The organism is Serratia sp. YC16 (assembly GCF_009707615.1).
Taxonomy (GTDB): domain Bacteria; phylum Pseudomonadota; class Gammaproteobacteria; order Enterobacterales; family Enterobacteriaceae; genus Serratia; species Serratia surfactantfaciens.
This window is the reverse complement of record NZ_WLYN01000002.1, coordinates 682,053-736,573: the sequence shown is the minus strand read 5'-3', so window position 1 is coordinate 736,573 and position 54,521 is coordinate 682,053. Positions and strand designations below refer to the sequence as shown.

The window sequence follows — 54,521 nt, the reverse complement described above, 5'->3', positions numbered from 1 at the left end:
TGCGCCAAATAGGGGTAGCCAGGGAAGCCGCCGAAAACGTAATCGGGGTAGCTGCCGTTCAGTGAATCGTATGGCGTAGCATCCATCGCAAGAATTCCACTGCGGATATCGTCAGGGATAACACCGGCCGGCGGTTCGTACTTCTCGAACTCACGCCGCTTTTTGTGTCCGACCTCGGCGAGCATCTCGTCGCTGATCGCAATCCCTGGCGATTTTGGCGCCTCCTGCACTAGCGGCGCCTCGCCACTCGTTTTTTTTCGCTTAAAGGGCCACATCAAATACTCTCCAAAAAGTCGTCGGAAATGAGCATTGGCATTTCCATTGGGGCGTAGGCGATCATTGCCGAGTCGGCGAGGTTCGGTGATTTGGTGCCGTCAGGTTTTTTATCAACCACGATTTTCCCCACACCATTCACCGTGTAAGTGGGCTGGGATAATTCAATAACCAGCTTGTCCTTTTTTTTCATCGTCCCAGAGATGGAAATAATTTCGTCAGGATCAAACTCCATCCCTTCAGTCACTGCGCGGTAGGTTTTTTGGAACCGGGTACGCAGTGACCACCACCCCTGTGCTTTGGCATTGGCGAAAAAGTCCTTGTTAAGGCGGGCTGGCCTTCCGTTATCGCCACGAACGGCCTCGCCTTCGGGATCGAATACCGCGCCGCTACCGCGGAATGGGACAGCGACAATTGTCGGTATGTCCTCAGCTTCACGGTTTTCGTTTATTACCCGTGCGTCGCCGCGCGCCCCGGCCCCCAGACCGTCTGAGTCAAACCTGAAGTGATCAAGCAGTTGCTGATCGCAAATGTTAAAAGCTTTCTGAACGGTTCCAAAAATGTCGTCGCCCTTCCCCGACCACTCGTCGATATCCTCCAGGAGGAAACCGTGGCGGGACGTAAAGGCGTTGGTGTCCTTGCCCTCATCGGCAACATCCAGCGACCCCATGCGCACGCCCGTTGGCTCGATGCCAAGCGCGATGTGAGCGTCGATCGCCGCCTGCACCCATGCAGACGGGATCAGCACGCCCTCGACGGATGCGCTGTAGTTGATGTCGATTTCTTGTGCCACGGTGACCGCGTCGAGTTCCTCTACCTGCTTGTCGTACCAAGCCTGGTCTTTGCGAGGGTCATCACGCCAGTGGAACGTAAACACGTCGATCTTGCCGCTATGACGGCGCTCAGCGAAGGAGTTGGCCATGCCGTTCGGCGTTGAAATGTCCTGCCGGCAGTTGGTGGTGGCAGATAGCGAAGCATCAACCAGATAAGGCCGCTCCAGGAACGCGGATTCGTCCACGATGTAGAAACTGGTGCGGTCACCACGCCCAATGCCGTCGCCGGCCTCACCGGTCATTGCTGATTCGGTTTCCGGGAACAGAATTCGCATGTGCGGCGCGTGCTGTTTGGCACTCCAGCCTCCACGAAACTCTACCGGCAACAGGCTAATGAAGTTACGGGCTTTGTCGAACAGCGACTTCGGTGAGCCGATTTTATCGACGTATTCTTCTTTGCGAGAGCCGAAGCCGGCAAAGACACCATGATTGAACAGGCAGAGCGACGACGCCATCCCTACCGTCAGCCACGACATGCCCATGTCGCGGGTTTTCTCCGTGATGCCGGGTTTTGATGCCCGCCAGTGCTCTACAAACCACTGGATCCACTCCTCCTGCTTTGGGAACAGCAGAAATGGGATACGCGCCGGTAAGCCACGCTCGACGTTGCGCGGGTCAACCGTCATTCCCCAATCAATGATGAACTGGGCCGGGTTGTCCTTATAAAAGGCCTTCATGATTGGGAGCGATTCAGGATTAGCCCTGATACGCTGCAGGCGCTCCATCCGCCATTCGAACACCTGGGTGTAATCTGGTTTTTTGAAGTTGAACGGGAATGGAATGGGCATAACGTGATCCATGTACCTTGTACTTCATTGACTAAAACAACATATTAATTGTTCTTAATAATCAGTGGAGGATGTATGTTACCGAATGTTAGTGTCAGACTTCTGGAATTAACCCGTGACCTTAATAATCAGGTTAAAATTGCAGCTATTTACGCTCTTGGAGAGGGTGGTGTTGCACTGCCAGCCATTACCGAAAGATTGTTAGAACTGAGTAATGATTTAAACACTGATGTAAAAATAGCGGCTACGAAAGCCTTGGGTCGCATGTCTCGCCCTGGGGCATAAAGTTAATATTATGGATAATGCCGCCAATGTGATGGCGGCTTTACCTCATCAGCTTACGATAGGCCTCTGCAGCTTCTTCCGGCGTCAGGTTGACGCTTTCCGTTTTTACAGGGCCTCCATCCGGGCCACTGAGCTCAGTCTTGTTTCTCACCATGCCCAGGTGCTGCGCCACCATCTTCAGCGCGTCATCCTGATTACGGGTGATCACCTCAATCCCGAACTTGCCTTCTTTGATGCCAGCGAAGAGCCGCCGGGCGGCACCGGTCAAATCTCGGGAGTCGTGGAAGTGTGCGCGGCCAACGCCAGCGCCATTGCACCGGGGGCATTCAGGATTGGGATCCAGCATCGCATCAAAGCCGTAACCACCTCTGTCGGATGGCTCAGGCTTATTTGCGGCTTTAGCCTTCACCGATGCCTCCTCGTGCTCCACCGCATCCATCCACTGATACTGGTGGCCGAAGCCCCAGCAATAACGGCAGCATAACCGGCGGTACTCAGTGATCTGGTTGACGTCGGCCGTGGCGATGTCCCACCACATTCTCAGGACAGCATCCTGCGTTATCTGGGTGCGACGTTCGCGAGCAGCCAGCGCGTCGCTGATTGCCCTGTTCACCTTAGCGTTTCTATACATGCGGCTAGCGCTGACATATGCCGTGTTGCCTTCGCCCTTCCCACCCGCGCGTTTGTATGCCGCCGTCCTGTTCAGATCGATGAGGTACTCATTCACGAAACGCCACTGCATATCGTTTAACCCGTATTTGCGCGGGTCTAGGCCTGGCGTATCGTCATCCCCATAATCGGCATAAGGATTGATGTCATTATCCGGGGCGACTGCTTCTATGTTGGCTTTGGGACTAGTACGCACCTTTCCATTATGCGTACCGCTTTTGCGTACCTGCGTACCTTTTTGCGTACCGCTCTTTCCCTTGCGTACCCAGCCATGCTTTTTGGCGCGCTTCCTAATTGCCCCCTCACTGAGGCTGTATATCTGTGCCAGGTCGCGGAGAGAAAGTTGACCGGCACAGTAATCGCGCTCAAGGCCGCTTTCTTCCGGTTTTGCCATAACGTTCTCCGTGAATAAAAAAGCCACGGGCAACCATGATCTGAGTGATCGGTGGGTGTCGCCTGTGGCTTTGCTTGCGCATTACGCAGCACCTGGATAGATGCTCTGTGATGGGCAATAAAAAACCGCCCGGAGGCGGTTTAGTTTAAACTCTCTTTTCTAAGACATCTTGTATAGCATCAGCCAAACGTTCAATGCTCTCAGCTACGTTTGCGAGATCAAGCTTTACTTGATGAGCATTGTCACCAGAACCAACAGATGCCTTTGCAATTTCTAATGCAGCATCTACAGCTTTAATTCTCTTCCGCTGCTCTCGAGTTGCAGTGGGGCCATAATAACCATCTAGCATTTCTGACTCCTTCCGATTGATGGGATTATTTATGTTAGCACCCCTTAAACCCTCAATCGATGCCAGCACATCACATTATTAACATCAAGCACTCTACAAAGAAGTATTTAGCAGCTTATCTTCCTTTCTAATTTCAACTATTCTATCAATTATAATTTCATTGTTAATCTTACCCTGCAGGTAATCATAAACTAGCAGGGATATTTCATTATAAATTTCAGATGCTTGATTCCTTAAAACTTTGTTATGGAAAGTTAACGTCCCCTCATAAACCTCGTCAAGACTCTTTAAAATTGAGAATGCTTCATCGACTTGATGCTGAGGTTTATTAGATGAAGCGAACATATTCCTTGAAAAGGTAATTTTCATCTGAAACCGAAAAACAGATAATTTGAGTTTCTTTATTTCTACTGCCTTGTCTTGCAACTTCCAAACACTGATGGCCCGATAGGCAACAATTGCAGCAAAAAGTGTGACCCCTGTAGAGCAAAAGGCAGCAACCATGCCCCAAAAAGCCCAGTTTGCTGAGTCTCGAGCCGCCAGCATCGACTCATAAGAAATTAAATCAGCGTCCATTTTCACCTCACGATTTTGACGAGGTGATTTTAGTTACCGTCTCTCCGGCTGTCACACCGTTTCTTCTACCACGGCTGATGTTTCCGCTATGACCGCCCCCTAGCTCGCGGGTTATTAAACGTATTTGATTTCTCCCACCCGCTCACCGTGAGGAGCCCGGGTCGTGGCTAAGGCAGGAGAACGGCGACGGCTCGGCGCTTTGGTGATTTCACCTTTTCGGCAAGGCGGCCCGCCAGGCATTCAGTGTGGCAATTCTGCCGGCACAAATCTTCAGTGAGGTTTGTAGCGCCAGCGTATAGCCGACGGCGTCGCCCCATGTATCGCCGGCCATTTCTGGCTGCTCACATAGAGTAAATACGGATTCAGGGGGAAGGAGGATTAACGGCACCGGGGTTTGTATCGGCGGCCGGGCGCAAGAGCTCAAGCACAGCGGCAGGCAGAGGCTGAGCAGCGCAGGCATCATTCTGGATTGCTTCACGATATTTCCTCTGGTAGTTTTCGCCCTGCTGGCGCAGCTGCTGCTCTCTCCGTTGTTGTTCGGCCATCATTGCGCGATTACGGGCGTCATCCGCGCGCAGTGTGGTGATCAGTCCTGCCTGCTGCGCCAGCGTCTTCTGCTGTTCTGCAGCCTGCTGGCGTGCCAGGTCCAACCGGTGCGACAACAGCGAGCTGTAACCACCTAGGCATATGGCTGTCACCAGCAGGAGCAACATTCCCCCGCCGGCCAGTTTTGAGATCCAGCCGCTCATTTGTCCAATCCCCAGCAAGCCAGTTCGGCTTCCTGATCGCGCCGTACGATCTGCCCGTAGCAGTTATTCGAGCGGATGCGGCAATCTCGGCCAGCGTCGTATATCCAGCGGCGGATTTCGCGGCAGGCGCCAATGCGGTCGCCGGCGTTCAACTTTTTGTAAAAAGTGGAAGTGAAGCACTTTCCGGGGCCAATGTTCCACGGACAGAACGAGGCGATCCCGACTTTTTGCGGTTCGGTCAGAGTTACCTTGACGTTGCGGTCTACCCAGTCGAGCGCCTTTTTCTGCTCTGCTGCGTCAATCTGCTTGCACTGCTCGGCGGTCAGGCGCTGCCCCCTCACAACCTTCTGGCCGTTGACCATCGTCACGCCGCCGCAAATTGTCCAGATGCCGACTCCGTCCTGGTATGCAGTCAGGCGCTGTCCTTCTTTTTCTTCCTGAAACTGCGACATCATGACCGGGGCCGATGCGCCAGCAGCAATCAACGCCAGCATAGCGGCACTAAGTTTGGTCTTTACCGAAGCCACTACTCGCCCCCTATCAGGTCAACGTCTTGCGCGTTAATGATCTTGTTTGAGCGGTCAATGAGGTACATTTTCAGTAATCTTTCTCGCCGGCACCTGAACCAAATACCCACGATGCACCCAATAAAGGAACTGAGGATGCCGACAAAAATGCCGATCACCATCCACTCACTGGGCGAGAAATAATTTATTGCCCCAAGCAGCAGGCCTACCAGCCAGCCACCATGCGTGGCGCTATCTGCGATTTTTTCCGGCATGGATCTCACCTTTCCCCCTTCCGGGGATCTGTCCCGGTACCGGGTGATAAAAACAAAAAAACCACCTTCCGGTGGCTTTCGATTGCACATTGAAAAATGTGCGGAAATTTAAATACGATACTCTTAGCTAGTAGGCTCGCGCTTAGTCACCAAAATCCAACGAGCGTAGTCGTAACACCAGTTGAAGATGATCGTATAAGGCAGGAAAAAGAGGACTAATCCAATCTCAACAACGAAAGCCTGAACTAAAGGCAGCCCAAGCAGAATCATTGCCATCGGCGTTAACAAAACAATCAGCCCAACCTCAAATGTCACTGCATGCGCTACACGCACCATGAAGCTCCGCTCAAACCCATACCTATTCTGAAACTCATCAAAAAATTTGTTGAAAATGTAGTTCCAGATGGTTGCTGTCAAAGCAGAGGTTACAGAAAGCAATGCGGACTGGATCAGCGGAACTTGTAAGGCAAATGCGACAAAACAAGCAGTTAGAACATTTGCTAACAGTTCGAATAGAACTGCATGAAAAACTCTTTCTCTACGACTTTTATTCAGCTCAATCTTCATTTTACCTAACTTTATGTTTCTCAAGAAGAATGGGCGCGCATTGTAGACGACTATGATTAAACTTCTTAATAACGAATTACTATGAAACGTGTTTTTTTATTGGGAGTGTCACGGTTGAAAGAGTTCATCCAGCAGCCGTAAACACAGCCGGTAAGAGGGGGTGCCGTGTGTGTCGTCCGTTGGCTGGGGCTGAAATGCAAAAAGCCCCGCACTATGGCGAGGTTTGAATGTGGTGTGGTAGCGGGACTCGAACCCGCATTCAGGATCAGCATTAGCATCATGCCTTCCCTGCCAGATAGCCCGGTTGATGCTTTACTCTATCCATCTAACCCGCAAGCGGGAATTGAGTTGCACCACACAGATAAGAACACTGCATTATTCAACAGCTATCAAGCAAATTAGGTTTCTCAGGCCCGCCCGATAGCTGCTCATGCTCCCGCTCTGTATAAAACCCAGCGCTTGCAATGCTCTTAACTGTTGTGATCAAAAAAGCCTGGCGATTTCCAGAAATTTCATTTTCAGCTCAAGGCAATGAGACGCGCTCCCCGCTTGATTTCCATGTAGCTTCTTTCAAAGTGAAATACCTCCAACACACCGAACCAGTCTTTTTTAATAGCCGCCTTACGCAGCGACCGATCATCGCTCCATTGACGCTTAAGCGTTCGAATTTGCCACCAGCGCTTTATGGTGATAACCAATATTAGTCTCGATATAAAGGTGGAAAGTGAGTGAAGTGACAGCATAGTCTTTACTGCGCTGTCCGCTGTCCGCTGTCCGCTGTCCGCTGTCCAGGTGGTGGCGTCTGAACAAAAAATGCAACCTGCATTATGGCGTCATGTTTGGAGCGGTCAGCGGGAATCGAACCCGCATCATCAGCTTGGAAGGCTGAGGTAATAGCCATTATACGATGACCGCATTGGTCCGCCATCGAGGTCTCGAACCCCGGCTCTTACTTCCTGTCACGAAGCAATGCTCTTGCCACGTTGAGCTAATGGCGGTTTGGTGGCCCTTGCAGGGCTTGAACCAGCGACCAATCAGTTATGAGCCGACTGCTCTAACCAACTGAGCTAAAGGGCTGATGCGAGGATAAAATGTTGAGTGGCGGCCGGCGCTTATCTTCGGCTTGTCTCGGAGGACTGCAATTCACCACAACCGGAGAGTATCCTACATCGCCGACAACTACTAGTGAAGTTCACCGATACCCTCTCCGCCGCCCACTTCACAAACCAGAAATAAAAAACCCCGCCGGAGCGAGGCTTCTGAATGAGTAAGCTACCTGTCTGCGTAACCACTCTTATCACGTTACAACAGTTTTTGCGTACGCGTGAGTTATTTCGTATATTTAGCAAGTGACTACAAACAGTTGAAGCATTATAAGAAAAAAAAGGATACCTATGGATAACCTTATCTATCAAAAATTTAGTGATTTCGATCACAAAGATCCGTTTTTTGACTCTTTGAAAGCTGATTATAAAGAATTCCCATCTTGGCTTACTAAAAAAGCAAAGGAAGGAGAGTCTGCTTATGTCTTATACGGAGACGAGGGACTAATAGAAGGGTTCATGTATTTAAAAGAAAATGATGACGGGGGTGGTCTTGATCCTCAACTTCCAGCTGGAAATCATCTAAAGATTGGCACTTTTAAATTCGAATCTAAGAGAACACTACGTGGACAGCGGTTCCTTAAAAAAGCATTTGATAGAGCTATAAGCTCTGGTTCGAATGATATTTATGTAACCGTTTTTGAAAAGCACGGCCATCTGATTAGGCTTTTTCAAACGTATGGATTTTATCGCCATGGTCAGAAAGACACTCCAAACGGAAAGGAGTTTGTCTATGTCCGCTCATTAAATGAGGTTAATGGTGATATTCTACTTGATTACCCATTAATATTAAACCGCAACACTAGAAAGTATTTGCTTGCCATATACCCTGAGTTTCACACACGTTTATTTCCTGACTCAAAGCTAGTCACTGACTCACCAGATATTGTACAGGATGTATCACATACAAATAGCATTCACAAAATTTACATATGCGGAATGCCGACTGTATCAAAAATGCAACGAGGGGATATAATAGTTATATACCGCACAGGAGATGGTAAAGGGCCTGCATTCTTTAGAGCTGTAGCCACTTCTATATGTGTCATCGAAAGCGTAAGAAAAATTGATGACTTTAATGACGAGGAAAGCTTTGTAAATTACTGCGGAAAGTTTAGCGTATTCAGTGAAGAGGAATTAAGAAAATTTTACAAAAACAAGCGGTATCCATATGTTCTGCGCTTCACATATAATCTAGCTTTACCTAAACGTCCAACGCGTGGTAAAATGATTGAAGATGTTGGTTTAAATGGCACTAAAGGTTTTAGATGGAGCCATTTTGAACTAACAGATCGTCAGTTTAACGAAATAATTGATTTAGGCAAAGTCGATGAAAGTTTTATTATCAATTAAACCTGAATATGCCGAGAAAATTCTAGACGGAAGCAAAAAATTCGAGTTTAGAAAAGGGATATTCAAGAATGAAAAAATCACAACCGTAGTGATTTATGCGACCATGCCGATTGGTAAAATTGTTGGTGAATTCCAGGTTGATTCTGTATTAACTGGCAGTCCTGATGCTGTATGGGCTGAAACAAAGAAATTTGCTGGAATTACAAAAGAATTTTTCGATATGTACTATGAAGGAAGGGAAAAGGCATTTGCGATTAAGATCGGCTCTGTCGATAAGTTTGATGCCCCTCTTCCGTTATCCGCTCTTGGTAACAATATTACCCCTCCACAGTCATACCGTTACCTTTTAGCGTAATACATGCCCGGATCTCTCCGGGCATCCGTTTAGATCATATTCAGTTCAATATCCAGTATAGCTAGGCACCCTCTGATAAAACCTTCAGCAGTTTGCATCTCCTTCCTGACAGTTCCATCTGAGCATTTACGTATTCTTGCTATCTTTCGCAATGACATGCCGTAAACATGGTGCGCAATCACTAGGTCGTACTCGTCCGGCTTGTACTGCTTCAGCCTTGCCACACATCCGTCTATCACCAACCCATCATCATCGCAGCAGGACAGTTTACCATTGGACGGATGAGGCAGTAGTCCCTTGAAGCCTGCAGCGATTGATGAATAATCAATGCCACTACTTTCTCTTGCCCACACTCCCCAACGGGACAGCACTTCGTACATGTCCAATTTCATAGCTTTCCTTCCTTTCTCAAAATTTCTTGCGTGCGCATGACGCCTTCGGCGTGCATCAGTCTGGCGTCGTTGGCGTCGATAAGGCGCGTGCGTCGGTCTACTTCATCGTGGCAAGCGCTGCAGGCCCACGCTGCCTGTGTGTCGTCTGGCTTTATTGCCGTGCCGCACGTGCCGGCCAGCCGATAATGTGCGGCGACGGTTGTTTCTGGGTTTCGGTTACAGATGCCGGGGATCCTGATTTGGCAATCACGGCCGCGGGCCTCGTCTGTCAGTTTGCTCATGCTGCATAATCCAGAAGCTGAGCCGCGGCGTTCTCTGCCTCGGCGATGGTTGGGAAGGATTTGTTTAAGATGAAGGTCCACAGCACGTTAAGCGCTGCCTGGTATAGGTCGTTAAATTCTAGGTCGTCCATTTTTGCGAATGAGATCGATCGCGGCTCGCGCAGGGTCGAACCGTCGGGGAGTTCAAAAAGGTCATAATGCCCCGCTTCGACGGTTACCCATCGGCGGAAAGCGTGGAAGGATTTTGCAATCGTCAGCCGTTCGGCGCGCTTCTCGGCCACCAGCTGCAGATATTCGTCCGCCGGCGCATAGAACACGCCAGCATCGTCAATATGGCGCGCCAGGCGATTGATATACCCGCGGAGAAATTGGCGCTCAAACGTTGATACTGCACCGCCAGTCGGGATCCAGTATTCAAAACCGAGATTCAGGAGTGAGAAAAATTTGCGGTGTAGTCCGGAATTCCGGGCGCGCTTAAACTCGCCAGTGACGACCGCCCCCAGCTTGAGTTTGTTCGTGACGAAATCGGCCGTGTCGGGCGTTGCCGGCACGAGGATCCCGCCTTGGGATTTGTAAAACGAATACTGCGCCATTTTCGTCTCCGTGGTGGCGCAGCAGGTGATCAGCTGTTCAGGCTGATGAGAGGATTATATCACTTTCTCCGGACGTCGTAGCCCATACGTCGGAGCAGCACAATCATGAGCTCAGTATCGGCGACGATCTGGCTCTCCTTCAGCGGTAAAACCGCAGTTATCGCCCCGTGGGTCATGTAAACCAGCGCCCGACCATTCTCAGGCAAAACATGAGCAACATCTTGTTTTACATCCATTATATTTTTCTCCGACATTCTCGGATTCACTTCGTGCTTTAATTATTACATCAAAATACTGTACATATAAACAGTATTTTGTGTGATTTACTGCAAAACAAAACCCGCCTTAGCGGGTTTGAAAATTTGTCGATATACCTCTTTTTACACTTTATTCAGCATCCCCGGAGATACAATCGTCAACAATACGTCAGAGAAAACCCATTATTGCCATAAATTTCACTGTCATCGGACACTGTCTGTGGACTTCTCAGACGGATAATTTTAAAATCTCAGGCCCAGTATAATGAGATATGCGATTTTGGTCGTTAAGGAGGTAAGCCTTGGCCAAATTTTTGAGCTTACCCGCGATATCTGGAGCTTTATCTAACGGTTAAGTTCGCAAAGATAGTCACTCCGGGCATATTTTATTGAGGTGACTGAGGGGCAACCCAGATCGTACAGCAAACTGGGCGCCGGGTTTTACCCGGCGTTTTTTATATAGTAGTTACCCCCGCCAGCGCCTGATCAAACATTTTGTGTATGAGGCAAAACCGTAGCTCTATTGGGTTGAAATGCCACAGCGTTTTGTCCGGCTTGGTTTTCTTCCCGGCTGGCCGGAAATTAACTTCCCCCAGCTCGTAGAAACGCTCATTCACGCCTATCAGGTGATAGCGCGCCTTGTTCCCCTGCCCGGTCCGGATCATGTTCACGTTTGGCGACCGGAGCATCGATTTCAGCCGAATGCAGATCTGCGATCGTGTCATGCTGTTCCCTGGGTGTTTTTCATGCGTTAGTGCGCGGATCTCCGCAGTGGAGAGATTTTTGCCCTGGATAAGTTCGACAAACTGCCGTGTTGTGATTCTGGTCATTGGTCATGCCTCGGTTATTTCACGTTGTTGTTACCCATGCTGGCGCGGATCCGTGCCAGCATTTCCATGCCCTTTCGCTGATAGCGTCCGTCGGTGTCAGCGACTTGTGCATCGCCCGGTGGCCTGTTCTCCAACGCTTTCGTTTTTCGCACTGGCGGGATGGAGAATCCCATTTCCACCTGCTTTGCCCACTTCGCCAGCAGCCGGCCGGCCAGTGCGGCGAGTTCGTTGTGTCCCAGCTTGCGCTCTACGCCGGCGCGGCGGAGCTCCGGGCAAATCTGGAACAGCACCGGGTGGCGCCAGTCGAAACTATCTGCGCCGTCGAAACGCCAAGATTCGTTGCGCCAACGCCGGTATTCGGTCATGACGTCGTCCGCCGACAGGCCGAACGCGTTGGCCGTGCACTCGCCGACGATCGCAGTAAATTCCGCAAGGTCAGGCGGCCAGTGGTTACCGGCGCTGCAACGCTCCATGCACCGGCGCGCGGCGTAGGCCAATTGGTCATCTGAGAATTTCGAAATCGTCTGGCCCCAGATCGTGGAGGGTGCCACCCCGTTCTTGGTCACCCAGCGGTTGGCGTAGATCCCCGCCATCGTCTCCCAGAGGAGCCAAGCCCTGTCGCTCCCGTTCTGCATTTCGTGCGGCCCTGACCTGCTGCTGAGCGGTAGCGGCTGCTGCGGTGTATCTGGTCGCATTTGAACCTCCTGCATGCTGCTTTCGTTTGGCCGCCGCCTGGCGCTCGTAGAGCACGCTGTCGGCGAATTTCTGCTCCCACTGCGTCTGGTTAAATACCCTGCCCTCGGCTTTCCAGTACGCCTGGAAGCTCGCCAGCTCCTGCGGGGTATATCCCGGCGCCGGGCCGTCGATAATTCGGCCCCACAACGCCGCCAATCGCTGGAAATCAACCGTCGGCGCCCAGTTGGCGCTCATCGGAAACTTTCCGCATGGGTTCTCGTCGTCTTGGTCTTCCCAGGGTGTCGGCGGTGATCCCTGTCCATCTGGTGAAATTTCGCCCGCTCCCAATAGAGAGAGGGGTTTATCTTTTAGATCTTCTTCTTCCTCTACTTCTGGTAACGCTTTTTGATACGCATCTGTAACGCTCGCAGCGTTACTAATTGCGTTACCTTTTGCGTTACTCCCGCGTTTCACTTTCCTGGAATTTGCAACGCGATTATTCGTAAGTGCTCGTTTTTTCGATGAATTCCCGTTATGCCTTTCAAAGTTCGGAAAAACCAACGTCTCCCCATCGAGCGCCAGCCAGCCAACGCTGATCAGCGCATCTGCAAAACCGGAAACGAAAGTGATCCGATCAACTGCATTTTTTGTAACGCTCGCAGCGTTACACTTTGCGTTACCGTCAATGGTCTGTTGATCGGCCCACGCCCATAATCTGACCAACTTGCCTAACACGGCGTCCGGGTCCAGATTCAGGATTTCCGACAGCTGGAACACCTCCGGTTTATCCGGGGTTATCACTTCAACCTTGATCCAACTTGCCGCCATATGTGCCTCAACTTTCTGTAATCTGTAACGCCGACAGCGTTACGGTTTGCGTTTCTAAAAGGTCAGTTTCGCGCCGTCGCGCGTGTTCCCTGCGGCGCTGGCTTCCCTTTCAAACGCTGGCAGTGCTTTGCAAAACTTCGCGCCCAGACCAACAGGTCGGGCAGTTTCATGTTCGGGTTGTGGCGCTGGTGCTGTACGGCAGCCGCCGCCGACGTCGTGGCGACCGCCTCGTCGAACCGTGCCTCACGCAGCTGCGCGGTGATCTGCTTCTGCAGGAAATCGTCGTGATTAATGGTCATTGGTCATGCCTCGGTTAATGCAGTGCGCTGTAGGCTCGCCGCAGCTCGTAGAAGCTGCGCTCTGCCTCGTCGCACTCTCTTTCAAAATCTGCCGGTGATGCGTGCAGCAGCGCGGCGGCGATCGCCTCCTGGTGTTCCTTCAGCGCGCGGATTGCCAGGTATTCGATGCTGTTCCCCGCCACCAGCCGGGCGCGCAGCACCGCCGGCAGCGCAGCAAGGATCGCCGGCTGCAGTTCCTGGATTTTCTGGCGGGCGCCAGCACTATCGCTGTCGAGCCAGCGAAAGATCTGCTGCTTGTTGTTGTGCCATGCAGCATCATCAACGCTGCCGTCGGCGCGTTCGATCTGCGCCAACTGCGGTGCCTGCATTTTCAACTTGAAGTAAGCGCGGGTGATTTCCGCCGCGACCGTGCGCTGAGTGGCCCATCCGCGCAGCGCGTCGCGGATCTGCTCGTGTTTGATTTCCATATATCAATCCTTAAGCCCCAGGTTTGTTATCCTGAGGTTCTGGTGGTAAGCCAGAGGTTGGGTTTGGGTGAATGTCAGGCCGAATTTCATGCGGCGTGACGCCTGTTAGTTCATAAATTTTCAGCAAATGAGCCTCTGGGACACGGCCGTTATATTTCTTTACCCAGCGGTTCAGAGAAGAGGGTTTGATCCCTAACATAAGAGCCAAACGACGCTGGTTAACTGCAACCTTGATGGCTTTGTCTAGTCCGGTCATTGCAGACCTCCTTGAAGTTAAAACACAACAAGTGTGAGCATAAAGCTAACATATGTCAACAACAAGAGAAATTGAGGGGTGTTAGCCGGTGGCTTATACTCACATAATGAAAAATACAGACGACGCCCAGACCTCGCTGGTTACCCAGCGCCTAAATGAATTGATGGAAGCCAAGCATCTTTCAAAAGCTGACTTGGCACGAATTGCTGATGTCAGCAGATCATCAGTTAACGGATGGTTTAAAAGGGGGAGCATCAGTAAAGAGGCTGCTTCCAAGCTTTCGAGCGCTACTGGTGTCTCTATAGCCTGGCTGCTCGGTGACGACACAGAAGGAAGTGGTGATCTCAGCCAAGAAGAAAGAAAGCTTCTCGACTTATATCGCCAATTACCGGGAATTGAGCAGGCTAACATGTTGGCTGCTTTTGAAATGCGCCTGAATGAATTAAAAGAATTCTACACTCGGTACGTTTTAAGAAATAAAGAATAATCAATCATATACATAGAACCCTCTATCGAAGGCCGCTTAAAAAGCGGCTTTTTTTATGCCCTCATAAAATTTTCTAGTTAGCCAAATGTTGACACATGTTAGCTTTTAGCTCACAATTCATTTCATCAAGCAGCAGCGAACAGGCAGGAAGCCCACGAAGTAGCCGCCCGGGGCGCACGAAGACCGGGATGATTCGCTAACGCAGCAGGTGAAAAACGTTCTGACAGCTGGAAAGACAGCACTGAGGCATGACCAACAGACCACACAGCAGAGGGCAACACGATGTTCACATCATACGAAGAGTATTTCGACAGTCTGGCGGAAGGCGAAGAGGCCATGTCAGAAGCAGAATTTAACGCAGCTCTCCAGTAACACTCACCGCGCCCTACGGGGCGCCACCGAGGCAATCATGAGCGACAGAGGTTTCTGGATTGTAATTGTCGTCGGCACCTGCGGCCTGTTCTGGACGGGAGTCATCGTAGCTGCACTGATTTTTAAAGGGGCATGGCAATGAGCAAGATTGTCCCAAACAGCGGTAAGGCCGTCAGCCTCCGCAACACGCGCACCGGCGCACCGTGGGTAGCATCGTTCGATTACATCCGCGGCCGCTATCGGTTCGAACCTGTCGGCAATCTACGGGCCATCAAGCGCCCTTTTGAATCCCTGCGGATCCCGCCGGAATTCGAGCCAGCCGGCACGCACTAAAGCACCACCTGAAACAGCAGTAAAAAATGCCCGAATTAATGGGCAGGACCAAACACGCACTTTAATCAAATGAGGCATGACCATGAAAGTAACTAGCGCAACTTTAGTTTGTGAAAAAATCCACGCAGGTATTCATTCCGTATCTGAAAACGACAATGTCATTGGATATATCGCCAAGACCAAAAACGAAGAATTACCTGTTGGTGCAGTTTTAGCAGACGGAACCGATCTCGGTGAATTTGATTGCCCTGACTGCGCAGTAAAAGAAATTTACCGCAAAGCAAACAATATTACTGACGGGCATTTAATTACCAGCGACGACAAGAAAGAAATGCTTTTGGCCTTCATGATGGCAATGCTTGGCGGCTCAGCAGAACGCACAACCCACTAATTGCTGTGTGTAGTCTTCCCCGCCAGCGATGGCGGGGCTTTTTCAAATATTGAAATGCGTCATGCGTTTCCCTCCCGGGGCGTCAACTCGTAGGGCGCATTTCAATTAATCAAAGAGAGGGTTTATATAATGCAAACTTTCAACACTGAATTAGCAATTGAGGCCCAAAGCCAATATTGCAATGACAACCGCCTTCCGAATTTCTCGCCAATTGACGGGATTTGTTACCGCTGCAACAAAGATGTTTATGTTCCAGTTGAGAATAAATACGGCGACTTTGTCTCCGGAATTTCCGTAGAAAAGGCAGCGAGCACCCACATTATTGATTGTCCGCACTGCCGAATGAGTTATTGCGATTAAAAGTAAAAAGGCCCGCACAAGGCGGGCCAGTCTACCGGCTTAACGTCCCGGTGACGGGCTGCCAGGGGACCAACCCTAACAGCCGAGGCATGACCAATGACCACATCGAGGATGCAGCACCGATCGGGCTGCATTCTACCTAAAACTCAGGAGAATTGCACAATGCAAAACGTCTACGCCTATCACTTAAAGGCAAAGCAAAAGTCAGGGAAACCCTCGCTTTTCATCTGGTTTGAAGCAAAGAACGATGCGCGGGCAAAGCGTGACCTCGAAAACCACATCGAGGACGCCGAGCTGGATCAATCCGCTTACTTCAAGCCGGTGCGCACCAATTACCCCGTTGTTGACGATCTGCCGCCAGAAGCGGCGTTCTGTGATACCTGGTGCCTGCGCTACAAACTGGACGATAACCTGTCGTGGCAGGTCATCCCTGCGGCTGAGCGCGAGCCGCATAAACCTGCAGGTGATGCTGGTGCATCAGAAACCAGCAGCAGCCAAAAGCCACAGATAGACCAGAAGACCAATGACGGCGGGGATCCAGCTCACGGGCAAGAGCCGCGAGCGTACTTCGCAAAAATGAGCGCTGACACGCGGGCTGTCGCCGTCATCCTGCACGGCTTCGAGGTGATCGATACCGTGCTGAGTAAATCGCAGATGACCAATGTCATAAACACCGCATTGAGCGGCGAATCCGCTTATATCGCCGATATGCTGCAGGCTCTACGCCTGCCTGCCGTTTCCTGCATGGATCCCGAGCGCTTCGCGGCTTTCGTTGCCGGGGTCGCGCGTCGCTATGAAGAAACCGATCCTGAATCGACCTTCATCAATATCCGCAAATACGTTGAGCAGCTGCTGAAACCGGCCACGGAGCCGGAAGCAGAAACGACGAAAACTGTACATAAGCGCGGCTATACCCAAACGCATGACGCCCTTGACCGTGAGATCGCCTGCGCGCTGTGGGTCGGTGATGTCGACTGCCAAAATATCGCCGGTGAGATCGATCGCTGGGCGCAGAAAAAAATAAAAAACGATGACGAAGACTTTAAGCGTTGGTCAATGGCGCTGCGCGCTGCCCCGAACATCCTAAAATACAGCCGTGAGACAATTTTCGGTGTGATCCGCAATGTTCCATCGTCTGATATGTACCACTTCCCCGCCACACTCCGCGGCTGGATTGAGAAATATTTGTCTGAGCATGGCGTTTATGAATTTGGCGCGGCGCCGGACGCCGTGCAGTTGGCTGCAGAGCCAGAGCCAGAGCCAGAGCCAGAGCCAGAGCCAGAGCTTGTCAGCTTAGGCGGTGCCCACTTCGATGCGTCCAGTCTTTTCAAAGCCTCCCCGCTGGCTGCAGTGCAGGTTGATAGCGAACTGAGCGAAGATACCGAGCAGCAGCCGGCGCCAGAGCAGACATGCAAAGACGCCTCAAACGACGATGAAAAAGCGGAAGTAGCGCAGCGGCAAGAAAGTGAGCCAGCAGCAGATTGCGCACAGGCGTATTTCGAGCCAGGCCGTTACGCTGATATTTCAAACACAGCCTATCACGCTGCGAACGGCATCAGCAGCACTCAGGTGAAGGACGCGCGCATCAGCCTGATGTATTACCACGGGCGCCACGTCATCAAAACGATCGGCCGGGAACGCAGCGACGCGCTGACGTTCGGTTCGCTGGTGCACACGCTGGCGCTTGAGCCAGAGAATCTGGAGCGAGATTTCAACGTAGAGCCGATTATCCCGGACGGCGCTTTCACGAATACCGCCTCAATGCGCGCATTTATCGAACAGCACAACGCCAGCCTGCCGAAACAGACCGACGCCGATACGCTGCGTGCCGTGATCGAGAAGCATAACGCCACCCTCCCGGTGTCGTATGCGTTGGGCGGCAATTACGAAGAAACCGCGCAATTTTATGTTTCACTGCCGGTTGAGTTTCAAAGCCTGGCAACGGCCGAACCTACGGCTTCAGCGATGAAGGAATGCATCAAGAAGTACAACGCCACCCTATCGGCGCCGTTGAAAACCGCCGGCGGCCGCGACGCACTACTGGAACAACTGACAGCCATCGATCCGGAGTTTGTCGAGAAAGAGCGCGCGATCCCGGCTCCGCTGTCGGTCAGCGGGAACAAAGAAGACATGGCGGCGCGCATCAAAACGATTCTGCCAACAGCCATCTTTGCCGACGAACTGTTCGATGCCTGGAAAAACTCTGATGACGGCCGTCAGCTGGTAACCCAGCAGCAAATGCAACACGCCAAAGCCATTCAGCGTGCGCTGTTTACCCATCCTTCAGCGGGTCCGCTACTGCAGCATGAGCAGCGTGCGGTTGAAGCAAGTTATTTCGGCTTTGATGAGGAAACCGGCCTCGAGGTCCGCGTTCGCCCTGACCTTGAGATCGATCTTAACAGCGTGCGCGTAGGTGTGGATTTGAAATCAGTCAGCATGGGCCGCGTAAAGCAAGACGCGCTGCGCGCCAAGCTGCACCGGGAAATTATCGATCGGGACTACCACCTCAGCGCCGCCATGTATAGCGACATCGCCGCCTTTGATCAGTTCTTCTGGATTTTCGTCAACAAAGACGAGGGCTATCACTGGGTAGCTATCGTCGAGGCTTCTCCTGACCTGCTTGAGCTTGGCCGGCTTGAGTACAAAAAGGCGCTGCGCGACATCAAAAACGCATTCGACACCGACACCTGGCCGGCACCGATCACCGAAGAGATCGTCGACGACTTAAACGACTATGACCAGCGCCGCATGGAAGCGCTGCGCGTTGCGTAAGGGGCAAAAACATTATGAGCAATATCAGCATTCCTGAAGAAAAAACGGCATCGGTCACTGACTCGAACATCGCGCTGTTCAACCCGCAATACCTGACCGCTATCAACCAATTTGCGCAGGTCATGGCGAGCGGTACAGCGACGATCCCCGCCCATCTGCGAGGGAACCCGGCCGACTGCATGGCGATCGCCATGCAGGCCGCCCAGTGGCAAATGAACCCCTTCGCGGTGGCTCAGAAAACGTTCATCGTGAGCGGCGTTCTCGGGTACGAGGCGCAACTGGTTAATGCGGTGATTTCCACCCGCGGGCCGCTGGTCGACCGCATCAACTATGACTGGTTCGGTCCGTGGGAAAAGGTGATCGGCAAATTTGATATTCGCAAAGGGGATAAAGGGGAGTATCGCATTCCTGGCTGGCGCCTGGCTGATGAAGAAGGGATCGGGATCCGCGTCTGGGCAACGCTGAGGGGGGAGGATAAACCGCGGGAGTTAGTGCTCATGCTGGCGCAGGCCCGCACCCGCAACTCTACGCTCTGGGCTGATGATCCGCGCCAACAACTGGCCTATCTGGCAGTGAAACGCTGGGCGCGCCTGTACTGCCCGGAAGTGATTCTCGGCGTCTACACGATCGACGAGTTGGAAAAGACGGAAGAACGCGAAATTAACCCGCAGCGGGGCGCCTCGCGTGTCAGTGTGAGCCAGCTTGCGGACGGACCTACCGCCGCCCCCGTGCAGCAGAGCGCCCCGCCTGTCGATACGGATGATATTGCCGGCGGCATTCGGACAGCTATCGATCAGGCAGAAACAACAGACCAAGCATCAAATATCCGCGCACAGGTTGAAGAGTTACGTCAAAAGCTGGGGATCGCCGCTTACACCGAGTTGAAAAACAAAGTGATTAAACGCCACCGGCAGATCACCGCATGCGGCAGTATCAGTAGCCAACTGAAAGACTGTCGGAGCGCCGAGGAGTTCGCTGCGGTAGAGGCGCTGGTGCGACGGTCAGAGCGAGATCTAAGCGCTGATGACATGGAGCGTTTCCAGCTAGCGCTCGACGATATGCGCCCAGAGTTTCAGGGCTGATTTTGGAAAATCAACACACAACGCCGGCCACGGCTAATATTGTGGCCGGTTGTGCTGAGTAGTGAGGCATGACCAATGGCTAAATGGATGACTCTCGAAGAATGGCGAGATGATAACTACACCGATAAAAAACCAAGCATTCAGACGCTCTGGCGCTGGGCGCGCAATGGAAACTTCTACCCGCCGGCGGAGAAGCACGGCAAGCAGTACCGACTGACACCAGGGACTATTTACATCAACCCCAAGGACTTCAACCTGGGGAGAAAAATAAAGGAAGCGCAGAGCCCTAATCCCGCGAGGCTCGCGTTCATGGAGAAAGTGATCAATGGCACGGCGAAGGGAGGGTTATGACATGCGCTTACCGAAAAACCTAACATTCCGTCGAAACCGGAACGCGTTCTACTGGCGCAATCCAGTCACCAAAAAGGAGATCTCTCTCGGTCAGATTTCGCGACGCGAGGCTATCGCCCAGGCTATTGAAGCCAACCACTATATCGAACAAAATTACTCTCCCGTTCTGCTCCTGGAGAAAATTAAGGGCAGCCACGAATACACGCTGAACGCCTGGCTCGATCGGTATGATGTCCTATTCAAGCGGCGAGAACTGGCCGAGAACACATACAAAGTGCGCGCTGGCCAAATTGCCATTATCCGGGAGCGCCTGGGCGACATGGTGCTGACAAAAATCACGACACGCCACATCGCCGAATTTCTCGAGTTTTGGATCGCCCAGAACAAAAAGACAATGGCCGCAACCATGCGATCGGTGCTGTCTGATATTTTCCGCGAGGCGATCGTGGAAGGTCACATCGAAAACAACCCTGTGACCCCTACCCGCGCGGCGAAAGCTGTCGTGATGCGCGAACGTCTGGAACTGAAGCAATACGGGCCGATTCGAGAGGCTGCGGAGACAATGCCGCCTTGGTTCTGCCTGGCGATGGATCTCGCTCTGGTCTCCGGCCAGCGCCGCGAGGATCTGACACAAATGCGCTTTAGCCATATCGTTGACGGCCGCCTGCAAGTTGAACAAGGCAAAACGGGGGCTTTGCTCTCCCTCCCCCTTGATCTTGAACTGAAATGCATGGGCCTGCGGCTTGGCGCCGTTATCGACCGATGCCGATTGGTCAGCACGACGGACTTCATGATCAGCGCTGGCATCAGGAAAAATAGCCCAGATGGTTCGATCCATCCCGACGGGTTAACGAAAAAATTTGTCGCCGCGCGGAAAGCATCGGGTTTGGAGTTTCAGGAAAGCCCGCCGACGTTCCACGAGATCCGAAGCCTGTCCGGCCGCTTGTACGAAAAGCAGAACGACAAGGCATTTGCTCAAAAGCTGCTGGGGCATACAACGGAAATGATGACGCTGAAATATCTTAAAACGAGGGGGAAAGAGTACGTGATGCTGTAAAAGACCGAATATCAAAATTCGGACATATTTCGGACATTTTCGGACAAACGAAAATAAATCCTTTAAAATCAACAACTCAAAAAAAGACCGAATACGATTCCTATATTCGGTCTAGGGAAATGGCTCTTGGGAGAGAGCCGTGCGCTAAAAGTTGGCATTTAATGCAGGGCTTGTTCAGCCGTGCACTTTAAGAGTAGCCTACCGCGCCAGTTTTGCCAGCCGCCCGGCGGCCGCGTGATAGTTTCGTGACGAAATAACTATGCGGCAAATGCGCATCAATCCGCGCACATTGGACAAGACGTTGGCAAACAAGCGGTTAGTCAGCGCACAGCTTCTCGGCGCGCTCGATGAACGGCGCCATGCTCATTTTTTTCCCCGGTTCGGCAGGGTCGTCCAGCAGGATCACCTCCAGCGGCTGCGCGCGCTGATGGCCCTTCTTCACCTGCTGCTCCGCCGCGTCGTTGAGCGGGTATTGCATCAGGGTGCTGTTATTCAGCACGAACAGCGCGCCGCCGCTGCGGCACTGCAGCGTCACCTCTTCCTTGGTGAACGCCCACTGTTTGCCGTACTCCAGTTTGGTGATGTTAACCAGTTTGTCTGCCGCCAGCGCGCCGGTCGCGGTTGCCAGCAGCGTAATGCCGAGTAATACCGATTTCATGTGATGGCCTTAAGGTTGCTATTCGCGTCGATTTTCCCGCAGCTTGCCGGCCTGCGGCAAGCTGAAATGTCATACCGGCGCATAGGTTGCAAATAAACTGACCAGCAGCAGCACCGCCATTCCCAGCCCCACTTCGATCCAGCAAGCCAGCACCACGCCGCGCTGCGCCAGCGCCGGTACACGGCTCATCGCCGGCACGATGGCGTAGCGATTGGCCAATGCCACCATCACCATCAGCGCCACCAGCGCGGTTTTGATCAGCAGCAGGCGCTGATAAGGGGAGCTGAGATTTAGCGGCCAGCCGCCGAGTATGATCAGGCTGTTGACGATGCCGGTAACGATCACCGCCGCCACCGCCAGGTGCCCCCAGCGCGAGAAACGGATCAGCGTGGTGATGGCGTCGCTGCGCCACTGCGGCGGCTGCAGGTAGCGCAGGCAAACCAACAGCGGCGCCAGGCTGCCGAACCAGTAACCGGCGGCCAGCAGGTGTACTGCATGGTTGGCGCGGTGCAGCGCGCCCAAGGCGCCTTCATGCATCGCCGCATGGCCGATGAACGCCAGGCTCACCAGCAGCAGCGCCGAACACAGCGCCAACGCCTGCGCACGCGGCCGTTCCGGCAGCAGCAGGCTCAGGATCGCCAGCAGCGACAGGCCCAGATGCCAACGCCACACTTCGCCGAAGGTGGTGCCGAGTACCGCCCACCAGACCTCCAGCCGCCAGGCGTCTTCCCAACCGTCGCCCATCTGCCCGGCCTGGATGGCCAGCAGCGCCACGGCGGAAAGCCCGGCTACCCAGGTGCCGGCAAGCAGCAGCGGACGCACATCGCGGGAGAGGATCGGGGAGAGGCGCTGCGGTGACAATAAGGCGGTGAACAGACTGATGCCGAACATCAGCATCACCGCCGCAAAGTGCACCAAGCGACACAGAACGAACAGGGTCGCCAGACTCACGGTCAGTTTACGGTGAAGCTGTACTGGCCTTTGGTTTTATGCCCGTCGACCGACACTACATGCCAGCTGACGTTGTATTTGCCCGCGCTCAGCTCGCCTTCGATCGGCACGTTGACCTGGGTGTTGTTGTTCGGATCGAGCTGCAGCTTGCCGGTTTTCACCACGGCGTTGTCCGGGCCGGTGATTTTCACGCCGCTGAAGTTCGGCTCGATGCCTTCGGAGAAGCTGAGGGTCAGCGCCTTCGGTGCCGGGCTGACGCTGGCGTCGGCCTTCGGCGTTTCCACTTTCAGGTGGGCGTGCGCCAGCGCTTGCTGTGAAGACAGGCCAACGAACAGGACGAAAATGGTGGAAAGCAGGCGACAGGAGGAACGAATTTTACCGATCACAGTGGTATCCCTTAACAGTAAAAGAGGGTCATAAGGGTTAAGGCCACAGCCAAGGCGATGTATCAGCGGCCCCAACCCACCGCAAATGATTGCGCCACGGGTAAACAGAAAACGGGTTGTATCGGCTAACCCGCTGTTTTGACTCTACCATCCCTGTAGCGTATCGCGGTAAATCATAACGACCACACTGCGGCAAGTCGAGCGCATCACTGGCATTTTGCGATCCGGCAGCACGTATCGCCGCATAACCGCGATAAACGCAGGGTAAAAAAAACCGCGCGTCAGGCTCGCCCGCGCGCGGTTTTTCGACGTTCTTCCGGGGATCAAGCCTGGCCGTTACCGCCCTGGCCCATCGCGCCCATCTTCTTCAGATCTTTGTCGATGAAGAACAGGCCTTTGCCGCTGGTGCCCACCAGCGCCAGCTTATCCAGCACGGATTTGAACAGCTTCTCTTCTTCGTGCTGCTCCGCCACGTACCACTGCAGGAAGTTGAAGGTGGAGTAATCATGAGAGGACATTGCCGCGTGCGCCAGCTCGTTGATCTGACGAGTGATCAGCTTCTCGTGTTCGTAGGTCTGCTCGAACACATCCGCCAGCGATTCGAATTCCACCGGCGGCGCGGCGATGGTGCCCAGCAGCGGCAGAGAGCCGGTATCGCTCAGGTAGTCGAACAGACGTTGCATATGCTGCATCTCTTCCTGAGAGTGCTCTTTAAGAAATGCGGCGGCGCCTTCAAAGCCTTTATCGCTGCACCATGCGCTCATCTGCAGGTACAGGTTGGCGGAGTAGAACTCCAGATTCAGTTGCTCATTCAGCTTTTGAGTCATTTCTTGCGTCAGCATAATGATTCCTTTTATTTTGCAGGTCATGAATTTAATTTCCGCGCATTATGCCCTGCTGCCGTAAAAATAAAAACACCTTATTTACACTCAAATCACATCAATTATAAAAATATTATATATCAACAAATTACAATATCACCACCACATTGAGAATTAACATGATAATTATTTTCATCTTTTAGTTTAATCAAAAAGCGAATCATTCTTATTTAAAAGAATAAATAGATTGCATTACTGCTGGATAAATATCGCTCCCGGCAACGGCGTAATGGGCTTGCCAAGCGCCGCCGGGTGGATTACCTTCTGCGCAGATTCAATGCGGCAAAGTAAGTAAGGAGCATAGCGTGGGTTACAATCTGGCCGAGCTGCCCAAAGAGGAAATGGACAGGGTGAATGTGGATCTCGCCGCCTCAGGCGTGGCGTACAAAGAGCGCTACAACATGCCGGTGATCCCGGAAGTGGTAGAGCGCGAGCAGCCGGAAGCGCTGCGCGATTATTTTCGCGAGCGCGTGGCGCATTACCGCGCGGAATCCCACAGGTTTTCGCGCCTGCCGTACGAGCCAAAGGCCAAATAAAAAAACCCGCCGTAACGGCGGGTTTTTTGCATCACTTGCCGGCGAACCGGTCGGTGGCGATCATCAGTTGGTGCAAGATGCCCGGTTCGTCATACGAATGCCCCGCCCCTTCCACGATATGCAACTCCGCTTCCGGCCAGGCCTTGGCCAGATCCCAGGCGTTCTGCACCTGACAGGCCATGTCATAACGGCCGTGGACGATCACCGCCGGAATATGGCGGATCAGCGGCACGTTGCGCAGCAGTTGGTCGTCGCTTTCCAGGAACCCCAGATGGGTGAAGTAGTGGTTTTCAATACGGGCGAACGCCAGCGCGAAATCATCCTCGCCGAACGACGCAGACTCGCGGCTCGGCAGCAGCGTGACGGTCTCCCCTTCCCACACGCTCCACAGCTTGGCCGCTTCGAGCTGCACCTGCGGATCGGTCGAGGTCAGCCGCTGCCGGTAGGCGGCGATCACGTCTTTGCGCTCGTCATCCGACAGAATGGACAGCACGCGCTCCCATTTATCCGGGAAGAAGCGCGAAGCGCCGTCCTGGTAATACCAATGCAGCTCCTGCTTGCGCAGGGTGAAGATGCCGCGCAGCACCATTTCACTGACGCGTTCCGGGTGGGTCTGCGCATAGGCAAGCGCCAGCGTGGAGCCCCAGGAACCGCCGAACACCAGCCACTGCTCAACGCCGGCCATTTCCCGCAGCCGCTCAATATCGGCCACCAAATGCCAGGTGGTGTTGTTGTCCAGGCTGGCGTGCGGACGGGAACGGCCGCAGCCGCGCTGATCGAACAGCAACACCTTATAGCGTTCGGGATCGAACAGCTGGCGATGGTGCGGAGAGATGCCGCCGCCCGGCCCGCCGTGAATGAAAACCGCCGGCTTACCGTTCGGGTTACCGCTCAGCTCCCAGTAGATCCGGTGGCCATCCCCAGTGTCCAGCCAACCGCTGTCGTATGCCGCTAACGGCGGGTACAAACCTCGTAATTGTTCCATGGCGCTTTCCGTCTCTCTGTGAGTCATGCTTTCATCAAAGCGGAAGCCGCCCGGCAGGTCAACGGTAAAACCTGAAAACTCAAACGCGCGCCGGGAACTCGGCGCGCGTTTGCTCAAAATCACAACGACCTGCTTGCAAAACGCCCACAGGCCCGATCAGTTCAGGCCTTGTGATACTTACCCGCTTTTACGCATATGCGGCTCGCGCATCTCCTGCGCGGTTTTCGCCTCGATACTCAGTTCCGCCGTCGGGCGCAGCAGCAGGCGCGCCAGCCCGATGGGTTCGCCGGTTTCGCGGCAGTAGCCGTATTCGCCGTTCTGCAAACGCGCCAGCGCCGCATCGATTTTCGGCAGCAGGCGGCTTTCGCGATCCAACTGGCGGAACAGCAAGCGCAGATCCTCTTCGCGCGCCGCCTTGTCGGCCTCATCGCCCGTCGCTTCGCCGCCGTCGATCTCGCTCTTCAGCTCATCGATATGCAACAGCAGCTTTTGCCGCTCATCCTGCAGCAGCTGACGGAAAAACGCCCGTTGAACCGAGTTCATATAATCAGAATCCGGCATGGCCAGCAGTTGCTGCGCATCCGGTAATGCCATCACAGTCATTGCGTTCTCCGAACATTAAAAGTGTAATATTATAACATAATAATTATTTTTATCACCCGGTCATCCAAAAACAAAATTTCACGTGCAAACAGCCGGTTAAGAGCAATTCGCACTTTGTCGCTTGCATCCTGCCGGCTTTAGGCGGTTAATGGCTGAGCAAGCCACCCAATCATAGGTAACGAGAGGCCATCATGAGTAAGGGAATGGATAGCAAAAAAAATGCGAAGAAGAAGCCGTTGAAAACCCCAGCTGAGAAACGTGCGGAGAAACGCGCCAAAAAAGCGCATCCGTCTGGTGAGTAAGCGTCCTTCCATCCGTCATTAAACCCGCCAAGGCGGGTTTTTTATTGCCTTACAGGAGAGATGGCCGATGCCCCGCTTCACCCTCGCTGCCGCCCAATACCCCGCCGCCGCCGATATCGCCTGCAATCTTGAGCGTCATCTTGAATTTATCGCGCAGGCAGCCGATCGGCAGGTGCAGCTGCTGGTTTTTCCCGAACTGTCGCTGAGCGGCTATGAGTTGGCCGAGGCGCCTGCATTGGCGCTGACTCTGGATGATCCCCGCCTGCAGCCGCTCAGTGCAGCGGCGCGAGCGCGACAGATGACGATCATCGTCGGCGCGCCCTTACGCAGCGGCCCGGCATTGTATATCGCCGCCTTGATTTTTCACCCCAGCGGCGCGCTAGCCACCTACACCAAACAGCATCTGCACGGCGCGGAACAGCAATACTTCTCGCCCGGTGTGGGCGGCTCGTTGCTGGCAATGCATCAGCAACGCATCGCGCTGGCTATCTGCGCCGACACCTCGCAACCCGCTCATGCGAGTGCCGCCGCACAGGCGGGTGCGCATATTTATGCCGCCGGCGTACTGATCTCTGAAGCGGGTTACGCGAAAGACAGCGCTGTGCTGGCGGGCTATGCCCGCCGTTACGGCATGCTCACGCTGATGGCCAACCATGCGGCACCGACCGGCGGCTGGATCCCGGCGGGCCGCAGCGCCATCTGGGATGAAACGGGAGAGCGCCTGATTGCCGCGCCGGGCGACGCCCCCGGGCTGGTCATCGCGAGCAGGAGCGCCGACGGTTGGCACGGCCGCCTGTGCCGGTTAAGCTAGAGCCTGACGGCAACGCGGAGGAAAGCATGACGTTACGCGTAATAGATACCGAGACCTGCGGGCTGGACGGCGGCGTGGTGGAAGTGGCCTCCCTCGATCTGCTCGACGGCCAGTTAACCAACCCGATGAGCGATCTGATCAGCCCGGATCGCCCCATCAGCCTGGACGCGATGGCGATTCATCACATCACCGAACAGATGGTGGAAGGCAAACCGCGCATTGCAGTGGCGATCGGCCGCTATCAGGGCAGCCCCTACTATGTGGCACACAACGCCGCTTTCGATCGCGGCATGCTGCCGGAGATGAACGGCGCCTGGATCTGCACCCTCAAGCTGGCGCGCACGCTGTATCCGGACATCAAGTACGGCAACCAGTATCTGCGCTACGCGCTGAACCTGGACGTGCAGCTGCCGGCTGACGCCACGCTGTACCCGCACCGCGCGCTGTACGACTGCTACGTCACCGCCGCGCTGCTGCAGCGCATCATCAAGGATTCGGGCTGGACGCCGGAGCAAATGGTGCAGATCACCGAACAACCGGTGCTGTTGAAGAAGTTCAAATTCGGCAAGTATCGCGGGCAGGAGATCGATCGCATCGCCCAGGAAGATCCCGGCTATCTGCGCTGGATGCTGAAATCCATCGACGACCTGAGCCCGGACATGAAGCACACGCTGAAATACTATCTGATTGGCTAACACGGCGGGCGACGCAGGCCGCCCGCCGAACGTTATTATTCCGCCAGCGCCAGAATGAAGGCGTACTCCAGCGCAATATCCTCATAGGCCTTGAAGCGGCCGGACTTGCCGCCGTGGCCGGCATCCATGTCGGTATACAGCAGCAGCTGCCGATCGTCGGTTTTCAGCTCGCGCAGCTTGGCCACCCACTTGGCCGGCTCCCAATACTGCACCTGCGAATCGTGCAGGCCGGTGGTCACCAGCAGATGCGGGTATTCCTGCGCCTTCACCTGATCGTACGGGCTGTACTGCTTGATGTAGTCGTAATAGTCCTGCTCGTTCGGGTTGCCCCACTCGTCGTATTCGCCGGTGGTCAGCGGAATGGTCTCATCCAGCATGGTGGTCACCACGTCGACGAACGGCACCTGCGCCACCACGCCGTGGAACAGCTGCGGCGCCTGGTTGATCACCGCGCCCATCAGCAGGCCGCCGGCGCTGCCGCCCATGGCGAACACCCGTTTGCCGTCGCCGTACCCCTGGGCGACCAGCGTTTCGGTCACGTCGATAAAGTCGTTGAAGGTGTTCTGCTTGTTGAACAACTTGCCGTCTTCATACCACAGCTGCCCCAGCTCGCCGCCGCCGCGAATGTGCGCCAGTGCGAACACGAAGCCGCGATCCAGCAGGCTCAGGCGGCTGGCGCTGAACGCCGGATCCATGCTGCTGCCGTAAGAGCCGTAACCGTACACCATCAGCGGGTTGGCGCCACGCTGGAAGCAGTCCTGGCGATACACCAGCGAGACCGGCACCTCGACGCCGTCGCGCGCTTTCACCCACACCCGCTCGCTGCGGTAGTTTTCCGGCGTGAAGTTCTTCACTTCCTGCTGCTTGAGCATCGTCCGCTCGCCGCTGTCCATGTTCAGCTCATACAGCGTGGTCGGGGTAGTCATCGACGAATAGCCATAGCGCAGCAGCGCGGTTTCCGGATCCGGGTTGTACGCCAGCCAGGTGGTGTAAGTCGGATCGTCGAAGGCGATGCGCTTCTCTTCGCCGCTTTGCCAGTGGATCTGGCGCAGCAGCGTCAGGCCGGCGCTGCGTTCTTCCACCACCAGCCAGTCGCGGAACAGGCTGAAGCCCTCCAGCATCACGTCGGCGCGCGGGGCGATCAGCGTCTGCCACTGCGCTTCGTCGGCCTGCTCGCTTTGGTACAGGCCGAAGTTCTTGCCGTCCTTGTTGGAGCGGATGTAAAAATGCTGATGATAGTGATCGATGGCGTACTCGTGATCCTTGCGGCGCGGCACGAACAGCTGCGGCTTGGCGTCCGCGCGATCGGCGTCCAGCAGCAGGATCTCCGAGGTGGTGGTGCTGCTCAGGTGGATCAGAATAAAGCGCTCGGAGGTGGTCTTCTCCAGCCCGACGTAAAAGGTATCGTCCAGCTCTTCGTAAATCAGCTCATCCTGCTGCGGATCGCTGCCCACCACGTGGCGATAGACCTGATACGGCAGCAGCGTCTTGGCGTGCTTGCGCACGTAGTACACCGTCGAGGAGTCGTTGGCCCACTCGAAGCTGCCGGAGGTATTTTCCAACACTTCGTCCGCCCAACTGCTGTCGGCCAGGTTCTTGAAGCGAATGTCGTACTGGCGGCGCGACAGAAAATCTTCCGCTACCCCCAGCCGCTGATTGTCTGGACTGACGTCCAGCCCGCCCAGGGTGTAAAATTCGTGGTTCTCGGCGCGCTGGTTACCGTCGATAAGCACATCCCACTGCTCACTCTCGGCCTGCGGCTGGCGCACGGAAATCGCGTATTCGTTGCCCGGCTCGTAGCGCGTCTGATAGCGGTAGCCGTGGCGCACGTAAGGCACCGAATGTTCCTGCTGCGGAATGCGCGCCACCATCTCTTCATACAGGGTTTCGCGCAGCGCCTGCTGCGGCTTCAGCATCGCATCGGTGTAGGCGTTCTCAGCCTGCAGGTAGTCCAGCACCTGGCGGTCTGCGCGCTCGTCGTCGCGCAGCCAGTAGTAGTCATCCACGCGCGTGTCGCCGTGGATGGTGATGGGATAAGGACGTTTTTCCGCTTTTGGTGGGGTCATCATTGCTAAATCATCCGCTTACATAGATTGCGGCAAGAGTGACACGATTCCCCCCGGCTTGCCAAGCGGCGCTACGCCAGCTCGCGCTTTTTCTCGTTGACGTCGCTCTCGATGCCCTGCTTGACGTCCGCCGGGATCTTCAGCGCCTGCGCCAGCGCATCGAGGTAGCCGCGCTCCATAAAGTGGTCGACGTCGATCACCAGACAGCTCAGGTAGTAAACCTCCAGCGCCTCGTCTTCATTTTGCACGCTGCGGGCGATCAATTCCGGGTTGAGCGGCTGATCGAGCGCTTCCTGCACCCAGCCCTGCGCCTCTTCCCCCACCTCCAGCTGCGCCAGGCTGTGATCGATGGCGCGCTGTTCGTCGGCATCGATATGGCCGTCGCTCTTGGCGGCGAACACCAGCGCCTGCACCAAACGTTTGGCGCGCAGATCCACCGGCGTGGTTTGCAAACCGAACTGCGGTTCGTCCTGATGGGTCTCTTTCACCCGCTGCTTATACTTGTTCCACAGCACCGCGCCCACCGCCGCGCTGCCGCCGATGATCAGCGCATTTTTGCCGAACTTGCCCACCAGCTTACGCGAGGATTTGTTGGCCAACAGCACGCCGACCAGACCGCCCAGCGCCGTGGGCGCCAGCAGCTTGCCGATGCCTTCCGCCCCGCCCATCGCGCCGGCCTTCTGCCCGATCAACGTTTGAATCTGCTGCATCCAGTTACTTTTCATCATCTACCCCTTGCGTGAAAAAGCGCGGCGCGCAGGCGCGGCCGAACCGACGGTAAACCGCCAGATTAGGGGATCTTTTGTCAATTTACGTCTGGGGGATGCAAACCTGTGTTTAGCGGATCGGCGGGCCGGATGGCCCGCCTTGATGGGCTGCGGCGTTACGCTTCTTCGTCGCCCGCTTCGTCGTCCTGCTCGTACTCCGCCAGCTCGTCGCGCATTGCCTGGATGGCATCGCGGGTCATCAGCGCCAGCGTGCGGTAGAAACCGGTGGTGGCGTGCGCTTCCACTTTGCCGAGGAAGCGGCCGCACCACGGCAGCAGAAACTCGTCGAACAGGGCGATCTGCGCCTGCGCTTCATCTTCCTGCGATTGATCTTCCAGCCAGGAAGCGGCCAGCAGCAGCTGGCCGAAATGGTCGGCCGGCGCCTCCGCCAGCGGCATGCCGCGCTGCTGCAGGAAGGTGCGCACTTCCGCTTCGCTGGCCCCTTCGACGTAGTCGGAGCGGAACGGCGACACGCTGCATTCGCTGCCGACGAACATCGCGTTGAAGTCGGTCGCCAGTTGGTTGACGTCGCAACCCTGCTGCAGGCGCTTCAGCAGGTCATCCTGCTCCAGCGGCCAGTGTTGCTGCAGCTTGCCCTCTTTGATCAAGGCGAACAGCGGCACCAACAGCGGATCCTGCGGCTGGCGATAAAACAGCGTACCCAGCACGCGGCAGACAATGGAAAACTCATTCATGATAATGCCTTATACAATACGGAAAATTTTGCCGGGACGATGTCACAAATCGGCCAATTCCGCAATCGCCGGCTTGCCGCGCCGCTCGAGAAAATCCAGCAACCGGCGCGGGCTGACGTTGAGAATGCGCTCCTGCGGGAAGCCCACCTCTTCGATGATGCGCTCGCAGTGCTCGAAATTACCCAGTGAAAAAGCGACGTGCGAATCCGAACCCAGCGCCAGCCAGCCGCCGGCGTCGCGTACCGCGGCGGCGATCGCCCGGCAATTGGCCTCGCTGCCCTTGCGGGAGTGGGTGAACGACGAGTTATTCAGCTCCAGCGCCACTTCGTATTTGGCCGCCGCCGCCGCAACGGCGGGAATGTCGATCGGGTAACGCGGGTTGCCGGGGTGGCTGATGATATGCACGTCTCCCTGCGCCATCGCGGCGATCATCGCTTCAGTATTGGACGCTTTATCCTGCGGCGCAAACACCGGCTCATGGAAACCGGCGATGATCACGTCGGTGGCGGTCAGCATCGGGCCGGTGCAGTCGATGTCGCCCTGCAGGTTTTTGATGTTGGCTTCGATACCGCGCAAGATGCCCACGCCGTTCACCAGGCGCGGCCACACGTGCATGTTCATGAAGTGCCAATAGTGTGGCGCATCGGCCATGTCCGGGCCGTGATCGGTGATGGCGAACAGTTTGATGCCCTTCTGCTGGGCTTCGGCGATGTAATCGTGCAGCGTGCTGTAGGCGTGGGTGCTGGCGACGGTGTGCATATGCAAATCAACGGGGTACATTGTTTCTCCTTCCAGAGGGCCCGCCCGCAAAGGTACGGGCAGGCGCGATGACGATAACAGCTTATCAGTTACCGAACGGCGGCTGAAGGATCAGTAACCCCGTTGCCTGTCGACCACACCGGCCGGGGCATGCCCCGCCTCCAGCGCGCGAATGTTGGCGGCGATCTGATCCATCGCCTGCTGCGGCAACGTGATGGCAGCAATATGCGGGGTAATGGTGACACGCGGATGACGCCAGAACGGGTGATCCTGCGGCAGCGGTTCGCGGGCGAACACGTCCAGCGTGGCGGCGGCCAGCTGCCCCTGCTCGAGCGCCGCCAGCAGATCGGCTTCCACCAGATGCGCGCCGCGCGCGATGTTGATGAGATAGGCGCCCGGCTGCAGCTGCGCGAACAGCTCGCGGTTGAGGATGCCGAGAGTCTCCGGCGTATTGGGCAGCAGGTTGATCAGCAATTTGACGCCGTCGAGGAAGGCCGCGCGCTGCGCCTCTCCGGCAAAGCTTTGCACGCCGTCTAACTGTTTGGCGCTGCGGCTCCAGCAGCGCACGCTGAAGCCAAACTCGGTCAGCTTGCGCGCCACGCTCTGCCCCAGCACGCCGGCGCCGAGGATGCCGATGGTGAAATCCTCCAGCGAGTACGGATCGAGCGGCTGCCACTCCTGCCGCTGCTGCAGCGCCTGATACTCGTCGAAACGGCGGAAATAACGCAGCACATAGCTCAGCGCGTATTCCTGCATCTGCTGCGCCATGCCGGTATCTTCCAGCCGCAGCAGCGGCACGCCGGCGGGCAGCGTGCCGGGGTGTTTGCGCTCCTGATCGAGAATGGCGTCGACGCCGGCGCCGAGGGCGAACACCGCTTTCAGATCGCGACGGTTGGCCAGCATCTCGTGCGGCGGGCGCCACACCAGCGCGTAATCGGCCGGCCGCTCGTCGCCGCGCTGCCACTCGCGGATCTCAGCCTGCGGCAGGCGCTGCTTGATGCCGGCCAGCCATTCCTGGGCGTTAAACAAGGGGTGGTAATAAATGATGTTCATACTGCGGGCTCCGGTTTGTTTTTATTGGTTTTCCTCCAGCCTTCCGCGATTCGCCGCCGGATGCAAGCGTTAAAGCCCAAAATGAAAACAGCCCCGACCAGTGGGGCTGTTGTGCATACTCGCCAATCAGGCGGCGGACGGGCCATCGCGACGGATAAGACGCCGCAGCAGCGGAATGAGGATCAGCATCGCCACGCCGACGCCCGTCGCCCCCCAGCCCAGTGCGCTGAAGATTTCGCTGTAGCCGGGGTTGGTTTGCAGCGGCGTGCTGCCGCTGTTTTCCGGCATCAGGCCGGAGACGTAGCCCGCCAGCACCGAGGCGACGCCGGTCACCATCATCCAACAGCCCATCATCACGCCCTGATAGCGCGGCGGCGCCAGCTTGCCAATCATCGCGTAACCGATCGGCGAGATCATCAATTCACCGACGCTTTGCAGCACATAGCTGATGACGATCCATTTGAACGCCACCAGCCCGTCGCCGCCCGCCATGCTGATGCCCAGCGGCAGCACCAGCATGCCCAGCCCGATGCAGAACAGCGAGCCGGAGAACTGCAGCGGAATGTCGATGTTGCAACCGCGAGCGCGCAGGCGGTTGAACCACCAGGCGAGCAGCGGGCCGCCCACCACGATCACCAGCGTGTTGATGTTCTGGATCCACTGCGGCGCCACCTGAATGCCGTAAACGTTCAGGTTGATGTTGTGCTCGGAGAACAGCATCAGCCCCATCGGCGCCAGCTGGTACAGCGCCCAGAACACCAGCGACCCCAGCGCCAGGATCAGATAGGCCGTCATTCTGCGGCGCTCATCGCGCGGATGGTGGCGCAGCGTCACCACGCACAGCATCAGGAAGATCAACGCACCGAGCACGATCACGAAGTGGCCGCTGAACTCGGCGTGGGTCAGCATCACGCGGATGATCGGCACTAGCGCCACCAGCACCGCCAGCCCGACCAGCATGCGCCAGCGGTATTGGCTGCGGCTGGCGCCGTGCAGCGGCGTATTGAGATCCGCCAGAATGCGCCAGCGGCAGACGGCAACGATGATCGCCGCGGCGTTGCCCAGCGTGGCGAACAGGAACAGCGCGCGGTAGTTTTCCGTCAGTTGGAAATAACCGGCCACGGTAAAGCCGACGAAGAACCCGAGGTTCATGCCGGCATAGTTCCACAGGAACGCCGATTCGCGCCGATCGTCGTCCGGCTTGAAACGCTGGGTGAGCATCATATTGATGCAGGTGACGTTGAGGCCGCTGCCGGTCAGGAACATCGCCAGCCCCCAGTACAACCCCCACACGCCCGCGACGGCAATCAGCGCACAGCCGATCACCTGCAATACCATGCCGAGCACGAACAGGTTGCGGTTGCTGAGGAAACGGCCGCCGAGGTAGCCGCCGAACATATGCAGACCATAGTTGAAGGCGCCGAACACGCCCATCATGGCGTTGGCGCTGCTTTCGTTGAAGCCCAGCCGCTTGGTGGCGTACAGCACCAGCGTAGAGTAAAGCACGGCGAAGCCCAGCGTGGCGAAGATCTGGATGAAGAACAGCGCTCCCGCACCGGGCGGAATGGCATGGCGCGCTTGCGGCGCCGGCATGGCATCTGAAGGAGTCAAAACGAACCTCTACTGCATTATTATGTAATGAGTCTGTCCCTGTCTGCGATATCGCCGGCCTGTCATCCGGCAATCTGCGCGGCGACGTGATGTTCCTTGCCAAAAACGCCGCGCCGACATGATTCCATTTAGCGACACATCTGACTAATAATCCAGTATTAATGCATATAACAGCAAACAACCCCATCTCAATGGCGACATATTGAGCTATCTGTACAGAAAAAGGTCAAACAATCGTCTTTCATGGATTCTGACCGCTGTCTGCCCTGCCCGCCGGCGGCCAAGAGTGGGAATATCGTTCGGTAAATCAGCAAATTGCTGCAAGTTTGGCTAAACAGTCATGAGAATGAAATAAGAGGGTTGACGCTGAGATCAGATTCTCCTACATTAGCGCCCGTCGACAGCGCAAGGCGTTATCGATGACAAAACGGTGAGGTGTCTGAGTGGCTGAAGGAGCACGCCTGGAAAGTGTGTATACGCGAAAGTGTTTCGAGGGTTCGAACCCCTCTCTCCCCGCCAAATTCAAAGAGAAAGCCTGGATTCACGTCCAGGCTTTTTTTTGCATGGCGCACCGCCGAGAGGGGCGAGAAGCCTCGCCAGGGTTCGACAAAACGCCTGCGTTGTGGACCGCCAACGGCGGCCCGCAGGGTGAGCGCGGCGAATCAAGCCCTCTCTCACCGCCAAATTCAAAGAGAAACCCTGGATTCACGTCCAGGCTTTTTTTTGCATGGCGCACCGCCGAGAGGGGCGAGAAGCCTCGACAGGGTTCGACAAAACGCCTGCGTTTTGGACCGCCAACGGCGGCCCGCAGGGTGAGCGCAGCGAATCTATCCCTCCCTCACCGCCATATTCTAACGAGAAAGCCTGCCATCACTTTCATGATGGCTTAATTTAAAATCAATTTAGATTAAACCCTATTTTCTTGAGAACGTTTCGGCAATCACGTCAAACGTATTTACTTAGAGTAAATGTAGGGATATATTTACCCCCATTAACATCTTCCTACTTTGATGATTAAATAAACATATGCATTATCAACTCAACAAAAAATAAAAATGGATGAAACATGAAATCACAAACAGCAAATAACTTTTCTGAATTTGTCGATATAGTGGAGAGACTTGGCAATAACTCGGAGCTGATGCTATTCAGGGGGCAAGCAGAAAAAGGTAATTTACTGCCAAGTATAGCGCGAAAAAATCCAAAAACCGACTCAACAAACGCTGAGCAAGAATTAATAAAAGAGTTAAAGCGCATGGGAGCATCGATTCTACCTAAAAATGATCTTGATGATTGGGAACTCTTAGTAATAGCACAACACTTCGGCATGAAAACTCGGTTATTAGATTGGACTAGCAATCCACTTGCAGCCTTGTTCTTTGCATGTAATGATTGGAAAAAGGGAGACGTTTATGTTTATGCATTGGATGCAAATCGATATCTGAAAGAACCGCAAAAAGGACCATTTGAAACAGGAAGAACTCAGGTTATAAGGCCAAAGTTAAATAACCCTAGAATTATCGCACAACATGGTTGGTTTACAGCGCATAAGTACTCAAAATCCTCTAAGAAGTTCGTTCCTCTGGAAAAGAACAATGAAATATCAGAATCGGTTCAAGAAATAAAAATTCCAGAAGGTACCAGGGAAAAACTCTTGAAATCTTTAGACAGACATGGTGTCAGTAGCCGAACCTTATTCCCTGATCTGGAAGGGCTCTGTAAATATATAAACTGGAAAAACGAGACAAACTAATATCAACACGTAGCTGTAAAAATTTCGAGTTACTCAAAAAGTCATTTAGATGCTGACAAAAAAGCCCGAACGCAAATTCAGGCTTTTTTATCCCCACTGCCGCACCGCTCAGTGGTGCGTGCGCCCCATCGCCGTCGGCTGCGCCAGCGCGCGGCGCCAATCGCCCGGCGTTTGGCCGAACTGGCGTTTGAAACTGCGGTTGAACGACTGCTGTGAGTCGAAGCCGAGCGAGATCGCCACGCTGACGATAGGTTCGCCGCTGTTGGCCAGACGCTCCGCCGACACCTTCAGTTTTTGCATGCGGATATACTCCCCGAGCGCATAGCCAGTCTGGCGCTTGAACATGCGCTGCAGGTGCCATTTGGAATAGCCCGCGCGGTCCGCTACGGTGTTGATATCCAGCTTTTCTTCCAGATTGTTGTCGATCCACGCCTTCAAATCGGTAATGAAACCCGTCGTGTTCATGCTGATGCTCCCATCATGTCGGCAGGGTCAACCACTGCCCAATGCACATACGTTGCAACAGTTTCGCTTTAAATGCAATTTTTATTATTGCATTTACCAGAAAGCCGCCTCTATACTCCACCCAATTAATGTAACCGATATTGATACATTAATGTGACACCAATATGTTTCAAAACCTAACGTTGCGCCGCAGCAAGGCGCAACACCCCTTCCGCCGCAGGTTGGCAAGAAGGGAAAGCCCGGATGACAGGGCTGGGTATGGGGCCGGACTGCGCTTACTTATCGGAATAAAAATAATGGCAAATCAACCAAACTCATCGTTCAACGCCGGCGGCCGCCCGCGCGCCGTCGCTCTGGGTCAGCGGCTCTTAGGGGTCGCGCTGCTGGCCGCCCTGCTCGCCGGGTGCGACAACAGCGTCGCGCACAATGCCCCGCCGCCGCCGCCAGTGGTCAGCGCCGCCAACGTGGTGGTCAAACCGATCAGCCAATGGGATGCATTCAACGGCCGGGTCGAAGCGGTACAGAGCGTGCAGCTGCGGCCGCGGGTTTCCGGCTATATCGATCGGGTCAATTACACCGAAGGCGACGAAGTGAAAAAAGGCCAGGTGCTGTTCACCATCGACGATCGCACCTATCGCGCCGCTCGCGAACAGGCGCAGGCGGAGCTGGTGCGGGCGCGCAATCAGGCGGCGCTGGCGCGCAGCGAATCCTCACGCACCGAGAAACTGATCGGCACGCAGGCCATCTCGCAGGAAGTGTGGGAACAGCGGCGTTCGTCCGCCGCTCAGGCGCAAAGCAACGTGCTGGCGGCGCAGGCCCAGCTCGACATGGCGCAGCTGAATCTCGACTTTACCCGCGTTACCGCGCCGATTGACGGGCGCGCCAGCCGCGCAATGATCACCGCCGGCAACCTGGTCACCGCCGGCGACAGCGCCAGCGTGCTGACGACGCTGGTGTCGCTCGACAAGGTTTACGTCTATTTCGACGTGGATGAAGCCACCTTCCTGCGCTATCAACAGCAGGGCCGGCACGACGCCCGTTTGCCGGTGAAGGTCGGCCTGGTGGGCGAAGACGGCACCCCGCATCAAGGATTGGTGGACTTCACCGATAACCAGCTGAACGCCGGTACCGGCACCATCCGCATGCGCGCCCTGCTCGACAACCGCGAGCGCCGCTTCACGCCGGGGCTGTTCGCCCGGGTGCAGATGCCAGGCAGCGCCGAGTTCAACGCCCTGCTGATCGACGATAAAGCGGTGATGACCGACCAGAACCGCAAGTTCGTTTATATCGTCGATAAAGACGGCAAGGCGCAGCGCCGCGACATCGACGTAGGCCGCATGGCCGAAGGATTGCGCATCGTGCAAAAAGGCCTGGCGAGCGGCGATCGGGTGATCGTCGACGGCATGCAGAAAGTGTTTATGCCGGGCATGCCGGTCGACGCGAAAAGCGTCGCGATGACCACCACCGCTTCCGCACTCAACTAAGCCCCCAGCAGAGAATTCTGACCCATGGACTTTTCCCGTTTTTTCATCGACCGGCCGATCTTCGCCGCGGTGCTGTCGATCCTGATTTTTGTCGCCGGGGTGATCGCCATTCCGCTGCTGCCGATCAGCGAGTACCCGGACGTGGTGCCGCCCAGTGTACAGGTGCGCGCCGAATACCCGGGCGCCAACCCGAAAGAGATCGCTGAAACGGTGGCGACGCCGCTGGAAGAAGCGATCAACGGCGTCGAAAACATGATGTACATGAAATCGGTAGCCGGTTCCGACGGCGTGCTGGTGACCACCGTCACCTTCCGCCCGGGCACCGATCCCGATCAGGCGCAGGTGCAGGTGCAAAACCGCGTGGCGCAGGCCGAAGCGCGCCTGCCGGAAGACGTGCGCCGCCAGGGCATCACCACCCAGAAACAATCCCCGGCGCTGACGCTGGTGGTGCATCTGGTATCGCCTTCCGGCAAGTACGACTCGCTATATCTGCGCAACTACGCCACCCTCAAGGTCAAGGATGAGCTGGCCCGTCTGCCGGGCGTCGGCCAGGTGCAGATCTTCGGCGCCGGCGAATACGCGATGCGCATCTGGCTCGATCCGAACAAGGTCGCTGCGCGCGGGCTGACCGCTTCCGACGTGGTGAGCGCTATGCAGGAGCAGAACGTGCAGGTCTCCGCCGGCCAGCTCGGCGCGGAGCCTATGCCGACGCGCAGCGACTATCTGCTGTCGATCAACGCCCAGGGGCGCCTGCAAACCGAAGAAGAGTTCGGCAACATCATCCTCAAGAGCGGCAACAACGGCGAGATCGTGCGGCTGCGCGACGTAGCGCGCATCGAAATGGGCTCCGGCAGCTACGCGCTGCGCGCCCAGCTCAATAACAAGGATGCGGTCGGCATCGGCATATTCCAGTCGCCGGGCGCCAACGCCATCGAGCTGTCGGACGCGGTGCGCGGCAAGATGGCCGAGCTGGCGACCCGCTTCCCGGACGGCATGAGCTGGAAGTCGCCATACGACCCGACGGTATTCGTGCGCGACTCGATCCGCGCGGTGGTAGATACCCTGCTGGAAGCGGTGATCCTGGTGGTGCTGGTGGTCATTCTGTTCCTGCAGACCTGGCGCGCCTCGATCATTCCGCTGCTGGCGGTACCGATCTCCGTGGTCGGCACCTTCGCCGCGCTGTATCTGCTGGGCTTCTCGCTCAACACCCTCAGCCTGTTCGGGCTGGTGCTGGCGATCGGCATCGTGGTGGATGACGCCATCGTGGTGGTGGAAAACGTCGAACGTAATATCGAAGAGGGGCTGTCGCCGCTGGCGGCGGCGCACCAGGCGATGCGCGAGGTCTCCGGCCCGATCATCGCCATCGCCGTGGTGCTATGCGCGGTGTTCGTGCCGATGGCGTTCCTTTCCGGCGTCACCGGCCAGTTCTACAAACAGTTCGCCGTCACCATCGCCATCTCGACGGTGATCTCCGCCATCAACTCGCTGACCCTGTCGCCAGCGCTGGCGGCACGCTTGCTGAAACCGCACGGCGCGCCGAAAGATCTGCCGTCGCGCCTGATCGACCGGCTGTTCGGCTGGCTGTTCCGGCCGTTCAACCGCTTCTTCGCCAGCGGTTCGCAACGCTACCAACAGGGCGTCTCCCGCGTGTTGGGCCGGCGCGGCGCGGTGTTCGTCGTCTACCTGCTGCTGCTGGCCGCCGCCGGCGTGATGTTCAAGACCGTGCCCGGCGGGTTTATCCCGACGCAGGACAAGCTGTACCTGATCGGCGGCGTGAAGATGCCGGAAGGCGCCTCGCTGGAGCGCACCGATGCGGTGATCCGCAAGATGAGCGCCATCGGCCTGAGCGTGGACGGCGTCACCGATGCGGTGGCGTTCCCCGGCCTGAACGCGCTGCAGTTCACCAATACGCCGAATACCGGCACGGTGTTCTTCGCGCTGGAGTCATTGAGCACCCGTACCCGCACCGCAGCGCAGATCAACGCCGAGATCAACGCACGCATTTCGCAGATCCAGGAAGGCTTCGCCTTCTCGATCATGCCGCCGCCGATCCTCGGCATCGGCCAGGGCTCCGGCTATTCGCTCTACGTGCAGGATCGCGCCGGGCTGGGTTACGGCGCGCTGCAGACGGCGATCAACACCCTGTCCGGCGCCATTATGCAAACGCCGGGAATGGGGTTCCCGATCTCCTCGTATCAGGCCAACGTGCCGCAGCTGGACGCCAAAATCGATCGCGACAAGGCCAAGGCGCAGGGGGTGCCGCTCAACGCGCTGTTCAGCACGCTGCAGACCTACCTCGGTTCGTCTTACATCAACGACTTCAACCGTTACGGCCGCACCTGGAAGGTGATGGCGCAGGCCGACGGCCAGTTCCGCGACAGCGTGGAAGACATCGCCAACCTGCGTACCCGCAACGATAAGGGCGAAATGGTGCCAATCGGCAGTATGGTCAGCATCGGCACCACCTACGGCCCGGATCCGGTGATCCGTTACAACGGCTTCCCGGCGGCGGACCTGATCGGCGACGCCGATCCGCGCGTGCTCTCCTCTACCCAGGCGATGGGCGCGCTGACGCAGATGGCCGGCAAGCTGTTGCCGAACGGCATGAACATTCAGTGGACCGATCTGAGTTACCAGCAATCGACCCAGGGCAACGCCGCGCTGGTGGTGTTCCCAGTGGCGGTGCTGCTGGCGTTCCTCGCGCTGGCGGCGCTGTACGAAAGCTGGACGCTGCCGCTGGCAGTGATCCTGATCGTGCCGATGACCATGCTGTCGGCGCTGTTCGGCGTGTGGCTGACCGGCGGCGACAACAACGTGTTCGTGCAGGTCGGGCTGGTCGTTCTGATGGGGCTGGCCTGCAAGAACGCCATTCTGATCGTCGAGTTCGCCCGCGAACTGGAAATGCAGGGCAAAGGCATCGTCGAAGCAGCGCTGGAGGCCTGCCGCCTGCGGCTGCGGCCGATCGTGATGACCTCCATCGCCTTCATCGCCGGCACCATCCCGCTGATCCTTGGCCATGGCGCCGGCGCCGAAGTGCGCGGCGTCACCGGCATTACGGTGTTCTCCGGCATGCTGGGGGTCACCCTGTTCGGGCTGTTCCTGACGCCGGTGTTCTACGTCACCCTGCGGCGCCTGGTGGCGCGCAAAGCGCAGCCGCAGAGGGCGTAATCATCATCCTGAAATGCAAAAAGGTCGGGCAATGCCCGACCTTTTTTATGCGCTCCATCCGGCATTATTTACCGGCGGCTTCAGCCTCTTGCTCGGCGGCGTATTCCGCGCAGGCGCGCTTGTCGCCCCGCTCCAACTCGGCCAGCGAGTCGGCCACGGTATGGCGCGCCAGCACCGCGAGCGAAGCCTGCTCCGCTTCGTTCACCACCGATTTGAAATACCAACAGGCGTTGGCGCTCACCAGGCAGCGGGCCGGCACTTCAGGGCGAGAGGCCCAGATGCGCTTGTCGTCGATTACCGCCAGATAGATATCCCGCAGGGTAATCTCTTCCGCCGGACGACCGAGGTGGATAGAGCCGTTTCGGCCCAGGGTGGACACGATGATGCCGTCTTTGGTCAGCGGCACCATCAGTTTGCGGATAAAGCTCGGGTTGGCTTCCAGAGCAGCGGCGAGCGTGGCGCTCGTCGAACGCATGCCCTGCTTCTCAGCTACGGCGACGCTAAGGACCATTTGCAACGCTGTCGGAAAGCGAAAATCTAACATGTCGTTATCTCTGCGAGACGAAATACTCGGGTTTGGCCGGTGCGGCGATTGGCGCCGATAACACCGTTTAATCGCACAATAATATAACAAACGCAGGGGCTTTTTTGAAGTTTTGCCCAGTGATATCGCACGCAGACATTAGAACAATCGCCGAATTCTCCGGCGAACAAAAACAGAAGCCCGCGTCAATGTTAACGCCGCTCGCTTAACCGGGTTAAACGATCAGAACTAACACTGCCCGCGGGCTTAATTCGAATGCTGCGATCAGGCTCTGTTCAGCACCAGCTGGCCGTTTTTATCCAACGGGATTTGCGTGCCCGGATCGTGATCCATGCGGATCTTACCCTGCTGATTGCCGATCTTGTAAGTCACGTCATAGCCCAGCATTTTCTGGGACTTGTCATAGACCGTTTTGCAACGCTGCTGAACGCTGGTGGTGACGTCATTGTTCTGCATCGCCCCTTGCACCTGGTTGCCGGCATAGCCGCCGCCCAGCGCGCCCACTACGGTCGCCACGTCGCGCCCGCGACCGCCGCCGAACTGGTGGCCGATCACGCCGCCCGCCACTGCGCCCAGCACGGAACCGGCGATGCGGTTTTCATCCTGCACCGGTGCGCGGTGCGTAACGGTAACGTTGCGGCATTCCTGACGCGGCGTTTTGATGGTTTCTTTAATCGGCGTTGCGGCGAGCACCTGCGCGTATTGCGGACCGGCAGAAAAGACGTCCAGGCTGGCTACCGCGGCGATCCCCAGAGCGGCAGCGATACCAATCCCAACACCGGCTAACATTGACTTGTTCACAGGAAACCTCCTGAAAGTGTTACCACGCATTTTTTCCGGGGTCTGTTACCGGCATGGCACCGCGCTTATTGTTTTGCGCATGGGCGGCTTGCGGTATCCCGGTTTACGGCGTGCGCGACGCGCCGTCTGTAAACGAGGTAAAGTCTGCACAATGATTTGAGGGCTCGCAATAAGACAAGGGGACCAAAAATGCGGGAAAACGGCCGTTTGGCCGCTGTTTAGGAGGAATCTTAAGAATTTTACCCATGTCCGCGACAGCTTATGCTGAAGAATCAAGCAACCGCCGCCGTTCGCCTTACGCCGCCATAAAAAAACCCGCGCGGGCGAACCGGCGCGGGTTGGTCGATAAGGGCAGGATCAGTGCATCTTCAGACGCGGGCGGATCACCCGGTTGATGCCGCCCACCAGCATCATCAGGCCGGTTTTGATGTAGCCGTGCAGCGCCACCTGGTGCATGCGGTACAGCGAGATGTAGACGAAGCGCGCGATGCGCCCTTCCACCATCATCGAACCGCGCATCAGGTTGCCCATCAGGCTGCCGACGGTGCTGAAGCGCGACAGCGACACCAGCGAGCCGTGGTCTTTATACACGTAAGGCTTCAGCGTCTGGCCGTTCATCAGCGCCAGGATGTTGGTAGCGCAGCGTGAGGCCATCTGGTGCGCCGACTGGGCGCGCGGCGGCACGAAACCGCCGCCCTCTTTCGGGCAGGAGGCGCAGTCGCCGATGGCGAAAATGTTCGGATCGCGCGTGGTCTGCAGCGTTGGCTCCACCACCAGCTGGTTGATGCGGTTGGTTTCCAGGCCGCCGATGTCCTTCATGAAGTCCGGCGCCTTGATGCCGGCCGCCCACACCATTAGATCGGCGTCGATGAACTCGCCGCCCTTGGTGTTCAGGCCCTTGGCATCGGCGCTGGTCACCATGGTGTTGGTCAGCACGCGCACGCCCAGTTTGATCAGCTCCTGGTGCGCGGCGGCGGAAATGCGTGGCGGCAGCGCCGGCAGAATGCGCTCGCCGGCTTCCACCAGCGTCACGTTCAGCGCGCTGTTGTCCAGGCCTTCGAAACCGTAGCTGTGCAGCTGTTTCACCGCATTGTGCAGTTCGGCGGACAGTTCAACGCCGGTGGCGCCGCCGCCGACGATGGCGATGTTGACCCGCTCTTTTTGCCCCGGCTGCGCCGAGAACTTCAGGAACAGGTTGAGCATTTCGTTGTGGAAACGACGCGCCTGATGCGGGTTATCCAGGAAGATGCAGTGCTCTTTCACGCCCGGCGTACCGAAATCGTTCGAGGTGCTGCCCAGCGCCATCACCAGGATGTCGTACGGCAGATCGCGCGCCGGCACCAGCTCGCCGCCCTGCTCATCGCAGATCTGCGCCAGCTGCAGCGTTTGCGCCTCGCGGTTGATGTTGGTCAACGACCCCAGCTGGAAGCTGAAATGATGATTGCGCGCGTGCGCCAGGTAGCTGAGCGCATCCACGCCGTCATCGAGGGAACCGGTCGCCACTTCGTGCAGCAACGGTTTCCACAAATGGCTGTGGTTGCGATCCACCAACGTGATCTCCGCTTTGTTCTTGCGGCCGAGCTTATGGCCCAAGCTGGTCGCCAGCTCCAGACCACCGGCGCCGCCGCCGACAATAACGATTTTCTTCTTTGGCGTTGTCAAAATAACCCCCTAAATGTGAACCATTTGTTATTCCAGGGTAAATAAATAATATCCTTAGAATACATAGGGTTCGCGTAAAATAATTCGGCTCTCTGCAGCCAGAATAGCATGTGAGGTTATTTGGTCATACCAAAATTGACGTACATCAAATTTTTTTGGTTAAAGGCTGGACGAGGGGATTTTTTGGGGATTGAGATTCAAATAGTTAGCGCTGAGTCACAGTTTTAAATTTTGCCGATTGCCACCTCAAATTTAGTCTTGGTGCACAAAAAAGCCGCACTTTCCGTCGGTGAAAAACGGCAGGCGCGGCTCGCGGCGGCGTTATGAAACTGTTAACCCAGCGCCTTAAACGCCTTGAGCCGCTGCAGATGCGGCGAGATGTTTTTGAACTTGTGCGTCTGCTGTTCATCCCAGACGATTTCGTAATAGTGATGCAGCAATTCGGCGCTGCGTCGGTTATCCAGCACCTCATCGCGCCGCGACAGCACCACCAGGCAGCGATCGCGGTTTTTCTCGCGGAAATCCTCCACGCACTTGGTGGCGATATCGCGATACTCTTCCGGTCGGTCTATCTTGCCGTGCATGTGTTCTTCCGGGTACAGATTGGGATTGAACATCGCCTGGCGAATGCCGCACAGGAAGCCGATGCGCTCAGCCCAGAAACCGCCGAGGCCAACCCCGCAGATCAACGGGTGCGCGTCGCCGCCCTGCTGCACCGCCTTGTCCACCTCTTTCAACAGATGCTGCATGTCGTGACGCGGGTGCAGCGTGCTGTAGCTGATAAAGCGCACGTCCGGATCGATAAACTGCAGCTGTAACACCTTTTCATGATTGCCGGGACTGGTGGAATCGAAGCCGTGCAAATAGATAATCATGTGGATCCTCGCAACAAGCCAAGGGCCGCGGGCGCGGCCCTCATCATTTCCGCTCTGCGCCGCGATGCGGCGCCTGGATTCACCCTTGCGAACGCTGCTTGTGCTCCTCCCAGCGTTCGCTCAGCGCGCTGAGCGCCTTGTGCGCCTGCTGCCAGCGCTCGGAGGCGCGCAGTTCCTGACGGGTGAACTGACCGCGATGATATAACCGCTTCACCTTCTCTGCTTTGACCGGGGACAGGTTATCCAACACGCTGACCGCACCGGCGCGGTTGTTGCACACCAGGATCATGTCGCAACCGGCATCCAGCGCCGCCTGGCCGCGCTCGGCGTAGCTGCCCATGATGGCGGCGCCTTCCATCGACAGATCGTCGGAGAAAATCACGCCGTCGAAGCCCAGTTCCTGCCGCAGGATCTGCTGCAGCCAGTAAGGCGAACCACTGGCCGGACGCGGGTCCGCTTCAGTATAGATGACGTGGGCCGGCATGACGGCGTCCAGCAGCTGGCGATTGATCAGCTCACGGAAGATCGCCATGTCGTGCTCGCGGATCTGCGCCAGCGGCCGCGGATCGCGCGGGGTTTCCTTGTGCGAATCGGCGCTGACGGCGCCGTGCCCCGGGAAGTGCTTGCCGGTGGTTTTCATGCCGGCGCTGTGCATACCGAGAATAAAGCGTTCCGCCATCGCCAGCGCCTGCTGCGGATCGCTGTGGAACGAACGCTCGCCGATCGCCGCGCTACCGTGGCCGATGTCCAGCACCGGCGCAAAGCTGATGTCGATATCCTGCGCGATCATTTCCGCCGCCATCAGCCAGCCGGCCTCCTGCGCCAGACGGCCGCCTTCCTGCGCATCGTGCAGCGCCGCGAACGACTGCGCCGCCGGTAAACGGGTGAAGCCTTCGCGGAAGCGCTGCACGCGCCCGCCCTCCTGGTCTACCGCCACCACCAGCCGATCGTGCGAAGCGGCGCGGATCTGCCGCACCAGCTCACGCAGCTGCTCCGCATCGTGGAAGTTGCGGGTAAACAGGATCAATCCGCCAACCAGCGGGTGTTTCAAAATCTCGCGTTCTTCTGCATCCAGCTCGTAGCCGGCGACATCTAGCATTACTGGGCCCACGGGCACCTCACTTCATTATTGTTCGTTCAGAATTCGGATGATGATAAACAGAATCGCCGGCGCCGCGCCGCGCCCCAGCGCAAAAATTCAACGTCGCCGCTCTGCTGCCAGCGCACTTCAAACCACAGCAGCATCAGATAATCCACCCACGGCAGCCAGCGGCGCACCTGCGCCTGCAGCCGGGCGAGGTCGTGATAGCCCTGGCGCGCGTACTGCTGCAAAAAACGCTGTTGCTGCTCGGCCGCCCAGCCGTTGCCGCGAAACAGCGCGGCGATATCCAGCGCCACGTCGCCGTCGGCGGCATACTCCCAGTCGATCAGCCGCAGCCCCTCGCCGGTTGCGAGCAGATTGCCCGGATGGATATCCATGTGCAGCGGTGCCAGCTTCAACGGTGACGGCGGCTCGCTGTGCAAAAAGTGATGCTGCCAGCGCAGCCAAAGAGGGGTTAAACGCCGCCTGTCCAACAGCTGCCAGTAACGAATGAACTGCCGACGCAGATCCAGCCGGTAACCGCTGAGCGGCCGCCGATGCAGCGCCGCCGCCATCGCCGCCAGCTCGCCGCGCTGGTTCAGCGCGACAAATTCGGCATTTGTGACGACGTCACCTTCGAGCCATTCGAGCACCAGCCACTGATTATTCTGCGCGAAAACCCGTGGCCCCAGCCCCGACGCGCAGCGGCGCAAGGCCTGTGCTTCCCGCCATCGGCTCACCCCCAGCGCACGTTTCTCCGCGCTGTGTTGCCGCGCCAACAGCGTGATGCCCGAACCGTCGATGCGCCAGCTCTCGCCGGTCAGCCCTTGCACCGGGCTGAAATGACAACCGGCGGTATTCACCGCCGGCAGTCTGGTTTCCATCAATCGTCGCAGCGCGGCCTCAGCGTTTAACGGCGCCATTGCCCGACCAGACGATCTCGCCGGTTTGCACCAGCATCAGCTGCATATCCAGCGCCGGCGACTTCACGTCGCCGCTGACGTCGCTGTACAGCACGTACTGCGCGCCGACGATGCGCGCCAGGCCGATCGCCTTGCTGCGTGAGCCGAAGCTGTCATCCGCCGACAGGCCCAACGTTTGTCTGGCGCTGGTCAGCTTCGCTTCCGGTACCACGCTGAAGGTGGAGTTCGACGCCAGCGCCTTATACAGCGCCGCGGTGGCTTTGCCCATCTGCAGCGAGCCGTTGGTATTGTTCTTGACGCTGTCCAGCAGCAGCACGCTGCCGGCCGTCACGCCATCGGCCTTCAACATCTGCCCTACCAGCGGCTGAACGCTGCCCAGCCAGTCGAGCTGCTGAATTTTCGGCGGCTGCGGCACCGGCTCGGTGGTTGGCGGCTGCGGCTGTTCTACCGGCGGCTTCGGCTGTTCCGGCTCGACGGTGACCGGCGGCAACGGCTGATCCGGCTCAGGCTGGCGCGACAGGCAGCCGCTCAGGGTTAATGCGGCCAGCGCCACTAAGACGTACTTTTTCATGCTTTTTCTCCAAACCTGGCAAGCGCTTACAGGTACAGATACAGACGCGCGGTTTTGGCGTCCAGATTGCCGTTAATCGAGTAGATTTTGGCGTCCGAGTTGGGCGCCACGACGATCTCACGCGATTTTTCGAAGGGGCGAATATCCAGCCCCTGCGCATCGTACCAATAGAAACGGTAATGCACGGTGACCGGCGTCGCCTGGCTGTTATTGAGTACCGAGGTCGCCATCACCCGCCCGGAAGCGTTCGAAATCGAAGGCGTATCGGCCAAAATGCCGGCGGTCAGCACCGAAGGATCCATCACCACCGTCTGCCCTTGGTTGACCGCGATGCCGGACGGCGAACTGCACCCCATCAGCAACGCGGCGGGCAGCGCCAACGCCATCAGACAACGCAGAGTTTTTTTACCGCGCATGATTTCCTCGCTTAACGTGACAGCAGCGGCCCCAGCGAGCGGCCACCGACCAGGTGCATATGAATATGATAGACCTCCTGACCGGCGTGGCGGTTGCAGTTGACGATCAGGCGGTAGCCGTCCTCGGCGATGCCTTCCTGTTCGGCGATTTTCGCCGCGGCGGTGATCATGCGGCCCAGCGCGGCTTCATGCTCCACGGTCACGTCGTTGACGGTTGGGATCAGCACGTTGGGAACGATCAGCACGTGGGTGGGTGCCTGGGGGGAGATGTCACGGAAAGCGGTGACCAGTTCATCCTGATAAACCACATCAGCAGGGATTTCGCGGCGGATAATTTTACTGAAAATCGTTTCTTCGGCCATCTGGCGTTCCTTGTTTTACACAATTAGCTGTACGCAGTATGAGTGACAAATTCTACTGCTTTCAACCTGATTGCGCACTTTCCACGTCGAGTGCTGCAGATTCGCGCAGGCCGGCGCCCCGCTTGTGCATCTTTTCACTTTGGTTATTCACTATTGTTGCTTTACTTGCCCCTCACCGCCGCCAATAGTAACCCCATGATTAACAAAGGATAGAGGGCGTTATGTCACCGAGGATTTCGGCGCTGTGCGCGCTGTTGCTGAGCGCCGCCGTTCAGGCGGCCCCGTCGGGCGGTATCGATCTGCAGGCTAACCGACAGCCGATACGCGCGGAGCGCAATCCCGCCGCTATTGCGCTGATTCCGACGAACTTTCACTTCGCGACGCCCGGCAAACTGACGGTGGCGGTGGCGTTCGAAAACTCCCCGCCGCTGGCGCTGTTCGCCGAGGACAATAAAACGCTGATCGGCAGCGATCCGGACATCGCCCGCCTGGTGGCCGACAGTCTCGGGCTAGAGTTGAACCTGGTGCCTACCTCCTGGGAGGATTGGCCATTGGGCATCAGCGCCGGCAAATACGACGCGGCGATCTTCAACATCGCCGTCACCAAACAGCGCAAGACCAAATTCGACTTCGCCACCTACCGGGTGGACACGCTGGGCTTTTACGTCAAATCCACCAGCAAGATCGCCTCTATCAATCGGCCGCAGGACGTCGCCGGGCTGCGGATCATCGTCGGATCCGGCACCAATCAGGAAAACATTCTGCTGGGATGGGATAAGCAGAACCGCGCCGCCGGGCTGCCGGCGGTACAACCGATCTACGTGACCGACGACGCCGCCACCAACCTGAGCATTCAGTCAGGGCGCGCCGACGCGTTCTTCGGCCCCCACTCTACCGGCGCCTACAAGGCGGCGCTGACCGGCAAAACCAAAATGGTCGGCATCGGCCCCAACGTGGCCTACGTGGCGGTCACCAGCAAGAAAGGCAACGGGCTGGTGAACGCCATCAACGCCGCCGTCAACGGCGTCATCGTCAGCGGCGAATACGCGCAGGTGCTGGAACGCTGGGGCGAAGGCGACGAAAAGGTCGAACGCTCCACCATCAACCCGCCGGGCATCGGCGACTAGCCGCCGATCAGCTGCGGCGCGTGCCGGCGCATCCACTCCGCCAGCGAGTCGAGCGTCGGCCGCAGCGATTTGCCGAGCGCGGTGACCTGGTACTCCACCCGCGGCGGCACTTCGGGAAACACCCGCCGCGTCACCAGACCGCGCTGCTCGAACAGCCGCAGTTGGCGCGTCAGCTCTTTTTGCGCGATGGGCGCTACCGCCCGCTGCAGCTCGCTGAATCGCACCGGATCGTCGATCACGATCAGCCGGTACAGGATCGGTATCGCCCACTTGCCCGACACCAGATTGACGAAGTCCACCATCGGGCAGGATTCGCCTGCCCTCGGCAACGCCGCCAAATTATTTTCCTTTGCTAAGGGTGCTTGCGCCGTCATTTCATCCCACCTCGTCCTTTAGTATCCAAAGGGTGCCTACTATGCAAAAGGAACTATAGCGCAAATAATGCCGCAACAGACACTCAAGAGGAATCTGTTATGTCACGACTGCAAGGCAAATACGCATTGATTACCGGCGGCACCAGCGGCATCGGGCTGGAAACCGCTCGCCAGTTCATCGCCGAGGGCGCTTTGGTTGCGATCACCGGCCGCAGCCAAAGCGCTCTGGACGCGGCAGGCCAGGCCTTGGTGGGCAAGGCGCTGTTGCTGTTGAGCGACGCCGGCGACATCCCGCAGCAGCGCGCGCTGGCGCAGCAGTTGGAGCAGCGGTGGCCGCGGCTGGACGTGCTGTATGTCAACGCCGGCGACGTCACGCACCGCCCGCTGCAGGAGTGGGATGAACAGAGCTATCAGCGGCTGATGGACATCAACCTGAAAGGGCCGTTCTTTCTGATCCAGGCGCTGCTGCCGCTGCTGGCCAACCCTTCTTCGGTGATCCTGTGCGGTTCGGTCAGCGCCCATATCGGCCTGCCGCAGAGCAGCGCCTACGCCGCCAGCAAAGCCGGTTTGTTATCGCTGGCCAGAACGCTCTCCGGCGAGCTGCACGCGCGCGGCATTCGCCTTAACGGCCTCAGCCCCGGCCCGACCGAAACCCCGGCGTTGGGTAAGCTGGGGTTGGCGGAAGCGGATGAGCAGGCATTGCGCGACGATATCCGCGCGCTGGTGCCGATCGGCCGCATGGGCAGCGCGCTGGAGCTGGCCAAAGCGGCGGTGTTTCTGGCGGCGGACGAATCGGCCTTTATGGTCGGCGCCGAGCTGCAGATGGACGGCGGCGTGGGGAATCTTTAAGGCAAAATACCCGTATATCGGGGGCGTTATGCCCCCAGCTAAATTGATCTCGCTGCAATAAACTGACCGGTTGCCTCTCAATTGCAAAAACCTGGGGCACGCACTACCCTTGGATATAATTATTTCGAGCGTGAAGATATTCTTATGGGAAATAAACGGAAGGACACGGTCACTGGAGGTGTAATTATTTTATTAGTAATAATAGGCTTTCTGTTTCACGCATCGGAAAGAAAACAATCTGCAGTAATAGCCCCCTATTCAGCCAACGTCTCTGATACCAGTAGCCAAACTCACCCGGCAGCCCCAGTATATTCGGCAACGACGACCGAAAACCCATCCGTCGAGAAGTTTGTGAACACCGATAAACTTAACGTACGCGCATCCCCCAGCGGAAAAGTCATAGGTTCAGTCAGCCGCGGCGAAAAAATAACCGTCTATCAGGAAAAAGCTGATTGGATCAGAATATCGCAGAAAACAGAAAAACCGCGCTGGATATCAGCAAAATCTCTTTGCGATTATGCCGAGTGTTATATCAAACCTACGATAACAAAAGCGGTTAAGGCGCCAGCCAAACAGACTCCCCCAGTAAAAAAACCGCCTCGAAACTCATCCATTGGCTCTTGCCCTTGTTCTTCCGGGAATATTTGCATTGGTCCCAGAGGCGGCAGATATTGTATTACCTCCGGCGGCAATAAAAGGTATGGCGTTTAGTCATTACTTCTCGCACCAAGCCACCGGGTCTCCTGACCTCACCCCAACCCGGGGATGTCGACGCCAAAGGTCTGCAACAGCAGCACCACATTGAGCAGCACGATCACCACCGTGCCGACCACCGCCGCCAGGCTGGTCCAGCGGCCGTTGGCGAACTCGCCCATGATGTCGCGGCGGCGGGTGAACATCACCAGCGCGATCATCGGCGCCGGCAGCGCCAGGCTCAGCACCACTTGGCTGTAGACCAGCGCGTCGGTGGCGTTGACGCCCATCGCCACCACGATAAACGCCGGCACCATAGTGACCAGGCGACGCACCCACACCGGAATGCGGAAGCCGACGAAGCCCTGCATGATCATCTGCCCGGCCATGGTGCCCACCACCGAGCTGGAGATGCCGGAGGCGATCAGCGAAGCGAGGAAGATACCGGCGGCCGCCGCACCGAACAGCGGCGTCAGCGTATGGTAGGCGGTGCCAATCTCGGCCACGTCGCTGTTACCGGCGTGGAAGGCGCTCGAAGCCATGATGACCATCGCAATATTCACCAGCCCCGCCAGCGCCAGCGCGATCACTACCTCGATATTGGAGAAACGCAGCAGCTTGCGCCGCTCGCCGTTGTCGCTGGCCGGACTGCGGTGCTGGGTCAGCCCCGAGTGCAGGAAAATGGCGTGCGGCATCACGGTGGCGCCGATAATGCCGACGGCGATGGTCAGCGCCTGCGCGTCGGGCAACTGCGGCGTCACCATGCCGATGCCGGCCGCCTGCCAATCCACCGGTACGATGAACATCTCCACCAGATAGCACAGCGCGATGATGCCCACCAGGCCACCGATCATCAGTTCAACCGGGCGGAAACCTTTTTTTTCCACCATCAACAGCGCATAGGTGATCACCGCCGTCACGCCCATCCCCGCCAGCAACGGCATGTGGAACAACAGCGCCAGCGCGATCGCGCCGCCGAGAAACTCCGCCAGATCGGTGGCCATCGCCGCCACTTCGCTGAGCAGCCACATGCCGATCACCACCGGCCGTGAGAACTGATCGCGGCACATTTCCGCCAGATTGCGGTTGGTGACGATGCCGAGCTTGGCCGACAGCGCCTGAAACAGCATGGCGATCAGGTTGGCCATCACCACCACCCACAGCAGGCTGTAACCGTATTTCGCCCCGGCCTGAATGTTGGTGGCGAAGTTACCGGGATCCATGTAGGCGATAGAGGCAATCACCGCCGGGCCGGCGAACAGCAACGGCGTAAAGGCGCCGCGCTTGCGTCCGGCAAGGGCGGCACCAATCGCGATGTTGGTCCGTTCGGTTAACGATGGGGTGGTTGCCGCATCACGCATGAATTACCCTCAATCTTTTACTGGTTATTTTTCCACCTGTCATGCTGACAATGTAGCATCGGCTACACTTTATGCAACAGGCGAAATTCATTGGCTTTGTGTAGAGATATTTCTAACTACCACAATGCGTGGCATCGAATTGATAATGTGTGCTATTTGGACTAACTTAGGGCAACCCTCCCCATATTGCCGGGAGACGCCATTTTTACGCTTACAGGACGCCCCACGCTATGGTTACCCGCGCGCCAGATAACGCCGACCGCCCCGCCCTGACCGATATGCCGGACGAGGCCGAGCACGCCCTGCGTTTTAGCCGCGCCCGTGAAGCGCAGTCCAATGCGCTGATCGAAGATTACGTTGAGCTGATCGCCGATTTGCTGCAAAGCACCCGCGAAGCCAGAACCACCGATATCGCGCGCCGCTTCGGCGTGTCTCACCCGACGGCGATCAAAAATATCGCGCGGCTGAAAAGCGCCGGGCTGGTTGAATCGCGCCCTTATCGCGGGGTGTTTTTAACCGAGGAAGGCGAACAGCTGGCACAGAAGGTGCGCCGCCGTCACCGCATCGTGGTCGATCTGCTGATGTGCCTCGGGGTGCCGAGCGAAACCGCCGAGCTGGATAGCGAAGGGATTGAACACCATATCTCGGACGAAACGCTGGCGGTGTTCGAACATTATCTACAGCAGCACGCCAAACCCTGACTCCCGGAGCGCCGATGAGCTACGCCGTGCAGCAAATCCATGATCTGCGCCTGGTGGTTTTCGCCGAAGCCGGGCCGGCGCTGAAAGATGAAAACGACGTCAGCCTGTTTATCGCGCCCGCCTTTGAACACGACGCCGGGATGATCGCCCTCCCCGTCAGCCGCCTGGACGCCACCTTCTTCCAGCTCAGAAGCGGTATTGCCGGTGCCGTATTGCAGAAATTCGTCAACTACCGCCTGCGCGTGGCGCTGCTGGGCGATATCACCCCTTGGCTGGCGCAAAGTAACGCGCTGCAAGACTTCGTGCGCGAAGCCAATCGCGGCGAACAGGTCTGGTTCCTCCCTTCTCTCGCCGAACTCGAACAGCGCCTTGGCGCCTGACGAAAGGCAATAAA

At 56.9% G+C, this 54,521-nt stretch carries 65 protein-coding genes and 4 tRNA genes (1 of these 69 only partly in view); 23 read left to right on the top strand and 46 right to left on the bottom strand.

Features of this window, described 5'->3' with window-relative positions; all coding sequences use genetic code 11:
- Both GKN89_RS10985 and GKN89_RS10980 read right to left on the bottom strand, forming a co-directional pair.
- On the bottom strand, positions 1-275 hold the 5' end (the start) of the coding sequence (locus GKN89_RS10985; RefSeq protein WP_154746961.1) for a DUF1073 domain-containing protein. 1,267 nt of this gene lie to the left of the window's left edge; 275 of the gene's 1,542 nt are visible here — the first part of the coding sequence; the start codon lies at positions 273-275; the stop codon falls past the left edge of the window.
- Positions 275-1,894 (bottom strand): TerL protein, encoded by a 1,620-nt coding sequence (locus tag GKN89_RS10980; protein WP_154746960.1) that lies wholly within the window; start codon positions 1,892-1,894, stop codon positions 275-277. Before GKN89_RS10980 ends, GKN89_RS10985 begins: the two co-directional genes overlap by 1 nt.
- Before the next feature lie 75 nt (positions 1,895-1,969).
- On the opposite strand from GKN89_RS10980, the gene GKN89_RS10975 reads away from it, so the two are divergent.
- Positions 1,970-2,179, top strand: a complete 210-nt coding sequence (locus GKN89_RS10975; RefSeq protein WP_154746959.1) for a HEAT repeat domain-containing protein — start codon at positions 1,970-1,972, stop codon at positions 2,177-2,179.
- A 40-nt stretch (positions 2,180-2,219) separates the two neighbouring features.
- On the opposite strand, the gene GKN89_RS10970 is transcribed toward GKN89_RS10975, so the two are convergent.
- From GKN89_RS10970 to GKN89_RS10925, 10 genes are all read right to left on the bottom strand, one after another.
- Positions 2,220-3,242: a terminase small subunit gene (locus GKN89_RS10970; RefSeq protein WP_154746958.1), complete on the bottom strand. Its 1,023-nt coding sequence runs from the start codon at positions 3,240-3,242 to the stop codon at positions 2,220-2,222.
- A 145-nt stretch (positions 3,243-3,387) separates the two neighbouring features.
- On the bottom strand, positions 3,388-3,591 hold the full coding sequence (locus tag GKN89_RS10965) for a hypothetical protein (protein WP_154746957.1): 204 nt from the start codon (positions 3,589-3,591) through the stop codon (positions 3,388-3,390).
- Positions 3,592-3,684: 93 nt separating this feature from the next.
- Positions 3,685-4,167: a hypothetical protein gene (locus tag GKN89_RS10960; RefSeq protein WP_154746956.1), complete on the bottom strand. Its 483-nt coding sequence runs from the start codon at positions 4,165-4,167 to the stop codon at positions 3,685-3,687.
- Between the two features lie 362 nt (positions 4,168-4,529).
- Positions 4,530-4,916 (bottom strand): DUF2570 family protein, encoded by a 387-nt coding sequence (locus GKN89_RS10955; RefSeq protein WP_154746955.1) that lies wholly within the window; start codon positions 4,914-4,916, stop codon positions 4,530-4,532.
- Positions 4,913-5,443 (bottom strand): lysozyme, encoded by a 531-nt coding sequence (locus GKN89_RS10950; RefSeq protein WP_308333189.1) that lies wholly within the window; start codon positions 5,441-5,443, stop codon positions 4,913-4,915. Before GKN89_RS10950 ends, GKN89_RS10955 begins: the two co-directional genes overlap by 4 nt.
- Positions 5,443-5,697, bottom strand: a complete 255-nt coding sequence (locus GKN89_RS10945; protein ID WP_154746953.1) for a phage holin — start codon at positions 5,695-5,697, stop codon at positions 5,443-5,445. Before GKN89_RS10945 ends, GKN89_RS10950 begins: the two co-directional genes overlap by 1 nt.
- A gap of 123 nt (positions 5,698-5,820) precedes the next feature.
- Positions 5,821-6,264 carry a PACE efflux transporter gene (locus GKN89_RS10940; protein WP_154746952.1) on the bottom strand — a complete coding sequence of 148 codons (444 nt, stop codon included), beginning with the start codon at positions 6,262-6,264 and terminating at the stop codon, positions 5,821-5,823.
- An 840-nt stretch (positions 6,265-7,104) separates the two neighbouring features.
- A tRNA-Gly gene (locus GKN89_RS10935) sits at positions 7,105-7,179 on the bottom strand.
- A gap of 2 nt (positions 7,180-7,181) precedes the next feature.
- Positions 7,182-7,262, bottom strand: a tRNA-His gene (locus GKN89_RS10930).
- A 2-nt stretch (positions 7,263-7,264) separates the two neighbouring features.
- Positions 7,265-7,341 (bottom strand) — tRNA-Ile (locus GKN89_RS10925).
- 317 nt (positions 7,342-7,658) lie between these two features.
- Between GKN89_RS10925 and GKN89_RS10920 the strand changes: the two genes are divergently transcribed.
- Both GKN89_RS10920 and GKN89_RS10915 read left to right on the top strand, forming a co-directional pair.
- Positions 7,659-8,720 carry an N-acetyltransferase gene (locus tag GKN89_RS10920; protein ID WP_154746951.1) on the top strand — a complete coding sequence of 354 codons (1,062 nt, stop codon included), beginning with the start codon at positions 7,659-7,661 and terminating at the stop codon, positions 8,718-8,720.
- Positions 8,698-9,075 carry an ASCH domain-containing protein gene (locus tag GKN89_RS10915; RefSeq protein WP_154746950.1) on the top strand — a complete coding sequence of 126 codons (378 nt, stop codon included), beginning with the start codon at positions 8,698-8,700 and terminating at the stop codon, positions 9,073-9,075. Before GKN89_RS10920 ends, GKN89_RS10915 begins: the two co-directional genes overlap by 23 nt.
- A gap of 29 nt (positions 9,076-9,104) precedes the next feature.
- Here the strand turns inward: GKN89_RS10915 and GKN89_RS10910 are convergent, their stop codons facing one another.
- The 10 genes from GKN89_RS10910 to GKN89_RS10865 all read right to left on the bottom strand — a co-directional run bounded on the left by GKN89_RS10910 (position 9,105) and on the right by GKN89_RS10865 (position 13,953).
- A complete protein-coding gene (locus GKN89_RS10910) occupies positions 9,105-9,467 on the bottom strand; it encodes an antiterminator Q family protein (RefSeq protein ID WP_154746949.1) in 363 nt (120 codons plus the stop codon).
- Positions 9,464-9,748 carry a DUF1364 domain-containing protein gene (locus GKN89_RS10905; protein ID WP_060443310.1) on the bottom strand — a complete coding sequence of 95 codons (285 nt, stop codon included), beginning with the start codon at positions 9,746-9,748 and terminating at the stop codon, positions 9,464-9,466. The genes GKN89_RS10910 and GKN89_RS10905 overlap by 4 nt, the downstream gene beginning before the upstream one ends.
- Positions 9,745-10,341, bottom strand: a complete 597-nt coding sequence (locus GKN89_RS10900) for a DUF1367 family protein (protein WP_154746948.1) — start codon at positions 10,339-10,341, stop codon at positions 9,745-9,747. Before GKN89_RS10900 ends, GKN89_RS10905 begins: the two co-directional genes overlap by 4 nt.
- A 59-nt stretch (positions 10,342-10,400) precedes the next feature.
- The gene (locus GKN89_RS10895; protein ID WP_154746947.1) at positions 10,401-10,577 is read right to left on the bottom strand and encodes a hypothetical protein; all 177 of its coding nucleotides are present in this window, start codon (positions 10,575-10,577) and stop codon (positions 10,401-10,403) included.
- 476 nt (positions 10,578-11,053) lie between these two features.
- Positions 11,054-11,428 (bottom strand): hypothetical protein, encoded by a 375-nt coding sequence (locus GKN89_RS10890; RefSeq protein ID WP_154746946.1) that lies wholly within the window; start codon positions 11,426-11,428, stop codon positions 11,054-11,056.
- Between the two features lie 14 nt (positions 11,429-11,442).
- Entirely contained in the window at positions 11,443-11,925 is a 483-nt protein-coding gene (locus GKN89_RS10885; protein ID WP_230328964.1) for a replication protein P, read from the bottom strand.
- A 4-nt stretch (positions 11,926-11,929) separates the two neighbouring features.
- Complete coding sequence (locus GKN89_RS24300) at positions 11,930-12,931, bottom strand: DnaT-like ssDNA-binding domain-containing protein (RefSeq protein WP_230328963.1); 1,002 nt, start codon at positions 12,929-12,931, stop codon at positions 11,930-11,932.
- 62 nt (positions 12,932-12,993) lie between these two features.
- Entirely contained in the window at positions 12,994-13,230 is a 237-nt protein-coding gene (locus GKN89_RS10875) for a hypothetical protein (protein WP_060447357.1), read from the bottom strand.
- A gap of 14 nt (positions 13,231-13,244) precedes the next feature.
- A complete protein-coding gene (locus tag GKN89_RS10870) occupies positions 13,245-13,697 on the bottom strand; it encodes a toxin YdaT family protein (protein ID WP_154746944.1) in 453 nt (150 codons plus the stop codon).
- Between the two features lie 10 nt (positions 13,698-13,707).
- Positions 13,708-13,953 (bottom strand): YdaS family helix-turn-helix protein, encoded by a 246-nt coding sequence (locus GKN89_RS10865; RefSeq protein ID WP_103773913.1) that lies wholly within the window; start codon positions 13,951-13,953, stop codon positions 13,708-13,710.
- A gap of 88 nt (positions 13,954-14,041) precedes the next feature.
- Between GKN89_RS10865 and GKN89_RS10860 the strand changes: the two genes are divergently transcribed.
- The 8 genes from GKN89_RS10860 to GKN89_RS10825 all read left to right on the top strand — a co-directional run bounded on the left by GKN89_RS10860 (position 14,042) and on the right by GKN89_RS10825 (position 21,158).
- Positions 14,042-14,440 (top strand): helix-turn-helix transcriptional regulator, encoded by a 399-nt coding sequence (locus GKN89_RS10860; RefSeq protein ID WP_347343976.1) that lies wholly within the window; start codon positions 14,042-14,044, stop codon positions 14,438-14,440.
- A gap of 510 nt (positions 14,441-14,950) precedes the next feature.
- Positions 14,951-15,145, top strand: a complete 195-nt coding sequence (locus GKN89_RS10855) for a hypothetical protein (protein ID WP_057523605.1) — start codon at positions 14,951-14,953, stop codon at positions 15,143-15,145.
- 82 nt (positions 15,146-15,227) lie between these two features.
- The gene (locus GKN89_RS10850; RefSeq protein ID WP_154746943.1) at positions 15,228-15,536 is read left to right on the top strand and encodes a hypothetical protein; all 309 of its coding nucleotides are present in this window, start codon (positions 15,228-15,230) and stop codon (positions 15,534-15,536) included.
- Between the two features lie 129 nt (positions 15,537-15,665).
- On the top strand, positions 15,666-15,896 hold the full coding sequence (locus GKN89_RS10845) for a hypothetical protein (protein WP_149570733.1): 231 nt from the start codon (positions 15,666-15,668) through the stop codon (positions 15,894-15,896).
- A gap of 162 nt (positions 15,897-16,058) precedes the next feature.
- Positions 16,059-18,668, top strand: a complete 2,610-nt coding sequence (locus GKN89_RS10840) for a RecE family exodeoxyribonuclease (RefSeq protein WP_195934004.1) — start codon at positions 16,059-16,061, stop codon at positions 18,666-18,668.
- Between the two features lie 14 nt (positions 18,669-18,682).
- Positions 18,683-19,750: a RecT family recombinase gene (locus GKN89_RS10835; protein ID WP_154746941.1), complete on the top strand. Its 1,068-nt coding sequence runs from the start codon at positions 18,683-18,685 to the stop codon at positions 19,748-19,750.
- 75 nt (positions 19,751-19,825) lie between these two features.
- The gene (locus GKN89_RS10830; protein ID WP_015377485.1) at positions 19,826-20,101 is read left to right on the top strand and encodes an excisionase; all 276 of its coding nucleotides are present in this window, start codon (positions 19,826-19,828) and stop codon (positions 20,099-20,101) included.
- A complete protein-coding gene (locus GKN89_RS10825) occupies positions 20,076-21,158 on the top strand; it encodes a tyrosine-type recombinase/integrase (protein ID WP_103101180.1) in 1,083 nt (360 codons plus the stop codon). Before GKN89_RS10830 ends, GKN89_RS10825 begins: the two co-directional genes overlap by 26 nt.
- 316 nt (positions 21,159-21,474) lie before the next feature.
- Here the strand turns inward: GKN89_RS10825 and GKN89_RS10820 are convergent, their stop codons facing one another.
- The 4 genes from GKN89_RS10820 to ftnA form a co-directional block, all read right to left on the bottom strand.
- Complete coding sequence (locus GKN89_RS10820) at positions 21,475-21,816, bottom strand: YebY family protein (RefSeq protein ID WP_004940890.1); 342 nt, start codon at positions 21,814-21,816, stop codon at positions 21,475-21,477.
- 69 nt (positions 21,817-21,885) lie between these two features.
- Positions 21,886-22,767, bottom strand: coding sequence for a copper homeostasis membrane protein CopD (copD, locus tag GKN89_RS10815; protein WP_370520193.1), 882 nt, complete (start codon positions 22,765-22,767; stop codon positions 21,886-21,888).
- Between the two features lie 2 nt (positions 22,768-22,769).
- The gene (gene yobA / locus GKN89_RS10810; protein WP_019454719.1) at positions 22,770-23,153 is read right to left on the bottom strand and encodes a CopC domain-containing protein YobA; all 384 of its coding nucleotides are present in this window, start codon (positions 23,151-23,153) and stop codon (positions 22,770-22,772) included.
- A gap of 323 nt (positions 23,154-23,476) precedes the next feature.
- Positions 23,477-23,995, bottom strand: a complete 519-nt coding sequence (ftnA, locus tag GKN89_RS10805) for a non-heme ferritin (RefSeq protein ID WP_019454718.1) — start codon at positions 23,993-23,995, stop codon at positions 23,477-23,479.
- Between the two features lie 344 nt (positions 23,996-24,339).
- Between ftnA and GKN89_RS10800 the strand changes: the two genes are divergently transcribed.
- The gene (locus GKN89_RS10800; RefSeq protein ID WP_019454717.1) at positions 24,340-24,570 is read left to right on the top strand and encodes a DNA polymerase III subunit theta; all 231 of its coding nucleotides are present in this window, start codon (positions 24,340-24,342) and stop codon (positions 24,568-24,570) included.
- 31 nt (positions 24,571-24,601) lie between these two features.
- Here GKN89_RS10800 and pip read toward each other — a convergent pair whose 3' ends face one another.
- Entirely contained in the window at positions 24,602-25,555 is a 954-nt protein-coding gene (gene pip, locus GKN89_RS10795; RefSeq protein ID WP_025159932.1) for a prolyl aminopeptidase, read from the bottom strand.
- Between the two features lie 177 nt (positions 25,556-25,732).
- Positions 25,733-26,158: an RNA polymerase-binding protein DksA gene (gene dksA / locus GKN89_RS10790; protein WP_154746940.1), complete on the bottom strand. Its 426-nt coding sequence runs from the start codon at positions 26,156-26,158 to the stop codon at positions 25,733-25,735.
- 369 nt (positions 26,159-26,527) lie between these two features.
- Between dksA and GKN89_RS10785 the strand changes: the two genes are divergently transcribed.
- Together GKN89_RS10785 and exoX are read left to right on the top strand one after the other, a co-directional pair.
- Complete coding sequence (locus GKN89_RS10785) at positions 26,528-27,271, top strand: carbon-nitrogen hydrolase family protein (RefSeq protein ID WP_154746939.1); 744 nt, start codon at positions 26,528-26,530, stop codon at positions 27,269-27,271.
- Positions 27,272-27,297: 26 nt separating this feature from the next.
- Positions 27,298-27,966: an exodeoxyribonuclease X gene (gene exoX / locus GKN89_RS10780; RefSeq protein ID WP_154746938.1), complete on the top strand. Its 669-nt coding sequence runs from the start codon at positions 27,298-27,300 to the stop codon at positions 27,964-27,966.
- A gap of 35 nt (positions 27,967-28,001) precedes the next feature.
- On the opposite strand, the gene GKN89_RS10775 is transcribed toward exoX, so the two are convergent.
- The 6 genes from GKN89_RS10775 to GKN89_RS10750 form a co-directional block, all read right to left on the bottom strand.
- Positions 28,002-30,035, bottom strand: coding sequence for a S9 family peptidase (locus GKN89_RS10775; RefSeq protein ID WP_154746937.1), 2,034 nt, complete (start codon positions 30,033-30,035; stop codon positions 28,002-28,004).
- Between the two features lie 68 nt (positions 30,036-30,103).
- The gene (locus tag GKN89_RS10770; RefSeq protein WP_154746936.1) at positions 30,104-30,757 is read right to left on the bottom strand and encodes a tellurite resistance TerB family protein; all 654 of its coding nucleotides are present in this window, start codon (positions 30,755-30,757) and stop codon (positions 30,104-30,106) included.
- A gap of 158 nt (positions 30,758-30,915) precedes the next feature.
- Positions 30,916-31,494, bottom strand: a complete 579-nt coding sequence (locus GKN89_RS10765) for a molecular chaperone (protein ID WP_019455786.1) — start codon at positions 31,492-31,494, stop codon at positions 30,916-30,918.
- Positions 31,495-31,536: 42 nt separating this feature from the next.
- Positions 31,537-32,274 (bottom strand): phosphatase, encoded by a 738-nt coding sequence (locus tag GKN89_RS10760; protein ID WP_049202798.1) that lies wholly within the window; start codon positions 32,272-32,274, stop codon positions 31,537-31,539.
- Positions 32,275-32,364: 90 nt separating this feature from the next.
- On the bottom strand, positions 32,365-33,306 hold the full coding sequence (gene ghrA, locus GKN89_RS10755; protein WP_154746935.1) for a glyoxylate/hydroxypyruvate reductase GhrA: 942 nt from the start codon (positions 33,304-33,306) through the stop codon (positions 32,365-32,367).
- Positions 33,307-33,432: 126 nt separating this feature from the next.
- Positions 33,433-34,899, bottom strand: coding sequence for a peptide MFS transporter (locus GKN89_RS10750; RefSeq protein ID WP_063919212.1), 1,467 nt, complete (start codon positions 34,897-34,899; stop codon positions 33,433-33,435).
- A 447-nt stretch (positions 34,900-35,346) separates the two neighbouring features.
- Between GKN89_RS10750 and GKN89_RS10745 the strand changes: the two genes are divergently transcribed.
- Together GKN89_RS10745 and GKN89_RS10740 are read left to right on the top strand one after the other, a co-directional pair.
- A tRNA-Ser gene (locus tag GKN89_RS10745) sits at positions 35,347-35,436 on the top strand.
- Between the two features lie 547 nt (positions 35,437-35,983).
- Entirely contained in the window at positions 35,984-36,670 is a 687-nt protein-coding gene (locus GKN89_RS10740; protein ID WP_154746934.1) for an FRG domain-containing protein, read from the top strand.
- 108 nt (positions 36,671-36,778) lie between these two features.
- Here the strand turns inward: GKN89_RS10740 and GKN89_RS10735 are convergent, their stop codons facing one another.
- Entirely contained in the window at positions 36,779-37,135 is a 357-nt protein-coding gene (locus tag GKN89_RS10735; RefSeq protein WP_019455813.1) for a helix-turn-helix domain-containing protein, read from the bottom strand.
- A 296-nt stretch (positions 37,136-37,431) separates the two neighbouring features.
- Between GKN89_RS10735 and sdeA the strand changes: the two genes are divergently transcribed.
- Complete coding sequence (sdeA, locus tag GKN89_RS10730) at positions 37,432-38,619, top strand: multidrug efflux RND transporter periplasmic adaptor subunit SdeA (protein ID WP_084799126.1); 1,188 nt, start codon at positions 37,432-37,434, stop codon at positions 38,617-38,619.
- Positions 38,620-38,643: 24 nt separating this feature from the next.
- On the top strand, positions 38,644-41,787 hold the full coding sequence (gene sdeB / locus GKN89_RS10725) for a multidrug efflux RND transporter permease subunit SdeB (protein WP_154746933.1): 3,144 nt from the start codon (positions 38,644-38,646) through the stop codon (positions 41,785-41,787).
- Between the two features lie 64 nt (positions 41,788-41,851).
- Here sdeB and GKN89_RS10720 read toward each other — a convergent pair whose 3' ends face one another.
- The 9 genes from GKN89_RS10720 to hinT all read right to left on the bottom strand — a co-directional run bounded on the left by GKN89_RS10720 (position 41,852) and on the right by hinT (position 49,022).
- Positions 41,852-42,331, bottom strand: a complete 480-nt coding sequence (locus tag GKN89_RS10720; RefSeq protein ID WP_015377469.1) for an Rrf2 family transcriptional regulator — start codon at positions 42,329-42,331, stop codon at positions 41,852-41,854.
- Positions 42,332-42,595: 264 nt separating this feature from the next.
- Entirely contained in the window at positions 42,596-43,132 is a 537-nt protein-coding gene (locus tag GKN89_RS10715) for a glycine zipper 2TM domain-containing protein (RefSeq protein WP_004928798.1), read from the bottom strand.
- Between the two features lie 357 nt (positions 43,133-43,489).
- Positions 43,490-44,794 carry an NAD(P)/FAD-dependent oxidoreductase gene (locus GKN89_RS10710; RefSeq protein WP_019455817.1) on the bottom strand — a complete coding sequence of 435 codons (1,305 nt, stop codon included), beginning with the start codon at positions 44,792-44,794 and terminating at the stop codon, positions 43,490-43,492.
- A gap of 332 nt (positions 44,795-45,126) precedes the next feature.
- Complete coding sequence (gene ycfP / locus GKN89_RS10705; RefSeq protein WP_019455818.1) at positions 45,127-45,669, bottom strand: alpha/beta hydrolase YcfP; 543 nt, start codon at positions 45,667-45,669, stop codon at positions 45,127-45,129.
- A 79-nt stretch (positions 45,670-45,748) separates the two neighbouring features.
- Positions 45,749-46,768 (bottom strand): beta-N-acetylhexosaminidase, encoded by a 1,020-nt coding sequence (gene nagZ / locus GKN89_RS10700; protein ID WP_063919209.1) that lies wholly within the window; start codon positions 46,766-46,768, stop codon positions 45,749-45,751.
- A 38-nt stretch (positions 46,769-46,806) separates the two neighbouring features.
- Positions 46,807-47,673 carry a thiamine kinase gene (gene thiK, locus GKN89_RS10695; protein WP_154746932.1) on the bottom strand — a complete coding sequence of 289 codons (867 nt, stop codon included), beginning with the start codon at positions 47,671-47,673 and terminating at the stop codon, positions 46,807-46,809.
- Complete coding sequence (lpoB, locus tag GKN89_RS10690; protein WP_019455821.1) at positions 47,654-48,244, bottom strand: penicillin-binding protein activator LpoB; 591 nt, start codon at positions 48,242-48,244, stop codon at positions 47,654-47,656. Before lpoB ends, thiK begins: the two co-directional genes overlap by 20 nt.
- 26 nt (positions 48,245-48,270) lie before the next feature.
- Entirely contained in the window at positions 48,271-48,660 is a 390-nt protein-coding gene (locus tag GKN89_RS10685; RefSeq protein ID WP_154746931.1) for a YcfL family protein, read from the bottom strand.
- Positions 48,661-48,671: 11 nt separating this feature from the next.
- A complete protein-coding gene (gene hinT / locus GKN89_RS10680; protein WP_004928776.1) occupies positions 48,672-49,022 on the bottom strand; it encodes a purine nucleoside phosphoramidase in 351 nt (116 codons plus the stop codon).
- A gap of 221 nt (positions 49,023-49,243) precedes the next feature.
- On the opposite strand from hinT, the gene GKN89_RS10675 reads away from it, so the two are divergent.
- Positions 49,244-50,149 carry a transporter substrate-binding domain-containing protein gene (locus GKN89_RS10675; protein WP_154746930.1) on the top strand — a complete coding sequence of 302 codons (906 nt, stop codon included), beginning with the start codon at positions 49,244-49,246 and terminating at the stop codon, positions 50,147-50,149.
- Here GKN89_RS10675 and GKN89_RS10670 read toward each other — a convergent pair.
- On the bottom strand, positions 50,146-50,523 hold the full coding sequence (locus GKN89_RS10670) for a helix-turn-helix domain-containing protein (protein WP_154746929.1): 378 nt from the start codon (positions 50,521-50,523) through the stop codon (positions 50,146-50,148). The two genes, GKN89_RS10675 and GKN89_RS10670, sit on opposite strands and share 4 nt — an antisense overlap.
- A gap of 99 nt (positions 50,524-50,622) precedes the next feature.
- Between GKN89_RS10670 and GKN89_RS10665 the strand changes: the two genes are divergently transcribed.
- Together GKN89_RS10665 and GKN89_RS10660 are read left to right on the top strand one after the other, a co-directional pair.
- Positions 50,623-51,372, top strand: a complete 750-nt coding sequence (locus tag GKN89_RS10665) for an SDR family oxidoreductase (RefSeq protein WP_154746928.1) — start codon at positions 50,623-50,625, stop codon at positions 51,370-51,372.
- Between the two features lie 144 nt (positions 51,373-51,516).
- On the top strand, positions 51,517-52,083 hold the full coding sequence (locus GKN89_RS10660; protein WP_071891967.1) for an SH3 domain-containing protein: 567 nt from the start codon (positions 51,517-51,519) through the stop codon (positions 52,081-52,083).
- A gap of 38 nt (positions 52,084-52,121) precedes the next feature.
- On the opposite strand, the gene GKN89_RS10655 is transcribed toward GKN89_RS10660, so the two are convergent.
- Positions 52,122-53,426, bottom strand: a complete 1,305-nt coding sequence (locus GKN89_RS10655; RefSeq protein WP_019455828.1) for an Nramp family divalent metal transporter — start codon at positions 53,424-53,426, stop codon at positions 52,122-52,124.
- Positions 53,427-53,656: 230 nt separating this feature from the next.
- On the opposite strand from GKN89_RS10655, the gene mntR reads away from it, so the two are divergent.
- Positions 53,657-54,127 (top strand): manganese-binding transcriptional regulator MntR, encoded by a 471-nt coding sequence (gene mntR, locus GKN89_RS10650; RefSeq protein ID WP_019455829.1) that lies wholly within the window; start codon positions 53,657-53,659, stop codon positions 54,125-54,127.
- 14 nt (positions 54,128-54,141) lie between these two features.
- Positions 54,142-54,507 (top strand): DUF4180 domain-containing protein, encoded by a 366-nt coding sequence (locus GKN89_RS10645; RefSeq protein WP_074054512.1) that lies wholly within the window; start codon positions 54,142-54,144, stop codon positions 54,505-54,507.
- The last annotated feature ends 14 nt before the right edge of the window (positions 54,508-54,521 follow it).

Coding starts and splice junctions, on each gene's coding strand:
- GKN89_RS10980 (WP_154746960.1), bottom strand. CDS start 1,894: ATGCCCATTCCATTCCCGTTCAACTTCAAAAAACCAGATTACACCCAG.
- GKN89_RS10975 (WP_154746959.1), top strand. CDS start 1,970: ATGTTACCGAATGTTAGTGTCAGACTTCTGGAATTAACCCGTGACCTT.
- GKN89_RS10970 (WP_154746958.1), bottom strand. CDS start 3,242: ATGGCAAAACCGGAAGAAAGCGGCCTTGAGCGCGATTACTGTGCCGGT.
- GKN89_RS10965 (WP_154746957.1), bottom strand. CDS start 3,591: ATGCTAGATGGTTATTATGGCCCCACTGCAACTCGAGAGCAGCGGAAG.
- GKN89_RS10960 (WP_154746956.1), bottom strand. CDS start 4,167: ATGGACGCTGATTTAATTTCTTATGAGTCGATGCTGGCGGCTCGAGAC.
- GKN89_RS10955 (WP_154746955.1), bottom strand. CDS start 4,916: ATGAGCGGCTGGATCTCAAAACTGGCCGGCGGGGGAATGTTGCTCCTG.
- GKN89_RS10945 (WP_154746953.1), bottom strand. CDS start 5,697: ATGCCGGAAAAAATCGCAGATAGCGCCACGCATGGTGGCTGGCTGGTA.
- GKN89_RS10940 (WP_154746952.1), bottom strand. CDS start 6,264: ATGAAGATTGAGCTGAATAAAAGTCGTAGAGAAAGAGTTTTTCATGCA.
- GKN89_RS10920 (WP_154746951.1), top strand. CDS start 7,659: ATGGATAACCTTATCTATCAAAAATTTAGTGATTTCGATCACAAAGAT.
- GKN89_RS10915 (WP_154746950.1), top strand. CDS start 8,698: ATGAAAGTTTTATTATCAATTAAACCTGAATATGCCGAGAAAATTCTA.
- GKN89_RS10910 (WP_154746949.1), bottom strand. CDS start 9,467: ATGAAATTGGACATGTACGAAGTGCTGTCCCGTTGGGGAGTGTGGGCA.
- GKN89_RS10905 (WP_060443310.1), bottom strand. CDS start 9,748: ATGAGCAAACTGACAGACGAGGCCCGCGGCCGTGATTGCCAAATCAGG.
- GKN89_RS10900 (WP_154746948.1), bottom strand. CDS start 10,341: ATGGCGCAGTATTCGTTTTACAAATCCCAAGGCGGGATCCTCGTGCCG.
- GKN89_RS10895 (WP_154746947.1), bottom strand. CDS start 10,577: ATGGATGTAAAACAAGATGTTGCTCATGTTTTGCCTGAGAATGGTCGG.
- GKN89_RS10890 (WP_154746946.1), bottom strand. CDS start 11,428: ATGACCAGAATCACAACACGGCAGTTTGTCGAACTTATCCAGGGCAAA.
- GKN89_RS24300 (WP_230328963.1), bottom strand. CDS start 12,931: ATGGCGGCAAGTTGGATCAAGGTTGAAGTGATAACCCCGGATAAACCG.
- GKN89_RS10875 (WP_060447357.1), bottom strand. CDS start 13,230: ATGACCATTAATCACGACGATTTCCTGCAGAAGCAGATCACCGCGCAG.
- GKN89_RS10870 (WP_154746944.1), bottom strand. CDS start 13,697: ATGGAAATCAAACACGAGCAGATCCGCGACGCGCTGCGCGGATGGGCC.
- GKN89_RS10865 (WP_103773913.1), bottom strand. CDS start 13,953: ATGACCGGACTAGACAAAGCCATCAAGGTTGCAGTTAACCAGCGTCGT.
- GKN89_RS10855 (WP_057523605.1), top strand. CDS start 14,951: ATGAGCAAGATTGTCCCAAACAGCGGTAAGGCCGTCAGCCTCCGCAAC.
- GKN89_RS10850 (WP_154746943.1), top strand. CDS start 15,228: ATGAAAGTAACTAGCGCAACTTTAGTTTGTGAAAAAATCCACGCAGGT.
- GKN89_RS10845 (WP_149570733.1), top strand. CDS start 15,666: ATGCAAACTTTCAACACTGAATTAGCAATTGAGGCCCAAAGCCAATAT.
- GKN89_RS10840 (WP_195934004.1), top strand. CDS start 16,059: ATGCAAAACGTCTACGCCTATCACTTAAAGGCAAAGCAAAAGTCAGGG.
- GKN89_RS10835 (WP_154746941.1), top strand. CDS start 18,683: ATGAGCAATATCAGCATTCCTGAAGAAAAAACGGCATCGGTCACTGAC.
- GKN89_RS10830 (WP_015377485.1), top strand. CDS start 19,826: ATGGCTAAATGGATGACTCTCGAAGAATGGCGAGATGATAACTACACC.
- GKN89_RS10825 (WP_103101180.1), top strand. CDS start 20,076: ATGGCACGGCGAAGGGAGGGTTATGACATGCGCTTACCGAAAAACCTA.
- GKN89_RS10820 (WP_004940890.1), bottom strand. CDS start 21,816: ATGAAATCGGTATTACTCGGCATTACGCTGCTGGCAACCGCGACCGGC.
- ftnA (WP_019454718.1), bottom strand. CDS start 23,995: ATGCTGACGCAAGAAATGACTCAAAAGCTGAATGAGCAACTGAATCTG.
- pip (WP_025159932.1), bottom strand. CDS start 25,555: ATGGAACAATTACGAGGTTTGTACCCGCCGTTAGCGGCATACGACAGC.
- dksA (WP_154746940.1), bottom strand. CDS start 26,158: ATGACTGTGATGGCATTACCGGATGCGCAGCAACTGCTGGCCATGCCG.
- GKN89_RS10785 (WP_154746939.1), top strand. CDS start 26,528: ATGCCCCGCTTCACCCTCGCTGCCGCCCAATACCCCGCCGCCGCCGAT.
- exoX (WP_154746938.1), top strand. CDS start 27,298: ATGACGTTACGCGTAATAGATACCGAGACCTGCGGGCTGGACGGCGGC.
- GKN89_RS10775 (WP_154746937.1), bottom strand. CDS start 30,035: ATGATGACCCCACCAAAAGCGGAAAAACGTCCTTATCCCATCACCATC.
- GKN89_RS10770 (WP_154746936.1), bottom strand. CDS start 30,757: ATGAAAAGTAACTGGATGCAGCAGATTCAAACGTTGATCGGGCAGAAG.
- GKN89_RS10765 (WP_019455786.1), bottom strand. CDS start 31,494: ATGAATGAGTTTTCCATTGTCTGCCGCGTGCTGGGTACGCTGTTTTAT.
- GKN89_RS10760 (WP_049202798.1), bottom strand. CDS start 32,274: ATGTACCCCGTTGATTTGCATATGCACACCGTCGCCAGCACCCACGCC.
- ghrA (WP_154746935.1), bottom strand. CDS start 33,306: ATGAACATCATTTATTACCACCCCTTGTTTAACGCCCAGGAATGGCTG.
- GKN89_RS10750 (WP_063919212.1), bottom strand. CDS start 34,899: ATGCCGGCGCCGCAAGCGCGCCATGCCATTCCGCCCGGTGCGGGAGCG.
- GKN89_RS10740 (WP_154746934.1), top strand. CDS start 35,984: ATGAAATCACAAACAGCAAATAACTTTTCTGAATTTGTCGATATAGTG.
- GKN89_RS10735 (WP_019455813.1), bottom strand. CDS start 37,135: ATGAACACGACGGGTTTCATTACCGATTTGAAGGCGTGGATCGACAAC.
- sdeA (WP_084799126.1), top strand. CDS start 37,432: ATGGCAAATCAACCAAACTCATCGTTCAACGCCGGCGGCCGCCCGCGC.
- sdeB (WP_154746933.1), top strand. CDS start 38,644: ATGGACTTTTCCCGTTTTTTCATCGACCGGCCGATCTTCGCCGCGGTG.
- GKN89_RS10720 (WP_015377469.1), bottom strand. CDS start 42,331: ATGTTAGATTTTCGCTTTCCGACAGCGTTGCAAATGGTCCTTAGCGTC.
- ycfP (WP_019455818.1), bottom strand. CDS start 45,669: ATGATTATCTATTTGCACGGCTTCGATTCCACCAGTCCCGGCAATCAT.
- nagZ (WP_063919209.1), bottom strand. CDS start 46,768: ATGCTAGATGTCGCCGGCTACGAGCTGGATGCAGAAGAACGCGAGATT.
- thiK (WP_154746932.1), bottom strand. CDS start 47,673: ATGGCGCCGTTAAACGCTGAGGCCGCGCTGCGACGATTGATGGAAACC.
- lpoB (WP_019455821.1), bottom strand. CDS start 48,244: ATGAAAAAGTACGTCTTAGTGGCGCTGGCCGCATTAACCCTGAGCGGC.
- GKN89_RS10685 (WP_154746931.1), bottom strand. CDS start 48,660: ATGCGCGGTAAAAAAACTCTGCGTTGTCTGATGGCGTTGGCGCTGCCC.
- hinT (WP_004928776.1), bottom strand. CDS start 49,022: ATGGCCGAAGAAACGATTTTCAGTAAAATTATCCGCCGCGAAATCCCT.
- GKN89_RS10675 (WP_154746930.1), top strand. CDS start 49,244: ATGTCACCGAGGATTTCGGCGCTGTGCGCGCTGTTGCTGAGCGCCGCC.
- GKN89_RS10670 (WP_154746929.1), bottom strand. CDS start 50,523: ATGACGGCGCAAGCACCCTTAGCAAAGGAAAATAATTTGGCGGCGTTG.
- GKN89_RS10665 (WP_154746928.1), top strand. CDS start 50,623: ATGTCACGACTGCAAGGCAAATACGCATTGATTACCGGCGGCACCAGC.
- GKN89_RS10660 (WP_071891967.1), top strand. CDS start 51,517: ATGGGAAATAAACGGAAGGACACGGTCACTGGAGGTGTAATTATTTTA.
- GKN89_RS10655 (WP_019455828.1), bottom strand. CDS start 53,426: ATGCGTGATGCGGCAACCACCCCATCGTTAACCGAACGGACCAACATC.
- mntR (WP_019455829.1), top strand. CDS start 53,657: ATGGTTACCCGCGCGCCAGATAACGCCGACCGCCCCGCCCTGACCGAT.
- GKN89_RS10645 (WP_074054512.1), top strand. CDS start 54,142: ATGAGCTACGCCGTGCAGCAAATCCATGATCTGCGCCTGGTGGTTTTC.